This window comes from Mucilaginibacter sp. OK268 (assembly GCF_900103125.1).
Lineage (GTDB): Bacteria > Bacteroidota > Bacteroidia > Sphingobacteriales > Sphingobacteriaceae > Mucilaginibacter.
Genome location: NZ_FNJV01000002.1, coordinates 288,358 through 346,028, shown reverse-complemented (window position 1 = coordinate 346,028; position 57,671 = coordinate 288,358). Strand labels below are relative to the sequence as shown.

49 protein-coding genes (1 of these 49 running past the window's edge) are annotated in these 57,671 nt (G+C 41.8%); 21 read left to right on the top strand and 28 right to left on the bottom strand.

Features of this window, described 5'->3' with window-relative positions:
* From BLR84_RS07385 to BLR84_RS07360, 6 genes are all read left to right on the top strand, one after another.
* Window positions 1–1,585: the final stretch of a SusC/RagA family TonB-linked outer membrane protein gene (locus tag BLR84_RS07385; protein ID WP_218128244.1), read on the top strand. It extends 1,637 nt beyond the left edge of the window; the window shows 1,585 of its 3,222 coding nt (coding positions 1,638–3,222); its start codon lies off the left edge, out of view; the stop codon is at window positions 1,583–1,585.
* 11 nt (window positions 1,586–1,596) lie between these two features.
* Window positions 1,597–3,279, top strand: coding sequence for a RagB/SusD family nutrient uptake outer membrane protein (locus BLR84_RS07380; protein WP_090466498.1), 1,683 nt, complete (start codon window positions 1,597–1,599; stop codon window positions 3,277–3,279).
* Between the two features lie 141 nt (window positions 3,280–3,420).
* On the top strand, window positions 3,421–3,729 hold the full coding sequence (locus BLR84_RS07375) for a hypothetical protein (RefSeq protein WP_090466496.1): 309 nt from the start codon (window positions 3,421–3,423) through the stop codon (window positions 3,727–3,729).
* 153 nt (window positions 3,730–3,882) lie between these two features.
* Window positions 3,883–5,379, top strand: a complete 1,497-nt coding sequence (locus BLR84_RS07370) for an RICIN domain-containing protein (RefSeq protein ID WP_090466494.1) — start codon at window positions 3,883–3,885, stop codon at window positions 5,377–5,379.
* 49 nt (window positions 5,380–5,428) lie between these two features.
* Complete coding sequence (locus BLR84_RS07365) at window positions 5,429–6,961, top strand: glycoside hydrolase (protein ID WP_090466493.1); 1,533 nt, start codon at window positions 5,429–5,431, stop codon at window positions 6,959–6,961.
* 198 nt (window positions 6,962–7,159) lie between these two features.
* The gene (locus BLR84_RS07360) at window positions 7,160–7,564 is read left to right on the top strand and encodes a DoxX family protein (protein ID WP_090466491.1); all 405 of its coding nucleotides are present in this window, start codon (window positions 7,160–7,162) and stop codon (window positions 7,562–7,564) included.
* Between the two features lie 103 nt (window positions 7,565–7,667).
* Here BLR84_RS07360 and BLR84_RS07355 read toward each other — a convergent pair whose 3' ends face one another.
* Complete coding sequence (locus BLR84_RS07355) at window positions 7,668–8,654, bottom strand: 3-keto-disaccharide hydrolase (RefSeq protein WP_090466489.1); 987 nt, start codon at window positions 8,652–8,654, stop codon at window positions 7,668–7,670.
* Between the two features lie 199 nt (window positions 8,655–8,853).
* Between BLR84_RS07355 and BLR84_RS07350 the strand changes: the two genes are divergently transcribed.
* Entirely contained in the window at window positions 8,854–11,280 is a 2,427-nt protein-coding gene (locus tag BLR84_RS07350) for a TonB-dependent receptor (protein ID WP_090466488.1), read from the top strand.
* Between the two features lie 517 nt (window positions 11,281–11,797).
* Here the strand turns inward: BLR84_RS07350 and BLR84_RS07345 are convergent.
* The 18 genes from BLR84_RS07345 to BLR84_RS07260 all read right to left on the bottom strand — a co-directional run bounded on the left by BLR84_RS07345 (window position 11,798) and on the right by BLR84_RS07260 (window position 30,087).
* The gene (locus BLR84_RS07345; protein ID WP_090466486.1) at window positions 11,798–12,571 is read right to left on the bottom strand and encodes an isocitrate lyase/PEP mutase family protein; all 774 of its coding nucleotides are present in this window, start codon (window positions 12,569–12,571) and stop codon (window positions 11,798–11,800) included.
* Between the two features lie 135 nt (window positions 12,572–12,706).
* On the bottom strand, window positions 12,707–13,087 hold the full coding sequence (locus tag BLR84_RS07340) for a YybH family protein (protein ID WP_090466484.1): 381 nt from the start codon (window positions 13,085–13,087) through the stop codon (window positions 12,707–12,709).
* A 165-nt stretch (window positions 13,088–13,252) separates the two neighbouring features.
* Window positions 13,253–14,071 (bottom strand): helix-turn-helix domain-containing protein, encoded by an 819-nt coding sequence (locus BLR84_RS07335; RefSeq protein WP_090466482.1) that lies wholly within the window; start codon window positions 14,069–14,071, stop codon window positions 13,253–13,255.
* A 178-nt stretch (window positions 14,072–14,249) separates the two neighbouring features.
* A complete protein-coding gene (locus BLR84_RS07330; RefSeq protein WP_090466480.1) occupies window positions 14,250–14,504 on the bottom strand; it encodes a hypothetical protein in 255 nt (84 codons plus the stop codon).
* A 144-nt stretch (window positions 14,505–14,648) separates the two neighbouring features.
* Complete coding sequence (locus tag BLR84_RS07325; RefSeq protein WP_090466478.1) at window positions 14,649–15,497, bottom strand: lipase family protein; 849 nt, start codon at window positions 15,495–15,497, stop codon at window positions 14,649–14,651.
* A gap of 39 nt (window positions 15,498–15,536) precedes the next feature.
* On the bottom strand, window positions 15,537–16,391 hold the full coding sequence (locus tag BLR84_RS07320) for a lipase family protein (RefSeq protein WP_090466476.1): 855 nt from the start codon (window positions 16,389–16,391) through the stop codon (window positions 15,537–15,539).
* Between the two features lie 41 nt (window positions 16,392–16,432).
* Window positions 16,433–16,852, bottom strand: coding sequence for a thiol-disulfide oxidoreductase DCC family protein (locus BLR84_RS07315; RefSeq protein WP_176851989.1), 420 nt, complete (start codon window positions 16,850–16,852; stop codon window positions 16,433–16,435).
* Window positions 16,837–17,658, bottom strand: coding sequence for a hypothetical protein (locus BLR84_RS29970; protein ID WP_176851988.1), 822 nt, complete (start codon window positions 17,656–17,658; stop codon window positions 16,837–16,839). Before BLR84_RS29970 ends, BLR84_RS07315 begins: the two co-directional genes overlap by 16 nt.
* 7 nt (window positions 17,659–17,665) lie before the next feature.
* The gene (locus tag BLR84_RS07305) at window positions 17,666–18,217 is read right to left on the bottom strand and encodes a hypothetical protein (protein WP_090466470.1); all 552 of its coding nucleotides are present in this window, start codon (window positions 18,215–18,217) and stop codon (window positions 17,666–17,668) included.
* 60 nt (window positions 18,218–18,277) lie between these two features.
* Entirely contained in the window at window positions 18,278–18,583 is a 306-nt protein-coding gene (locus BLR84_RS07300) for a hypothetical protein (RefSeq protein WP_090466468.1), read from the bottom strand.
* A gap of 359 nt (window positions 18,584–18,942) precedes the next feature.
* Entirely contained in the window at window positions 18,943–19,590 is a 648-nt protein-coding gene (locus BLR84_RS07295; protein WP_090466466.1) for a response regulator transcription factor, read from the bottom strand.
* Window positions 19,591–19,781: 191 nt separating this feature from the next.
* Entirely contained in the window at window positions 19,782–20,579 is a 798-nt protein-coding gene (locus BLR84_RS07290; protein ID WP_090466463.1) for a sensor histidine kinase, read from the bottom strand.
* Window positions 20,560–21,225, bottom strand: a complete 666-nt coding sequence (locus BLR84_RS07285; protein ID WP_090466461.1) for a hypothetical protein — start codon at window positions 21,223–21,225, stop codon at window positions 20,560–20,562. The genes BLR84_RS07290 and BLR84_RS07285 overlap by 20 nt, the downstream gene beginning before the upstream one ends.
* A 20-nt stretch (window positions 21,226–21,245) precedes the next feature.
* The gene (locus BLR84_RS07280; RefSeq protein ID WP_090466460.1) at window positions 21,246–21,731 is read right to left on the bottom strand and encodes a hypothetical protein; all 486 of its coding nucleotides are present in this window, start codon (window positions 21,729–21,731) and stop codon (window positions 21,246–21,248) included.
* A gap of 143 nt (window positions 21,732–21,874) precedes the next feature.
* A complete protein-coding gene (locus tag BLR84_RS07275) occupies window positions 21,875–22,477 on the bottom strand; it encodes a phosphatase PAP2 family protein (RefSeq protein ID WP_090466459.1) in 603 nt (200 codons plus the stop codon).
* 357 nt (window positions 22,478–22,834) lie between these two features.
* Window positions 22,835–25,216 (bottom strand): ABC transporter permease, encoded by a 2,382-nt coding sequence (locus tag BLR84_RS07270; protein WP_090466457.1) that lies wholly within the window; start codon window positions 25,214–25,216, stop codon window positions 22,835–22,837.
* Window positions 25,217–25,256: 40 nt separating this feature from the next.
* Window positions 25,257–27,662 carry an ABC transporter permease gene (locus tag BLR84_RS07265; protein ID WP_090466455.1) on the bottom strand — a complete coding sequence of 802 codons (2,406 nt, stop codon included), beginning with the start codon at window positions 27,660–27,662 and terminating at the stop codon, window positions 25,257–25,259.
* A gap of 22 nt (window positions 27,663–27,684) precedes the next feature.
* Window positions 27,685–30,087, bottom strand: coding sequence for an ABC transporter permease (locus BLR84_RS07260; RefSeq protein WP_090466453.1), 2,403 nt, complete (start codon window positions 30,085–30,087; stop codon window positions 27,685–27,687).
* A 241-nt stretch (window positions 30,088–30,328) separates the two neighbouring features.
* Here BLR84_RS07260 and BLR84_RS07255 point away from each other — a divergent pair, with 241 nt between their 5' ends.
* From BLR84_RS07255 to BLR84_RS07235, 5 genes are all read left to right on the top strand, one after another.
* A complete protein-coding gene (locus tag BLR84_RS07255; protein ID WP_176851987.1) occupies window positions 30,329–31,432 on the top strand; it encodes an LptF/LptG family permease in 1,104 nt (367 codons plus the stop codon).
* An 83-nt stretch (window positions 31,433–31,515) separates the two neighbouring features.
* On the top strand, window positions 31,516–32,166 hold the full coding sequence (locus BLR84_RS07250; RefSeq protein ID WP_255366874.1) for a TetR/AcrR family transcriptional regulator: 651 nt from the start codon (window positions 31,516–31,518) through the stop codon (window positions 32,164–32,166).
* Window positions 32,167–32,307: 141 nt separating this feature from the next.
* The gene (locus tag BLR84_RS07245; protein ID WP_090466450.1) at window positions 32,308–33,120 is read left to right on the top strand and encodes an SDR family NAD(P)-dependent oxidoreductase; all 813 of its coding nucleotides are present in this window, start codon (window positions 32,308–32,310) and stop codon (window positions 33,118–33,120) included.
* A 22-nt stretch (window positions 33,121–33,142) separates the two neighbouring features.
* Window positions 33,143–33,910 (top strand): SDR family oxidoreductase, encoded by a 768-nt coding sequence (locus tag BLR84_RS07240; RefSeq protein ID WP_090466448.1) that lies wholly within the window; start codon window positions 33,143–33,145, stop codon window positions 33,908–33,910.
* Window positions 33,911–33,931: 21 nt separating this feature from the next.
* Entirely contained in the window at window positions 33,932–34,933 is a 1,002-nt protein-coding gene (locus BLR84_RS07235; RefSeq protein ID WP_090466447.1) for an NADP-dependent oxidoreductase, read from the top strand.
* A 478-nt stretch (window positions 34,934–35,411) separates the two neighbouring features.
* On the opposite strand, the gene BLR84_RS07225 is transcribed toward BLR84_RS07235, so the two are convergent.
* The 5 genes from BLR84_RS07225 to BLR84_RS07200 all read right to left on the bottom strand — a co-directional run bounded on the left by BLR84_RS07225 (window position 35,412) and on the right by BLR84_RS07200 (window position 41,215).
* Window positions 35,412–37,277, bottom strand: coding sequence for a DNA topoisomerase 3 (locus tag BLR84_RS07225; RefSeq protein WP_090466443.1), 1,866 nt, complete (start codon window positions 37,275–37,277; stop codon window positions 35,412–35,414).
* A 1,148-nt stretch (window positions 37,278–38,425) separates the two neighbouring features.
* Complete coding sequence (locus BLR84_RS07215; RefSeq protein ID WP_090466439.1) at window positions 38,426–38,656, bottom strand: DUF4287 domain-containing protein; 231 nt, start codon at window positions 38,654–38,656, stop codon at window positions 38,426–38,428.
* Between the two features lie 26 nt (window positions 38,657–38,682).
* Window positions 38,683–39,549: an alpha/beta fold hydrolase gene (locus tag BLR84_RS07210; protein WP_255366873.1), complete on the bottom strand. Its 867-nt coding sequence runs from the start codon at window positions 39,547–39,549 to the stop codon at window positions 38,683–38,685.
* A 162-nt stretch (window positions 39,550–39,711) separates the two neighbouring features.
* Window positions 39,712–40,506: a DUF5995 family protein gene (locus tag BLR84_RS07205; protein WP_090466437.1), complete on the bottom strand. Its 795-nt coding sequence runs from the start codon at window positions 40,504–40,506 to the stop codon at window positions 39,712–39,714.
* A gap of 82 nt (window positions 40,507–40,588) precedes the next feature.
* Complete coding sequence (locus tag BLR84_RS07200; protein ID WP_090466435.1) at window positions 40,589–41,215, bottom strand: MarR family winged helix-turn-helix transcriptional regulator; 627 nt, start codon at window positions 41,213–41,215, stop codon at window positions 40,589–40,591.
* A gap of 180 nt (window positions 41,216–41,395) precedes the next feature.
* Here BLR84_RS07200 and BLR84_RS07195 point away from each other — a divergent pair, with 180 nt between their 5' ends.
* The 3 genes from BLR84_RS07195 to BLR84_RS07185 are packed head-to-tail and all read left to right on the top strand — an operon-like array spanning window position 41,396 to window position 42,956.
* A complete protein-coding gene (locus BLR84_RS07195; RefSeq protein WP_090466434.1) occupies window positions 41,396–41,872 on the top strand; it encodes a DUF2214 family protein in 477 nt (158 codons plus the stop codon).
* Between the two features lie 26 nt (window positions 41,873–41,898).
* Complete coding sequence (locus BLR84_RS07190; RefSeq protein WP_090466432.1) at window positions 41,899–42,558, top strand: NAD(P)-dependent oxidoreductase; 660 nt, start codon at window positions 41,899–41,901, stop codon at window positions 42,556–42,558.
* A 20-nt stretch (window positions 42,559–42,578) separates the two neighbouring features.
* Window positions 42,579–42,956, top strand: coding sequence for a DoxX family protein (locus BLR84_RS07185; RefSeq protein WP_090466430.1), 378 nt, complete (start codon window positions 42,579–42,581; stop codon window positions 42,954–42,956).
* A gap of 59 nt (window positions 42,957–43,015) precedes the next feature.
* On the opposite strand, the gene BLR84_RS07180 is transcribed toward BLR84_RS07185, so the two are convergent.
* The 4 genes from BLR84_RS07180 to BLR84_RS07165 all read right to left on the bottom strand — a co-directional run bounded on the left by BLR84_RS07180 (window position 43,016) and on the right by BLR84_RS07165 (window position 47,005).
* On the bottom strand, window positions 43,016–43,921 hold the full coding sequence (locus tag BLR84_RS07180; RefSeq protein ID WP_090467619.1) for a ribose-phosphate diphosphokinase: 906 nt from the start codon (window positions 43,919–43,921) through the stop codon (window positions 43,016–43,018).
* 7 nt (window positions 43,922–43,928) lie between these two features.
* Window positions 43,929–45,341 carry a nicotinate phosphoribosyltransferase gene (locus BLR84_RS07175; protein ID WP_090466428.1) on the bottom strand — a complete coding sequence of 471 codons (1,413 nt, stop codon included), beginning with the start codon at window positions 45,339–45,341 and terminating at the stop codon, window positions 43,929–43,931.
* 4 nt (window positions 45,342–45,345) lie between these two features.
* Complete coding sequence (locus BLR84_RS07170; protein ID WP_090466426.1) at window positions 45,346–46,242, bottom strand: NUDIX domain-containing protein; 897 nt, start codon at window positions 46,240–46,242, stop codon at window positions 45,346–45,348.
* A 76-nt stretch (window positions 46,243–46,318) separates the two neighbouring features.
* Window positions 46,319–47,005 carry an NUDIX hydrolase gene (locus tag BLR84_RS07165; protein WP_090466424.1) on the bottom strand — a complete coding sequence of 229 codons (687 nt, stop codon included), beginning with the start codon at window positions 47,003–47,005 and terminating at the stop codon, window positions 46,319–46,321.
* Between the two features lie 202 nt (window positions 47,006–47,207).
* Between BLR84_RS07165 and BLR84_RS07160 the strand changes: the two genes are divergently transcribed.
* From BLR84_RS07160 to BLR84_RS07135, 6 genes are all read left to right on the top strand, one after another.
* Window positions 47,208–47,855 carry a hypothetical protein gene (locus BLR84_RS07160; RefSeq protein ID WP_090466422.1) on the top strand — a complete coding sequence of 216 codons (648 nt, stop codon included), beginning with the start codon at window positions 47,208–47,210 and terminating at the stop codon, window positions 47,853–47,855.
* Entirely contained in the window at window positions 47,855–48,571 is a 717-nt protein-coding gene (locus BLR84_RS07155; RefSeq protein WP_090466420.1) for a DUF3307 domain-containing protein, read from the top strand. The genes BLR84_RS07160 and BLR84_RS07155 overlap by 1 nt, the downstream gene beginning before the upstream one ends.
* Window positions 48,572–49,475: 904 nt before the next feature.
* On the top strand, window positions 49,476–52,799 hold the full coding sequence (locus BLR84_RS07150; RefSeq protein WP_090466418.1) for a SusC/RagA family TonB-linked outer membrane protein: 3,324 nt from the start codon (window positions 49,476–49,478) through the stop codon (window positions 52,797–52,799).
* 21 nt (window positions 52,800–52,820) lie between these two features.
* On the top strand, window positions 52,821–54,596 hold the full coding sequence (locus BLR84_RS07145; protein WP_090466417.1) for a RagB/SusD family nutrient uptake outer membrane protein: 1,776 nt from the start codon (window positions 52,821–52,823) through the stop codon (window positions 54,594–54,596).
* A 100-nt stretch (window positions 54,597–54,696) separates the two neighbouring features.
* A complete protein-coding gene (locus BLR84_RS07140) occupies window positions 54,697–56,244 on the top strand; it encodes an FG-GAP repeat domain-containing protein (RefSeq protein WP_090466415.1) in 1,548 nt (515 codons plus the stop codon).
* 141 nt (window positions 56,245–56,385) lie between these two features.
* The gene (locus BLR84_RS07135; protein ID WP_143013856.1) at window positions 56,386–56,937 is read left to right on the top strand and encodes a hypothetical protein; all 552 of its coding nucleotides are present in this window, start codon (window positions 56,386–56,388) and stop codon (window positions 56,935–56,937) included.
* Window positions 56,938–57,671 lie beyond the last annotated feature (734 nt).

Below are 57,671 nucleotides of genomic sequence, written 5' to 3'. Positions count from 1 at the left end.
ACTAAACTTTGTAAGGCAATTTGGTAAACACAATATCAATGCCTTCGTAGCGTACGAACAAAGCCAGAATACTTATAATTACTTCTGGGCTCAACGGAATAATTTTCCAACAGTTACTACGCCAGAGCTTTCACAGGGCGGCAGTGCACCCAGTGATGCTACCAATGGTGGCAGCAGCAGTGATAACAATGGCAACTACAATTATAACCGCCGTAGTGTGATCAGCAGGTTGGCTTATAATTATGATGAAAAGTATTTATTAGAGGCCCAGTTTCGTGCTGATGGTTCATCTCTTTTTGCTTCCGGCCACCAGTGGGGATATTTTCCATCCATATCCGCAGGTTACCGCATATCCAAAGAGAGTTGGTTTCAAGATAAAGTTAAATTTATTGACGACCTGAAGATCAGGGCTTCATATGGTGTATTGGGAGATGATAATATCGCTCCTTATCAATATATAAATAATTATACTTTTAATAATTCTGTAGTACTGGATAATGGTTCAGGTGCTACGCCCCAAGCAGGCATCGATCAAGTCAAGCTTGCCAACCCCAATATTACCTGGGAAACGGCTAAAAAGACGGATATTGGTATTAACGCGGTATTCTTGAAAAATTTCACATTTGAAGCCATCTATTTTCGCCAGGTGCGGTCAAACATCCTGGCATATCGTACTTCTATTCCCGGCACTTCCGGGATAGTGAATCCATTGGATCCTAATAAACCCTTAGTGCCTGCAGAAAATATTGGCAAGGTTAACAGCGCCGGTTTCGAAACAACATTGGGTTATAACCATCCCGGTACATTCTCCTGGGGCGTATCAGGCAACTTTACCTATGCCAAAAGTAAAATCATTTATATTGACGAGGCTGTTCCCGCTGATTTATCCTACCAGCGTCAAACAGGTGGGCCTTTAAATACCTATTTATTATATCAATCTATCGGTATTTTCCGGAACCAGGCACAATTGGATAATACGCCACATGTTTCCGGTGCGCAGGTTGGTGACCTTATCTATGCCGATGTTAACAAAGACGGACAAATAACAGCAGCCGATCAGCAACGGTCAAAATATGGCAATATCCCGCAAATAACTTATGGTTTAAGCCTTAATGCCGGTTACAAAAATTTCGACTTGTCGGTTTTATTTGCCGGTCAGGCTGAGGTAAGCCAGTATGTATTGCCTGAATCTGGAGTTATTGGTAATTTTTACAGTTCATGGGCAGATAATGCCACGAGCCCAAGCAATCCAAACGGATCATACCCAAGAGTATCAGACAGGGCTTCAAGCGCGGTAAGCGGTGGTTTATATAACAGTACCTTCTGGCTTAACAATGCTTCATTTGTGAGACTGAAAAATGTTCAGCTGGGTTATTCGCTATCGTCACAAGCATTGTCAAAGCTTCATATCAAGGGGCTTAGGGTCTTTGTAAGTGGCTTCAACCTGTTAACGTTTACCAAAGTGAAGGATTACGATCCTGAGGGAACCAATGGCAGTGGCCAATTCGGTGGCGCCCAGTATGGTAGCGGCCAATTCTACCCGCAACAGAAGATAATTAACCTGGGCGCAAACATCAAATTTTAATATTCAGCATTATGAAAAGTATAAAATATATAACAGGCTGCCTGGCACTTTGCGTTATATTCATGACGTCCTGTAAAAAGGATTTCCTGTCATTAACGTCTACCGATAAAATAAGTAACGCCACAATTTTATCCGATACCACACTTTTTGAAGCTTATGTTATCAACAGGTATATCGGTGTTAAATTACAGAATAAAGAAGATGACAATACGGGTTTTGGCAGAGGGTTTCAATGGGCATTCTGGAGTTCATTAACAGATGAATCTATATACAACAATGATGATAATACCTGGGTGATCCAGCAAGGGCATTTAGCCCCAAACAATCTCGGCGATGCGGGGACTCTTTGGGGGCGCAGTTACCGTGGTATCCGTGAGTGCAATTATGCTTTAAGCGTAATCAATGGCTTACCATTAAGCGCGGGGCATAAAAACCGGCTAATTGGCGAGCTCGAATTTATCAGGGCGTTCAGGTACCAGGATCTTATTCGTAACTATGGCGGTATCGTATTAATGGGCGATAAGGTGACTGAATTAACTGATAACCTGCAAGATCCAAGCCTTTTCAATCGCGCTTCTATCACGGAGTCTATTGCTTATGCCAGTTCTCAATTGGATGACGCTGCCTCAAAGCTTCCGGTGGATAATGGCTCAACATGGGCTTTAGGCAGGGCAACAAAAGGAGCTGCGCTGGCATTAAAATCAAGATTGCTACTATATGCCGCGAGCCCTTTGTATAGCGCCGGAACCTGGCAGGCAGCTGCCGCGGCTGCCAAAGCGGTGATGGATCTTGGCAAATACAGTTTATTCCAGGGCGGTTATAGACAATTGTTTGTGACGCCTGAAAATAATAACGAAATTATATTTGAAAGATTATTTTATCCGGTTACCGCTGCCCACCTCCCTATTGAGACAGATAATGGACCTAACAGTTATGGTGGCTATGGCGGGAATGTACCGCTGCAAAATATAGTGGATGCCTATCAAATGAGTAATGGCAAAGCCATCACTGATCCAGCGTCGGGCTACGATTCACAAAACCCATACGTCAACCGTGATCCACGGTTCTATGCAACTATTCTTTATAATCGTGCACCATACAGAAACAGCACTGTCGATGTCTTTTTGCCCGGTGGCAAAGATAGTAACCAGGGACCGAACCCTCAAAACGCGAGTAAAACCGGTTATTATTTAAGAAAGTTTGCGGATGATAATTACCCGGTTACTGGTTCAAACCAAACCGGCGCACAGCCATGGATCTATTTCAGGTATGCCGAAATTCTGCTTAACTATGCGGAGGCCCAAAATGAAGTAGCAGGGCCTGATGCGAGCGTTTACCAGGCCATTAATACCATCAGGCAGCGTGCATCTGTAAACATGCCAATACTGTCAGGGTTATCTCAAGATGATATGCGTGCCGCCATTAGAAATGAAAGACGGATTGAGCTTGCTTTTGAAGAACACCGGTTTTACGATGTGCGCAGATGGAAAATTGCTGAGCAAACTGAGAATGTTCCGGCTTATGGTATTGCAGTAAGTGTAAATGCTGCCAATCCTTCCGGCTACAGTTATGCACAAAAGGTAGCGCTAACCGGCCGGTCTTTTCTGCAACAACATTATTGGTTGCCAATACCGCTGGCCGAGATACAGGCATCAAACGGACAGTTAAAGCAAAACCCTTTTTATACAAATTAAATATCCTAATAATTATATCAATCAGGCAGGCCCTTCGGGGCCTTCTTTTAAACCAAATATTAACCTAAAAACCATATAATTATGAAAACTAAAATGTTTGTTCTATTTCTTTGTGTTTCATCGTTTTTTATTTCTCAGTCTATGAAAATTGAAAAACATGTTGCAGGCCGCCCATTCACTATTGGTGTCAATTACTATAATACAACGTCCTATACTTGTACAATAGAATTGAGCGGCCCTACTACCCATACTATTACTGTAGCGCCCGGAACCTCTGGTAGCTATGGTCCTATAACTCCAGGCCAATATACCGTAGGTATTTACACTACCGGTCCTGGTACCTACAATTATAGTTTAAGTGGTGCAACATTCATCAACAATGCTAATGGTCATGGGGCTGTTTATTCTATAAACGCACAAAACAACCTTACAGCAGGCATTACTAATTAATAGCATGCCTTGTGCTCTCAGTGCCTTTAACAGAAATTCAGGCTTCTGAGTGGCCAGTTGCAACAGAATACCGGCTATTGATAGTAACTATACGGGGGGAGGGAACAGGTTTTCATCCCCTTTTTTTTAACCTCATACTAACCTATACCAATTATGAAAAACCTAAGTACTTTATTATTAGCGATGTGTTGTTTGATGGCAGGATGTAAAAAGGATATTGTCGCGGTCAAGGGATCATCATCCCCTGACGATGTAAAAACAAAAACTATCAAAGTTAATGCTACACCGGCAAGTGCACTCAAAGGCGTTAACTGGGCCGCCGATGGTGACAATTTTAGCGACGGGATACTGGTATTAAGCGGTTTAACATCGTCAGATACTTATGCCACAGTATCTACAAAAGCTGATGCTGTGTTAAGTGGTATCCAAACCAATACAGGGGCCAATACTGTACGCTTGCCTGTAAATTATTCCACCGTATCACAAACCTGGTGGAACTCTTATACCGGCGTTGTTGATAAAGCATTGAGTAAAGGAATGAACGTGATACTGGGCTACTGGGAAGCCAAATCATCAGAAGATGGTAAGATCGATAACACTACAGAGTTTTGGTCCATGTGGCAAACTATTGTTACCAAGTATGGCAGTAATTCACATGTATACTTCGAGATCTTTAACGAACCGCATGGTTATTCCTTAACCGACTGGACAACCATCTGCGCGCAATGGTTAAGCAATTATCCATCCGTACCTCAGGGCCGGATCCTTATCAGCGGTACCTCTTATTCACAGGATATTACCGGTGTAGGTGCCGATAGCCGGTTTTCGGGCTGTTTGTTATCTATTCACGATTATACTTTTTTTAGCAACGGTACCAACACAACCGCCTTGCAATGGGAAAACAGGTTGAAAGGTAATATCGGTAGCTACAGCAGCCGTGCGGTATTAACGGAGTTTGGTATACCGATGACGGGTGGTAAAAACTATACTGGTGCTATTGGCGGCGATGTGGAGATAGCCTACTTGCAGGGGCTTACCAACCAGGTGCGTGCATTTGGTATGGGAGCTGTTTACTGGCCGGGGATTCGTACAGGCGATAGTTACAGGATCCAGGAAATTAATGGTACCGGTACAAGCTTAACAGTATCCACCACAAACGCGTCGGGTTTAAGCCGTTTGAAGTATGCATGGGGTGTTGGTGCGGGTGGTACTGATAGTTTTTATACCGGAGCTTATTACAGGTTCCTGAACCTCAATAGCGGGCAGGCGCTTGATGTTAACGGTGGTTCAACCGCCAATGGTGCAGGCATCATACAATGGCCGCAAAATGGGGGTAACAACCAGCAATGGCAAATTACCGATAACGGTGGCGGATATTATAAAATAACTAACCGTAATAGCAGCCTGGCACTTGATGTTAATAGTGCCTCAACAGCCAATGGCGCGGGTATTATACAATGGCCATGGAACGGTGGTAATAACCAGCAATGGCAGCTTACCGCCACTAGCGATGGCATATATAAGGCCATCAACCGTAACAGTGGCCTGGCGCTTGATGTTAATGGTGCATCTACCGCCAATGGAGCAGGCATTATTCAATGGCCCTGGGGTGGTGGCAACAACCAACAATGGCAAATCGTACAACAATAAATTATAATAAAGCAGGATCGGAAGGTCCTGCTTTATTGTTGATCTGAATATGATGATATTATCTACAACAAAAAAAATCCTTTTAACAGGCATTGCTTTAGCATTTAATGTTTCCTTGGTCAATGGGCAAAATAAGGAAGCGAAAATCAGCATTGATTTTTCGAAAACATACCAAACCATCAGCAACTTTGGTGCGTCTGATGCGTGGTCGTGCCAGTTTGTCGGCAACTGGCCCGATGATAAGCGAAACAAAATTGCCGATCTGCTTTTTAGCCGTGATACCTATGCTGATGGTTCGCCCAAGGGCATCGGTTTGTCATTATGGCGGTTTAATATTGGAGCAGGCAGCGCGCAACAGGCAGAACAAAGCGGTATTAAAGATGAATGGCGTCGTGCCGAATCATTTTTAAACAACAATGGCGACTATAACTGGCAAAATCAGGCCGGGCAGGTTTGGTTTTTAAAAGCGGCAAAAAAACGTGGCGTAAAGCAGTTTTTGGGTTTTACTAATAGTCCGCCGGTGCAGTTCACCATCAATAAGAAGGCTTATGCCAGCGGTGGTAAAGTAAATATCGCTGCCGATCAATATGACGACTTTGCTGCATACCTGGCCAAAGTTGTAAAGGGTGTTGAACAGGTGAGTAAAGTTAATTTTGACTATATAAGCCCAATAAATGAACCTCAGTGGGATTGGAGCGATGGCGGGCAGGAGGGATGCCCCTATAACAACACGGAAATCGCCGGCATCATAAGATCCATCAGCAAAGCTTTTGAGGCTAAAAAGATCGGTTCAAAAATTCTTGTAGGTGAAGCCGGAAGCATTAATTATTTATTTACGGCTGGTGATAAACCGGGAAAGGGCAATCAAATCAATGATTTTTTTAAACCCGGATCAGCAAATTACATTGGCAGTCTGCCTGGCGTAAGTAAAAGCATAGTAGCGCATAGTTACTTTACCACGTCGCCAATGCCAACGGCAATCAATGCACGTAAGGCGCTGGCCGATAACGTAACTGCTATAAAGGGTCTTGATTACTGGCAATCTGAGTATTGTATTCTGGGTGATAACGCAGGAGAAATGGATGGTAGCAAACGCGATCTGGGTATTGATGCGGCGCTATATTTGGCCTCGGTGATCCATATAGATCTTACGGTCGCTAATGCTTCGGCATGGCAATGGTGGACAGCCATTTCGGCTTATGATTATAAAGATGGCCTTATTTACGTAGATAAAAATAAAACTGACGGTAATTTTTACACCAGCAAAATGCTTTGGGCTATGGGTAACTATAGCAGGTTCATCAAACCTGGCTCTGTAAGAATTGACGCCAACGTTTCATCCTCAGCAAGTAAACCGCTGCTTGTTTCGGCCTTTAAAAACGGGAAAAATATAGTCATGGTCATCGTTAACCCTAATGCCGATGATGTAGTTGCAGCGTTTAATACGGGCAATGCCAAAGTTCAGTTTACTAACTCGTACTTAACGTCGCATAGCAATGAGCTGAAAGTTCGTAAAATAGATGGTTCAAGAACAATTATTCCATCGCGCTCAGTTATCACCCTGACGGGGCTTATTAAATAAAACCCTTACTCCATCTTTACAAAAGACAAAACCCTGTACCAGCTATGGTATGGGGTTTTACTTTTTAGCTTGATACTATTTAATAATCAAAAATGTCTTTTCCGTCGTGCATTTTGTCCGGTTCGCTTTAAAACTGCTCTGTGATCTGAAGAGTAAGGCCCATTTTTGAAGCAACAAAAGAATTAAAAACAAGAAATCATGACACCAAAAACAACAAAAACAATCTATTGGATAGGCATCGCATTAACCTCTTTATGGTTTGGTACAAGCGGGTTTTGTGAATTGACCACCAACAAACTCGTTTGGGACATCACCTTGAAGCTGGGTTACCCGCCTCACTTTATTTATACATTGGGAATTGCCAAAGTATTGGGTATTATCGTTCTTTTAATCCCAGGTAAATTGCTCCGATTAAAAGAGTGGGTATTTGCAGGTATTTTCTTCGATATCATTTTTGCCTTTGCTTCCAAGCTGAATGTGTTAGGACTGGCAAGTACTATGGATGCCGTTATCGCATTTATTATGGTATCAGTAACTTATATCATGTTCAGAAAGGTATACGCTGCAACATACTTTAAGGCCTTTAATCAGATACAGAATTAAGCACTCTTCGCCTAAGGATTTACTATCCGGATAACCCTTCAAAGCAAAAATGCCTGAGCGATTCGCTCAGGCATTTTTGCTTTATTTAAAATAGGTTTCAGCGTTATTTGGCAGGAGTGATCACTATATTCCTATAATCTATTGGTCCATGGTCGCCCTGGATCAAAATAGGTCCTGGTTCGCCTTCTTTACTATTGATAGCTCCACCTGTAATTCCCGGTATCACCTGTCTGTTGATAACCGTGGTGCCATTGGCTACTATGGTAACCAATCTACCGATCAGTGTAATATCATATGATTGCCATTCTCCCGCGTCCTTCGCCATCATTTTGTTCGGGGGCAGGAAACCATAAATGGCACTGAACTGGTTATTGATAGGTTCCGGCTCGCCGCTTTTAACATCCATAACCTGTACTTCATACCGGCCTCTCAGGTAAACCCCACTGTTGCTGCCTTTTTGGTAACGAAATTCAATATGCAATTTAAAATCATTAAAGGTTTTATCAGTGATCAGGTTGGCGCCCGAGTGTAGGCTCCTCAATATGCCCGACTCTACGGTCCACTGGTTTTTACCATCGGTATGCCAGCCTTTAGTGTCTTTTCCGTTGAATAATTTAACAGGTGTGCCCCAAACAGGATCTTTGGCTCTTATCAGAGCCGGTGCCCTTACTCCAGTAAAATGATAAGTTACTCCATCCGTATACACCATGGTGCCTACTAATTCCTCTCCCTTAAGCTCAAATTCAAAGTCCATATTTCTGTTTCCTTCTTCCCATTGAGGTGGAATAGAGAAACTGTAATTACCATCATGTGGTTTAATTTCAGAAATAGGTCGCGCGCTTCCAAAAGCGTAGGTAAAACGACCAATGAGGATATGTGTACCCGATTTTTGCACCTCCAACCATGAGGGCAGACTTTTACCTGCCTTGTCTATCGTTATGTCCCATCGCCCGATGACTGCCGAGTCAGAAGCTTTTTTTAATGAAACAGCTGATGCACTGATCGCTGAAAAAAGGAACAATGACAAAACGATCTGTACCCGGATAAAACGGGAAATACCCTTGTAGCTTGTAACTGGTAAGTTTTTCATAATTCTAAATTACAAACTAACATTCAATACCATCACATTTATTAAAAATATCAGCCATTATATATCTGTATAACAGATGTTCATGTCCTCGATACCCGCGAAAAAAGACGTGAATAAATTCTTGTTTAGAATGATTTTAAATAATATTGTTTAAAAACAATTTAAACGATACTTTTGCGACATATCAAATACACCAACTATGATAAAAAAGATTACCTACTGCTTAATCCTGTTCCTGCTACCCTCCTTAACCTTATTAGCACAAACAGCAACTATTACCGGCTCCGTAAAAACGGTTGACGGAAAACCCGCCGACCTGGTAAGTGTAGCCATCAAAGGCACCAATAAAGTAGCTTTGACCGATGAAAATGGAAATTACCAGATCAAACGGGTAACACCTGGATCACATACTTTGATCGCGTCTTTTGTCGGGCTCGAGAAAAAGGAACAAACAGTTGTGACACGGTCAGGTGAAACGCTAATCGTTAACTTTATATTGAAAGAAAACTCTACCCAGTTACAAGAGGTTGTAGTTTCAACAAAAAAATCAAATAAGGTAAACGCGATTGTGGCTAAAATGCCCTTGAAAAATCTGGAGAACCCACAGGTTTACAATGCTGTTTCGTCCGAAATAATAAGACAACAGGGAATTACCGTATATGACGATGCTTTGCGTAATGTGCCCGGAATTACCAAAACGTGGGGATCAACCGGCAGAGCGAGTGATGGTGGCACGTATTTCGCAATACGTGGTTTTGAAGCTCAGCCTGTTCTTATGAACGGTTTACCTGGCTTAACCAGTGGAGATCTCGACCTGGCTGATGTAGAAGAGATACAAGTGATCAAAGGACCATCGGGGACGTTGTTTGGTGGAGCCTTTTTAAGTTATGGTGGTATGATCAATACCATCACTAAGAAACCCTATTTTAAAACAGGCGGAGAGATAACTTATAACGTAGGAAGCTTTGGACTAAACCGGGTTACAGCCGATGTTAATACACCATTGAGCAAAACAGAAAAAGTAGCGTTGCGGGTAAATACGTCATACACTAATCAAAATAGTTTTCAAAACGCTGGCTTTCAAAAATCCTTTTTTATAGCGCCTGCCTTAACATATGAAGTGAATGACAAACTTTCATTTCATTTCCTGACAGAGATATTGCAGGAAGAAAGGGCAATAGCACCAATATTTTTTCAATCCGACAGGTATAGTCCATTGCCTTTTAAAAATGTGAAAGACTTAAACCTTAATTACAACGAGTCATTCACAAGCAATGATCTGACTATGAAAAACCCCAGGTTTAATTTGCAGGCGCAAATGCTGTATAAAATATCCAGCCAGTGGACCTCACAAACGGTGCTTTCACGTACAACGGTAAAATCTGATGGTTACTATACCTATATTTATGATGATGCCGTAGCAACAGATCAATATTTTGGGCAAACCTTTAATAAAGCTAATTACACAACCAGTACAACTGATGTTCAACAGAACTTTAATGGTGATTTCAAGATAGGGAATGTGCGGAACCGTTTGCTGATCGGGTTGGATTATTTTAGCCGTAATGTGATCAATAACGGATCGGGTTATGCTGTAGTAAGACATGTAACCCCACAAAGCGGTGAAGTTGCATACCCTGTTCCGGGTACCCATGATACTATCCCGCCGGTATATTTATCTCAGCCCCTGGTTGATAATATTTTAGCAACTAAAACCGGAAACAGAACTAATGTTACCAATAGCGCCTACAGCGCCTATGTTTCGGATGTAATTAATTTTACACCGGCACTGGCTGCTATGGCCAGTTTAAGGGTTGATCATTATGTATCTAAAGGCCTTAAAGGCGACCCGACCAGTAACTATAACCAAACATTTTTTTCGCCCAAATTTGGATTGGTTTACCAACCTGTTTTGGATAAGGTTTCACTTTTTGCTAACTACATGAACGCTTTCATCAACGTCGATCCGCGTTCAATAGCCGATGCCGATGGTAATAACCCAGGCACGCAATCATTTAAGCCGGAACATGCTAACCAATGGGAAGTGGGTATAAAAACCAACCTATTGTCGGATAAATTGAATATAACCGCCTCGTACTATGATATCAGAGTAAGCGACAGGGTATATACAGACCCGGCTAATATCAATGGGTACCTTCAAGGTGGTACAGTTGGAAGTAAGGGTTTTGAGATAGATATGAATGCCAACCCGGCGCCTGGACTAAACCTGATTGCTGGTTACAGCCATAACTCCATCAAAATATTAAAAGGTAATAGCGATGATTTTTATAATGAACCCGGCAGAACTCCCGGCGGGCAAGGCGCACCAGATCTTGCAAACTTCTGGGCTACTTATAAATTTATGAAAGGCAATTTAAAGAACTTTGGTTTTGGAGTTGGTGGTAATTATGCCAGCCAGCAAAAGGCAATTGATAATAGCGTAACCGGCGTATTTTATTTGCCAAGTTATGTGCTGATCAACTCGAGCTTGTTTTATAATGCTGATAGTTACAGGATTACATTTAACCTGAATAACATCACCAATAAGCAATATTATACCAGCTATTGGTCAATAAACCCGCAAGCGCAAAGAAGCTTTGCTTTGAGTTTTGCCTATAAATTTTAAGGAAAGACTAAATATTCTAATAAATAAAAAAAGCGCGATCTGCAACAGATCGCGCTTTTTTTATTTAGTGGGATCAATACCCGAAGGGTCGGTTTGCATAATCAGATGCCGGTTACTTTGTGCTGTTGTCTTTGTTGTTATAGATGTGTTTGCCCTGAGTAATATCTTTGCTCCGGGCTGGTTAATGTAAATCCGCGCTGAAGTATTTGACTTTGAATAGCAGTCCGGGTGGACGCTTAAATGAGCGGATAAGTCGGTTTACATAAATTTACTGTATTTTATCATATTTACTTGATAATCAATTAAATATGTCGATGTTAACCATGAAAAGTGTAAACCATGTAAACCCACTTTTTAACAAAATGGCCACCTGTTCAAGGATTATCTGGCTCCTCTAAACGGCAAAGCCCTCATGTAATAATCTCTCGCGGAAGGGGAGAATTAACTTCGCCCTTTTTTTAAAATTCCTCCCCACCAAGGAGGGTTTGGGTGGGGCTTTCCATCTTTTAAGTATAGTTTAAAAAAGACTGTCAAAGCTGCCTTCCTCATTCATTTGATCTATAGAAGCCCCCATTTTCTGGTAAATAGCTTTGTTCAAAAATGGGCCTATGCTGATTCTTTTTACACCGGCGTTTTGTAATTCTTTAAAATTGGGTAAGCCGGGCACGCACATCACATTGATGGGCAGCTTTGAGCTCTGGGTAAGCTTTTGCATATCGGATATTTGGCTCACGCAGGGGAAAAATAAACCATGTACCCCCGTATTTTGATAAAGACTTATCCGGCTAAGCGCATCTTCCAAAGCATTGGCTAAACCAAGCAAAAAGGAATCGGAACGCACATTGATGAATATCTTTATGTTTTCTGCATCTAAGAGCTGACATATCCGGCGAAGCTTTTCTGCAAAGATCCCGGCGCTCTCAATACTCCGTTGTCCCTTAGCTACAACCGAATCCTCTATATTGATACCCGATACGCCCAAATGGTATAACTGGATAATGTTAGCGGCTATTTGCTCAGGAGTATCGCCATAACCACCTTCCAGGTCGACAGAGAAGGGGATGGAAACCGATGCTGCGATGCGTTTAACTACAAACAGGTAATCCTCAAAACTCATATCCTGTCCGTCCTCATAACCCAAAGTTTCCGCTACCGAGAGACTGGATGTGGCTATGGCTTTAAAATTTTTCTGCTCAAATACTTTGGCGCTTTGCACATTCCAGGCGTTGCCTATGAGTAATGGTTCTGCTTGCTGATGTAGTGCTAAAAATGCCTCAAATTTATTCTTCATGATCTTATTTTTTTTATTGTTGATACAAAGTTAGGGTAGCTGGCTATCCGGAAATTGTACAAAACGGAAGTGATAGGTTATTAAAACACAAAGGGCCGGCATATTCGCCGGCCCTTTGTGTTATTGTTGCTGATATTAAGCGGTAAGATTAGTTTCGGCGCCAAACGCGTGGTCGAATAAAACTTTCCAGCTGCCATCGGTCTGTTGTTTCATTACCTCAATTCCTTTGGCGCTTATTTTAACCTCGCCATTGTCGGTAATGCTCCATTCAGACCGACCCAAAGCCATATCGCCTGTCTGAATGCAGTAAACGGTTTTAATATCCATTTTACCTTTGATGGATAGTATGCCTTTGATGGCTTCTTCAAAGTTTTCTTTTCCGGAAACCGGTTTACCGGGCTCTGGAACAATAATGCCGGTAACATCATACATACTCAATACGGTGTTTACATCTCCGGTGTTAAAGGCGTTTGCCAATGCTGTGTGTACCTCTTCAGGTGTTTTTGCTAATTTCATTTTTGCTGATTTTTATTTGTTGATACAAAATTATACCACCAGTATTTCAGGAAATTGTACAAATCGGTAATGATTATTTTTATTGATGGGTAATTTAAAAAACGTGCACAAAAGGAGCTCAATCTCCACAATTGAACAAGTGAGTAAATAATAAAAAAAGGAAGATTAATTACCAGCCAGTACCTGGTTTATAGGAGATGCCTGGGTATTAAAAGAATTGGGTGTTATGCCCGTAAATGACTTAAACTCTCTAATAAAGTGCGACTGATCAAAATAACCAGACTCATAGGCGATGTTGGTAAGGTTCTGTCCGTTGGTATTTACCAGGTTCAGGCTGTGCTGAAAGCGGTTTATTTTACAGAATAATTTAGGTGGTAGTCCGGTATATTGCGAAAACAACATATTGAGATAACGTGCCGATATATTGTTACGAACCGAGATAGCTTCTATTTTTTCGTTGCCGGAGTTGTTGCTGTATAAGCTATGTACAATTTGGCCAATGAAGTTGATCTTGGTATGCTTTTTTTCAAACAGCACCAGCCTGCTCCATAAATATTCTTCAATTAAGGCTAGTCTTTTGTCCAGATCATTGATATCCAGCAGGCGGGCATGCAGGGTTTTCAATGATGCGCCCATCAGGTCGCTGGCATCAACAACCTCGTTATTAAATTCGGCCACGCTTTCATTAAAAAAATAAGCTGCCGAATGTGGGTAGAACCGTACGCCCATCATCGTGTTTTCGCCTATTGATTTAATGGATAACGGCTTGGTGACCTGCCCCCAGAGCTCGATAGGGGGGGTGGTATAAAAAGCGCCATCCTTTTTAGCCTGCCAATGGCCTTGCCCCAGGTTGAAAATTATTTCGGTGTTACCACTGGGGAATACAATGTCATCATAGTTCACAGCCGAGCCCGACTCGTAAAAATACAAGCATTTGATATAAGGCTTAAGCCGCTCGCTCGGTGCAAATTCTTTAAATATCATCTGTTGTTCTATTGCAACGTATCCCGAAGTATGATTTATCTACATAAAGTTAAGAAAAATAACTTTTTGACAGTTAAATACATACCTTATTACATTCAGTTAACTTTTAAATAAGCAGTACAAATAAATGAAGAATGGAGCTTACGAAATTGTACAAAACGGAAGTGTTTTAAATTTTTTATGCCGGGGTATCGGCCAGCTCTACCTTCAGTCCAAAATCTTCCCGGCTTAATTTACCCTTACGCAACTGGTTGATGTATTTGAGTACGCTCAGGCGGTCCAGCTCATTTTGATACAGCGCACGGTCTTCGTCGGTTTTGGGGCTGTCCTGTAACTTCATCCGGATAGAGGAACGGGATAGCTCTTCTTCCAGTTGCTCAAGAGGGCAGGTATAAAAATGCTGGAACATTTTTTTAGGAAAAGAGATACGCATTTTTTTGATCTAATAATAGCATTATACTGCAAACTCACGTTTAAGCCATCATGAATTGTGTGTTAATAACAAAGCCCCTAAATGTTTCCATTTACGGGCTTTTGCTTTTCACGGGTAGGTATTATATATAGACAAATTAAGGGCTTATGTTGTTGCACAGGGACCCAAAATGCTGGCCGGTGCGCCTAATAAGTACAGGTAAGTGGTGAGGTAATGGTAGCACCCTATGGATTGTTTTACGTTAGGATCAAGCAAAGAATTAAGCTCGAAACCCACAGGCACAGCGCTGTATCCCAACCACAGCAGAATTTTAGGCACCACGTCGGGTTCATTATAGATGCGGTAGCTTTCAGAAATAACGGTATTGTAATAATTTACAAAGTCCTGATTACCGGTACATGGTGACGCGTAGGTGTAAATAACAACTGACCGTTTGCTGTTAGTGGCCGCCATGTGCAAACCATATAAAGTTGCCAGGCTTGCTCCCAAACTATGTCCGGCTACGGTTACCTGGGTATAATTATCCAGGTTAAATACGCTTTTCAAACCCGGAACTACGGTTTCGCTCAGGGCAATAGCATTATCGAACGACGATACTCCGGGTGCCAGGATCTTAAGGCTGTTATACAGGTCTAAAAAGCCAGCTACAACATTACCTGAGTTAGGTGCAAACGGACATGGCACCGGATAGGCATGCAGGTTATCCCACCACTCCATCCAGCCTACGGTGCCGCGGATGGCGATAACGATACTGGAAGGGTTCGACAGGTCTATAGCGGCAAATCCGAAATAAACCGGCTTTAAGATCGGTCCAAAGAAATTGCTCATCTGAATGTTGAAAAGCAAACGATAGCCGCTTGGAAATTCCGGGTATTGATCCTGTGTAGGACTCAATACATCGGGTAAAGCATTATAAACGTCGTAAGCCGCTTTTACAAAATACCCATAATCCAACGCGGATGGGGGCATAACACCAAATTTTTGATTTTTCATGGTTGAAATTTTTGTGCTATTACGTCATTAGTATAGTTGTTACGGTGTAGTAACCGTACAGGTACCTACAAGGCTTGCCTCACCACCCACCAGGAATAAATAGGTGCCCAGTGAATGAAAGCATCCTATGGATTGCATTATCCATGAATATAATAGGGAGTTTACCTCGATGCCTACCGGAACGTGGCTGTAACCCAGTAATAACAGCGATTTAGGAACGATATCCGGTTCGTTGTAAATGCGGTAGCTTTCGTGGATAATGGTATTGTAATAATTAACAAAATCCTGATCACCGGTGCATGGCGAGGCGAAGGTATAAATAATCACTTCCTTGCTGCTGTTTTGGGCCGCCATATCCAGGCCATATAAAGTTACCAGGCTCGATCCCAGGCTGTGGCCAACCATGGTTACCTGTTTGTATTGACCCAGGTCAAATTCGCTTTTTAAACCTGTGAATACGGTTTCCCTCAGGGCAATAGTGTTGCTGCCAGTACTTCCCGGACTCGAAATATGGAGACTGTTATACAGTTCTAAAAAGCCGCTTTCTACTTTACCTGAGTTTGGTGCGAATGGGCAGGGTGTAGAGGATACCTGGAAATCGTCCCACCATTCCATGATGCTTTTTGTTCCGCGGATAGCAACAACAATGCTGGTGGGGTTAGCATTATCAACGGCAATAAAACCAAAATAAGCAGTGGTTTTATCGGTTCCAAAAAAATCGTTCATCTGGATGTTAGCCAATAAGGTATACCCGTCTGGAAAGCTTGTGTATTGATCCTGGGTAGGACTCAATACCGTTGGATGATGGGTATAAACGTCAAGTGCTGCTTGTACAAAAAGCCCATACTGAAGCGCGGTTGGTGGTACCGTAGCGCTAAGTTTTTGATTTTTCATGATTAAAAATGGTTTTGATAGATTTTATTTTAGATAGTGGATTAGCTTAAAAATTTGTTTCTGACCTGTATAGACGGTACCATACAGGTTTCCGATTGGCCGAACAATACATACCGTTTATGGGCGAAGGCGGTGTAAAGCCTGTTCCTGATAAAAGGCGGTATGAGGTAGGCTAAATAAGCCAGTGGCAACCAAATAGTAGATAGGTTTTTTACAATATGAATTACAGCGCTAGAGTGGGTGTATACTTCATCGCCATGAATAACTACCACGCTGTTCAGCTCTTTAAAGTCTGTCTGGAACCGGGCCGACATGCGAGTAGCAGTATGGCTTTGCAGCGGTGCAAAAGCAAACCTATCGGCCTTGTCATGCGCTATTACATAGTTGATGTAGCTGTTGCAGAAATTGCACACGCCATCAAACAGGATAATATCCTTGCTATAATCTAAAACAGGTGCCATGGCATTTGATGATTGATAAAGTAAAGCGCCGGATAAGTAGCCATAAACGCCCAGAAAAAGGAATTTAAACCCATGATAAGCGCGGTAAAAAAATGGAATGTAAAACCCCAGATCAGGAAGATCATGGCGTAGGGCCAGGGTAAAAACAGACATAACGGAAACAGGGTTTCCATGATCATCACGTTCCAGCACAGGAAGCCGTTAGCCGCCGGATATTTTTGAAGAAACAGGGTTGCCTTTTTCGATCCATAAGTTTTTGTAGAAAATACATCTCTGATAGCCGTTGAAGCACGCCACTCGGCCGAAGCTAATTTGGCAATACCCGCCACACTGTATGATAGGCAAGCTTGTAAACCGATAAACCATAAGCCAATATCTGCAAGTCTGGGGCTGGCTAAACCCGGAAGGTGACAAAGAACTAAGGTAATAACAATGAGCATGCTCATCTGGTCTGACCCATCACTGCCGTACCGGGTTATCAACGAACTCGTTAACAAGCTTACAGCCAGTAGGCTGATCAATACCCAGCCAAACACCGATTGTAATGGGAAAAATACCAAACCAACCAGCAGCAGGCATCTGATCACAAAAAGTGTGGACAAACCCGATTGGCTGAATAATTTAAAAAAAGGTTTTAAAAGTGTTTTTTGATTCCGCTGACCCCAGTTCAGTTGCATTACATTCCAGGAAAGTAAGCCGTTGGGGGCAAAAATCTGAATCTTTTTGATGTACTCTAACGTCGAAACAAAAAGCCCAACGCTCAATATCATGAGTACAAGTTGTGTAATATTTGTAAGTACGATCATGGCTAATTTATATTTGGTGAAAAACGGATAGTAAGATTAATGCCGGAGGGTTTGTTTCCTGGTAACCACTTGTTTCGGCCAGCATAAACTGCCGATAAACGTTTGGCGATTGTTTTTTGCACTGGCTAACCGCATGTAACACGATAATATAAGGCATCGAGAACATCAGAAGATTGGTATTGCCGGTTGCTTTACGGTAATCGGGGATGCAGGATACCAGGCTTTGAACCACATCTGATAATATTTTTTTGTCGCGCTTTTCAGGGTTCCAGAACCACGACCAAAATGTACGTTCTTCGGTGATGTCCATTTCACACCATTCACTATATTGTTCTTCGGTAATTTTATCGCGGTACAATAAGTGGTAATCGGTTTTACCGGGGCGTGGGGCAAAAAATGTCCATAAGGGTATTAGTGCGAATACATCAATCTTAACCCTGATAAACTCAGCAAGCTTGGTGTCCTTAAACTGGTTTAATATAGTAAGCAAAAACCAGCAAGCCAGGAAAACTGTTACTATAAACTCATAAATAACAGTGGAGTTTAATTTTGCCATCATAATTTAAAGGATTTGGTTTAAAAAAGGAGGGCATGTACCCATACCCTCCTTACACTGTTATTAATTAAATTTTTTGCGAAGTTCGATCAGTTTATCCAATGGTAAACCTTCTTTCGCATAGTGTGCAAGCTCTTTGCTTGTTTCATCATTCACCGCTGCACCGCCGATAGTAGCAGTAGCTACCTGTATAACAATCGGAGTTGCTTTAACAGTAACTTTAATTACTTTAGCTGTTACAGCTGTTACAGCAGTAATGAAAGCGGCGCTTCCTACTTCTGCTTCTACCGATTTGCTTTCGCCTTTTAACTCGGCGATCAATACATCAAGGGCAGCTAATTCTGCCTGGGTTAAACTTAACTTTGCCATTTCTTTGTTTTTTTTGATTAGATGTAAATAAATTTGGTTTATGTGCCTTCATTGAAGCTTCATTGCACAACATAAAGTACGGGAGAGGTTGCGCGTTTCACCACAGTATAAATACCTATTCCTGATATCGGGTATTTTCACGTAGTATCAGGAATTGTACGCAATTGATTGTATTGCAGTTAGTTGTGAGCTTTGTCCCTGGAGCCTTTTTTGAATAGAAAAAATATTCTTTAATTACTATAGAATAAGTAGTATAAAAGCGGGAAAATGAAGATGAAAAATGCAGATAGATTAGGCGGTTAAAGGATCATAGCCGCTTAAATGTATTAGTTATGAAAACAGGTGGATTAAGGCAGGTGTTATATCACGCCATTTTTAACAGCAAACATCACCAGGCCGGCGGTGTTACGTACGCCAACCTTTTCAATAATGCGCTGCCTGATGCCTTCTACAGAGCGGGGACTTAAAAATAATTCCGTACCAATTTCGGTAGCGGTTTTTTCGTTACATATCATTTTCAAAACATCCAGTTCACGTTCAGAAAATTCAATGTCCTGGTTAAATGATGGTTTAACATTGCCTTTGATAACCAGCTTTTTTAACAGGGCCTTGTTTACAATATCATTAAAATAATATCCATCCTCATGAACCGAGTAGATGGCTTTGCGGATCTCCTTAGGGTCGGCGTTTTTGAGCAGATAGCCGTTAGCTCCGTTCTCCATCAGGTGTATAATGAATTTGGCCTCATCATACATGGTCACTATTAATATTTTAATGTTATCATATTTTTTCCGGATGTGTTTGGTGGCCTCCATACCATCCATAATGGGCATCTTCAGATCCATTAAAATAACATCGGGTTGTATGAGTTCTATTTGTTGTAATAATTCCTCGCCATTATCTGCTTCAAGTACTACTTCCAGATTTTTATCCCGGTTAAGCCCTACTTTTAACCCATCTCTAAATATGGCATAATCATCGGCTATAGCTACTTTTATTTTTTGCATTATTATTTAGGTTGGAGCCATAAAAATAATTAAACTTTTATGAAAAAAAATAATAAATATTCCCAAAAGCTATATGTGCTATGTATATACTATAGTTTATGCTTTTGAATTAAAAAATGAATAGTATGAATACCCCTTTTTCATAAATTATAAAAAAAGATTTAATTTAATAATTAACTATTGGTTTATTATTAATCAATAGGAACAGAGATGTCAATGGCGTATCCACCGGCATGGTGCGAAAATTTAAGATCGGCTTTTAGTAAAATTACCCGGTTTTGTATGTTTTTTAAACCAAGTCCGTCTTTTTTAAACCGTAATTCCTCAAAATGGGTTTGTGTAAGGCCTTTACCATTATGGGTGATGGTAAGCATCAATGTTTTATTGAGATAGATGGACCGTACAAATATTTTTGTGGCCTTGGCATGTTTGGTTATATTATGAATAAACTCCTGTACAATACGATAAATACTGATGTCGTTTCGCCCTACCTGGGTAGGGTAGCTATTATCAAGGGTTACGCTGACATCCATTACCGATTCATGCGATATATTGCTGCAAAAGTGACTGATGGCCTCATTTAAACCAAACTCCTGTAGTATGCTGGAGTGCAGGCTATGCGAGATGCCCCGTATTTTGTTGATCCCCTCATCAAGCAAGTCTCTGCCTTTTTGGTATAGGCGTTGGTTCTGGTCATCGCAATCTTCAAGTTTTACACTGTAAAAATGCAGGCTCGATGCGCCCAGCAGGGCACCCACCTCGTCATGCAGCTCTTCAGCAATGCGGTGGCGTTCAATTTCCTCGCTCCGTACCGCGGCCTCTATCAACTGGTTTTTCTGCGCGTTTTGCAGGGCCTGCAACTCATTCTGATATTGGAGCTTTTTGCGTTGCGTAAATATAAAAATGAGTAAAAGGCTTATAAAAAGCATCAGCATGGCGGCAATCCCAACTACCAGTAACAAACGAATATCATTGCTCCCTTGATTCATAAAAACCTTTGGCTATAAACAAGTTAAAAATTACGTACGAAATATTATGCGCATTCCATAAGCTTATGGCAAAATGCTGCATACGTATAGTTAACTCGTTGTATAAAAGAAATATAAAAAAATTAATAGTAACATAAATACCTAAACCGGTTACTATCCAAAAGTCGGAGTTGAAAATGTTAACGTCAACATTGTCGTTAATTTTAAATAAATAATACTGTAACGTATAAAATAGAAGTAGTATGGCTTCAACGGATAATAAACGGCTGCTTAATTTCCAGTAATCAAAAAAGTTTTCGTAAAAACCAAAATTGATAACCATAAATGCTGTAAAGCAAAACGGTATAACCTTTTTTACAGTTGTTAAAAAGGGTTGTCGCAGCCTTATAAAAAACGCGCTGAACAAAAAAAAGCGTATAACCGAATGTAGATTATACAGATAATTATTGGAGTTATATGCGGCAGGTAAAATGGTCCGAAACTTCCAGGTCATATCGATGGCCAGATTAATAACCAGCGCTATCCAAACGTAAAAAACAACCGGCTTAAGTACAGCCGGCTGTTTTCTAATTAGTAATAAGGATATAGGTATTAATAACGCCCAAACTTCTGACCAATCAATAACGATCTGAAATATTTTTAACATTCGGGAATATGGTCAGTTGTTTAATTAATAGTTGCGGGTGGGGATGGATTGGTGTTAATTGGATCGGTTAGCGGATTACCAGGCAATACCACATCACCAGAGCCAGCCCTTTTATAACGATCAACATCATAATACACATGACGAGTATCGTTAACATCCGGTATAAACACCAGGTAATCTGGTTTATCACCATCTGGATCAGGGGTGTCGATGAGCAATAACATATCGGCAAGTGATATTACGTTGTTGCTCATAATAAGCGGGCCACTTAACTCCAATGCGTTATTGTTATAGTCCTCCAGCGTATCGTAATAACTGCTGTATTGATTAGCCGGCGACATGTGTCCGTACGCTATCAATTGCAGTGGCTTACTATCATCAGTAGTGCTGGCGAAAAAATAGGAGAACACAAAACTATCAATGCCAGGAGAATTATTGATCATATTCCGGATGGCGCTGATCTCGTATTTTAACCAGAAAAATTTTAGTGTTTGAATCTCGTCCATAGTAGTGTTTAGTTTTATATAACAAATGTATAGGATGGCACTGAAGTGGGTAAGCGTATAAGTACCTGAATTTTTTATACCGTATTTCTACGCAGTTGGTGGCTGGGTTGTTGCTTTATAGTTAAACAACTTATGGCGGAGCATTATTTTTTTAATGATTGCAATATAAAAGTTGATCCCACGCCCAAAGCAGCACCCGCCGCAACGTCGGTGGGGTAATGCACTCCCAGGTACATGCGCGAATAGCTCACCGAGCCTGCCCACAAAAACGCGGGGGCTATCACATACCATTTAGGATAAGCCCTGGATAAGGCCGTGGCGGTGGCAAAACTGCTGGAAGTATGCCCCGATGGGAAGGAAGTACTGCCAGCCCGGTAAACCGGTACAATATTAATATTCTGAACAAATGGGCGAGGGCGCTTAACAATATGTTTGATCAAATACGTGAGCCCGGTTGATAACAGGGTACTGCTGGCTACATATAAAGAGTTTTGCCGCATTTGCTTGTCGTTACTGATAACCCCTGCTGCCAGTAAGCCTACCGGAACGCCGATGTCGCCGTATAAATGCGTGCGGGACAAAAACATAAATATGCCGGTTTGCTCGGGTGTGCGTTGATTTTGCAGATCGATCATGATACGATCGTCTAACTGTTGAAGACCTGATTGTGCCTGTGCTGGCAAACTAAATGACAGGATGAATAATAAAAGGAGGCAAAAAAGATATGTTTTTTGGACCAGCTTCATAGGTATTGCAGGTTTAGTATAACAGTAAATATATAAGATGCTTATTTCAAATGTAGGTACTTTAAGGCATTATTAAGGCTGGTTTGTTATTTAAAATAACTTAAAACTTAATATTGAGATAATACGGGTAAAGCGGGTATAAGATACCTTTGAAATACTGTTTAAAACGAAAGTCCCCAAAGCGCTCGCCGCCGGGGACTTTCAACCTAAACCTTATCACAATAAGTAAGCAGAATGCTTACCTTATAGATGGCGCAAGTATAAAAAAAATTTTGATAGTACAATAGGCGGTAATTATCTTTTTAACAAAAAAATTACTGACTATAACGATTTAGTAAGATTAAGCCTCTCCAATTTTTATTCATTCTTCAAACTATCAACCGGATTGGCCATTGCTGCCTTAGCTGCCTGTACGCTTACGGTTATAGCTGCTACTATTAATGAAGCGGCGTCGGCAGCAATAAATATCCACCAGTGAATATTAATGCGATAGGCAAAATCCTGCAACCATTTATATGACATATACCAGGCTATAGGTGAAGCAATGATCATGGCCATGATCACCATAAGTAAAAAATCTTTTGAGATGAGTAGAATGATGGATGATACATTGGCCCCCAGTACTTTTCTGATACCGATCTCTTTAGTACGCTGAACAACTGAGTAAGCGGTAATAGCAAACAGTCCCAGGCAGGCCAGTAAAATAGCTAAAAAAGAAAAAGTGGTAAATACTTTTGCCGTTTGTTGTTCTGTACGATATAAAGCATCAAAATCATCATCTAAAAATTTGTACTCAAACGGACGGTCGGGTACGCGTTGCTTCCACAGTGTTTGTATAGCCTTGATGGTATTGGAGGTATTGTTTCCGGTTATCCGGGCAAATAAAGCCTCTGTTTGAAAATGATCTAGAAATAAGATCAAAGGACTGATAGGTGTATGAAACGATTTAAAATTAAAGTCCTTTACTACACCTTTTATAACGCCCGCTTCACCTTTTGCAATATGCTTTCCGATAGCTTGCTGGGGTGTCCATCCCAAAGCTTTTACTGCCGATTCGTTGAGTATAAACGCGTATTGGAAATTCTTATAATTGTTGGTGGTATCAATCTGTAAAACATCGGTTTGAGTAAAACCGCTACCGGCAATTATTTTAAGTTGCAGGGTTTTTATAAAATCCTCGTCCATAGGCAGGGCGTTTACAGTAAGGCTTTTACCATCGGGGGTTTGTATAGCATCGCCCCACATTACATTTACCGGTTCGTTATTGGCCGAGGCTACACTTTCAACACCAGGAATATTGTTGATCTCTTTTTTAAGCTCATCAATATGCTGCATATTATAGCCGGTAGGCAAAACCACTATATTGCTTTTATTGTAACCGATATCCTTATTGCGGATGTACGAAAGCTGCTGTAAAATAATTACCGTGGTGATGATCAGAAATATGGAGATAACAAATTGAAAAACGATAAGCGGTTTGCGGATACTTTTGCCCGAGGTAAATGAAAATCCGGTCTTTAATATTTTGGATAATTTAATGTTTGATAATAACAGCGCCGGATAGGCCCCAGCGGCTAAACCAATGGTCAGGGCCAAAAGGATGAGGCTGGAAATAATGATAGGGTCAAAAAATACGGAGTATTTAAACTGAATGCCTGCAACCTGGTTAAAATAAGGCAAAGCGATGTAAGCAATACCGATAGCCAGTAAGATGCCTATAAGGGTAACCAGTAACGCTTCTCCTATAAACTGGGTAAATAATTGCGGTTTGCCTGCACCCATCACTTTGCGGATACTGATTTCGGCACCGCGCCCTGCCGATTGGGCAATGGCCAGGTTTACATAATTAACACAGGCTATAACCAATATGAGCACCGCTACAATGATCAGTATATAAATATAAACAATGCTGCCTGCAGGCGCCAGATCGCCGGGCAGGTTTGAGTATAAATGGACCTTTGTTAAAGGCTCCAGGTAAAAAGTTACAAATTGACTTCCGGTTAAATTCAGCTCGGTTTTGTCAACAATTTTCATGTAGGCAGTTATCTTTTGCTGCAAAGGGCGCATTTGATCCTTATTTTTCAGCAACAGGTAAGTGATGTAGTTAGCGCCGTAATATTGTTCTTTTTTTGCCTGCCTCAGGGTGTTGAAGGGGATTATAAAATCAAATTTGATCTGCGAATTGGAAGGCACATCAGCCGTCACTGCCGACACGATATAATTTTTATTTTCTGATCTCAGTATCTTACCCATAGGATCTTCATCATGAAAATATTTCTTAGCGGCAGATTGTGTGATGATGATCTTATCCGGTGCGTTTAATGCTTCGTTAACATTCCCTTTGATCAGTTTGTACGAAAATATTTTAAAAAATGAAGGTTCGGCGTATATGAAATTATCTTCTTTAAACAAGAGGTCGCGATAGCCAACTATCTGGGAATTTTTGTACAACCTCACATAATCACTTATTTCAGGGAACATCCTTTTAAACTGCGGACCAACCCTGGTACCCGTGGCCGCCATTTTCTGCGAAGCGCCGCCATGATTATATTCCATGGTAACGCGTACAATATTGTCGGCGTTTTTATTGAAATGATCGTAGCCCAACTCATGCTTGATGTATATTCCGATGAGCAGGCAGCTAACAATGCCAATGGTTAAGCCAATGATATTTACAAGGGAGTAAAGCTTATTTTTCATTAAGTTTCTCCAGGCTACTTTTAAATAACTTTTTATCATGATCTGATATTTAGAATAATTGATATTACGGATCTCTGTTTTATTCGGTTCTTAAACTATTTACCGGATTGGTCAGCGCGGCTTTAATGGCTGTATAACCAACGGTTAGCCAGGCAATACATATGGATGATAAAATAGTGGCCGCGAAAAAACCTAAGCCAATAATGATATGATAGGTATAGCCCTGCAGCCACTGGTGCATAAAGTACCAGGCCAGGGGCGAGGCTATAAAAAACGCGATGATCACCAGCATGGTAAACTCTTTGGATAGCAGCACTACAATATCCTTTACAGGTGCGCCCAATACTTTACGTATGCCAATTTCCTTTTTACGCTGGATAGCCATAAATGATATCAATCCGTACAGCCCAAGGCAGGAAATAAAAATGGCAATACCCGAAAATATGGTATAAAGCTGCGAAAGCTGGTTTTCCTGCTTGTAAAAATTAGCGACGGTTTGATCCATGAATTTATATTCAAATGTAAACTCCGGGAAATTTCGGTTCCATAAACTTTCCATTGCAGCGGTGATCGCTTTTGTTTTGCTGAGGCCGATCTTGATGTTGGCCAGTCCGTATCCGTTTTTACGGGTGGTCATCACTATGGGTATAATGGGGTCGCGGAGAGAATTGTCATGAAAATCCTTTACTACACCTACTATAGGGAAAGTTCTGCCGCCCACATTAATGAGCTTACCTATAGCATCCTTAGGGCTTTGGATGCCTAATTTTCTGATTACCGTTTCGTTTACCACATACTCCCGCATGGTATCAGACGGGAAGTAGGCTCTCCCCGCAACAATAGGCAGGCTGTATACGCTAAAAAATCCAGGGTCGGCCATCTTCATACTAACCACCATGTCCGGGTTAATACTTTTGTTGCCTGGTGTGCGTAGATCAAAGTACCATCCTTCGCCGTTGGTGGAGGGAGAAAACATGCTGAAGCTGATTTTTTCGACACCGGAGATTTTCAAAAGCTGATCGCGCAGATAATCGGTTTTTGTGCGGCTAAGGCTATCGCCGGGAAAGCTTGCATAAATGATAGCGTCTTTTCTGAATCCCATGTCGGCATTCCGGAAATAATCCATTTGTGAAGTAACTATCAGCGTACCTATAATAAGCACTTGCGCAATCACAAACTGAAAAACAACCAGCCCCCTTCTGAATAAAACGCCTCTTTTTTGATCACCGCCCGCAGCTCCTTTTAAAACAGCTGCCGGTTTAAAGCCCGAAAGTACTAATGCCGGGTAAAGCCCGGAGAGCAGCGATACCATGATCAGCGCGCCAAACATGAACAGGATGATCCTGATGTTATATAACATCGACAAGGAAAGATTAATCTCGAGCAGGTTATTGAGTGCCGGAATAGTAAAGACCACAATGATCAGGGCGATTAGCAGTGCGAAAAAGCTGGTAATGATAGTTTCGCCTAAAAATTGCGCTATCAGTTGCAGGCGGTTGCCCCCTAAAACTTTTCGCACACCCACTTCCCTGGCACGGTTAACCGCCTGGGCAACGGTAAGGTTAACAAAATTTACACAAGCTACTATGAGCAGGAACAAACCGATAAGATTAAGCGCAAGGGTAAGATCTTTACTAAAAGTGCGACCGGTAAAGTTTCCGTACCGTTCGTCATAGTGCATTTCGTTCAGGGGCTGTGGCGAGAGGATGTAACTCGGGTTTATAGGTTTAATATGTCTGTTGGTAAAATCGGTCAGCAATTGTGCAAGCTGGGTTTGGGTATGGCCATCGGCAAGCTCAACAAAACAATAATTACCATCGTCAATGCCACTCCAGTTTTTAGCGTTCTGGTTATTAGTGATTGTAATGTATGATAATACTGCCTTAATAGGAAAATCTGTATTGGAGGGCGGATTGTTAAGCACACCGGTTACCTTAACATTGTTACCATCCATTTTAAGTATTTTACCTATAGCTGTTCTCCAGCTTCCAAAATATTTGGAGGCGATATCTTTAGTGAGCAGCACCGTATTAGGTTCGCTTACAGCTGTTTTAATATCGCCGGCTGCCAATCCAAAATTAAACATCTGGAAAAACTGCGGCTCCGCGAAAAATACCCCGCTTGCTTCCTTAAATCTTTTTATCGCCGATCCATCCTTTGCTGGTATAATTACCTGCACATCAGATGCGTTGCTGATAGCAGCAGTATTGGTTAATTGCGGTAACTCGGCACGCAGGGTTGAAGTTACGGGCATAGGTACACCCGTGCGATAACTCGGCTTAACGAGATCCCGGCTTACCCTAACCACCCGGTATATCCTGTCTTTCTTAGCGTGAAAGCTGTCGAAACTTTGTTCGTACTGAACTACCAGAAATATTAAGAGGAAAGCGGCAAAGCCTACTGTAAGGCCAGCGATATTGATAACCGCATTGCTTTTATGCCTGGCCAGGTTTCTGATGGCTGTTTTAATGTAGTTTTTTAGCATGGCTTATTAATTAAGTAACTAACTATTCGGTTCTTAAACTATTTACCGGGTTGGCAGTGGCTGCTTTTATAGCTGTATAGCCCACCGTTAGCCAGGCAATACATACCGAGGCCAAAATAGTAGCCGCGAAAAACCATATGCCTATCATGATATGATAAGTATAGCCCTGCAGCCATTGATGCATAAAATACCAGGCCAGGGGCGAGGCAATCAAAAACGCGATGATCACCAGTATGGTAAACTCTTTGGACAACAGGATCACGATATCCTTTATAGGTGCGCCCAATACTTTGCGTATACCGATCTCCTTTTTGCGTTGTATGGCCATAAACGATATCAACCCGTACAAGCCCAGGCAGGAAATGAAAATGGCGATTCCCGAAAATATGGTATACAAAGCTGAAAGCTGATTTTCCTGTTTATAATAATTGGCTATGGTTTGATCCATAAACTTATACTCGAGCGTAAACTCCGGAAAGTTTTTGTTCCATATATTTTCCATCGTGGCGGTGATCGATTTTGCTTTGCTCAGATCGATCCGCAGGTTGGCCAGCCCGTATCCGTTTTTGTTGGTGCTCAATACTATCGGGTCAATAGGGTCGCGGAGCGAATTGGCATGAAAATCCTTCACTACACCTACAATAGGTAAGGTTCTTCCGCTTACATTGATGGGCATGCCAATAGCATCCTTGGGGTTTTGGATACCTAATTTTCTGACTACGGTTTCATTTACCACAAACTCACGCATGGTATCTGCTGCGAAGTATATCCGGCCCGCTACAAGCTGTAAATTATACACGCCGAAGAAATCCGGATCGGCTATTTTCATGTTCACGATCATATCCGGATTAACACCTTTATGGCCTTCCTTATTGAGGTCGGTAGCCCAGCCGCCTCCGTCTGATACCGGCGAAAACATGCTGAAGCCAACCTTTTCAACACCCGGGATTTTGGCTAACTGATCGCGCAGATAGTCAACCTTGGTGCGGCTGAGGCTATCGCCAGGGAAGCTCGCGTAAATAACAGCGTCTTTTCTGAAGCCCATGTTTGCCGTGCGGAAATAATCCATTTGCGAAGCTACCACCAGCGTACCAATGATGAGGGTTTGCGCAATCACAAACTGAAAAACAACCAGCCCCCGCCTGAACATAACCCCTTGTTTTTGATCGGCACCTGAGGCGCCTTTTAAAACACTTACCGGTCTAAAGCCCGAAAGCACAAGTGCCGGATAAAATCCGGAAAGAAATGACACCAGCAATAAAGCCCCAAACAGGAATAGGACCAATCGGGGGCTATATAAAGTTGATGCGGTAAGATTGATCTCCAATAGGTTATTAACGGCAGGGATAGCGATAACAACGATGATAAGCGAAATGAGCATGGCCAGCAGGCTGGTGATGCCGGTTTCGCCTAAGAACTGTGCTATCAATTGTGTCCGGCTGCCGCCCAGAACTTTTCTTACGCCTACTTCGCGGGCACGGTTAACAGCCTGGGCTATAGTAAGGTTTATAAAGTTTACGCAGGCTACAATAAGCAGGAACAGGCCAATAAGGCTAAGCGCCAATATCAGATCCTTGCTAAAAGTGCGGCCGGTAAAATTTCCGTACCGTTCATCATAATGCAACTCATTCAGCGCCTGGGGCGAAAGATCATAACCGGAGTTTATAGGTTTAATATGCCTGTCGGTAAAACCACTAAGTGCCCGGCTAAGCTGATTTACAGTGTGGTTTTGGGCCAATTGAACAAAGCAATAATTACCATCATTAATACCTCCCCAGTTTTTATTGTCAGGCTTAAATAAGGTAATATAGGATAATACTCCTTTAATAGGGAAATCGGTATTGTCAGGTGGATTCTCGAGAATGCCTGTTACTTTTATAGATATTCCACTCATTTTTAGCGTTTTACCTATAATGCCTTGCCAGCTGCCAAAGTATTTTGAAGCGCTGGCTTTGGTGAGTAGTATCGTGTTGGGTTCTGCAAGCGCTGTTTTTATATCACCTTCGGCTAAGGGGAAATCAAATATTTGGAAAAACTGGGGTTCAGCGAAAAAGAACCCGCTTGCCTCTTTGAATTTTTTCTGTGCCGATCCATCCCTGGGTGTTACAATCACCTGCAGGTCGCCTGTGTTAATGATGGCGGCTGCGTTAGTCACTTCCGATAACTCTGTACGTATGGTTGATGTTACCGGTACGGGTACGCCTGTACGGTATTCGCGGTTAACAGGGTTTCGTCCGATCCGTACCACCCGGTATATCTTATCTTTTTTTGTATGAAAACTGTCGAAACTTTGTTGGTACTGAACCACCAGGAATATTAAAAGGAAAGCTGCGAAGCCTACGGTAAGGCCAGCGATATTGATCACCGCATTGCTTTTATGCCTGGCAAGGTTCCTGATGGCTGTTTTAATGTAGTTTTTTAGCATGGCTTATTAATTTAAGAGACCGCTCCGGTATGGTCAATATCCTACCGCTAAATAAATACCATATTGTTAAATAATTGATAATATGGTTGTTGTGGTTTAAATGACTTATAAAAGCGTTCGCTTATGATACAGTTGATGTCCGGTTTTATAAGGATAGGTTTAATTATAGGCTACACAAAAATAAATGCCCGGCATTTAGCGTTGCTAAGCTAAATTAAACACTAAAAATGATTATAAACCGATGAGGGCTTTTGTACACCGGTACCTGTTGATTATCGACCGGTTCATCATCAAAAAATACCTGGGTACGTTTGTATTCACCATGGCCATTTTCCTGGTGATATCGGTGGTGTTTGATATCTCGCAAAAGTTAGAAAACTTTACCGATCATCACGCCAAACTGCACGATATTGTATTTGGCTATTATGCCGGGTTTATCCCATATTACCTCAACCTGCTTTCGCCGCTCATCAACTTCCTGGCGGTGATATTTTTTACTGCGAAAACAGCCAATCAAACAGAAATAGTGCCCATCCTGAGTGGGAAGGTTAGTTTTAACCGTTTTCTGCGGCCATATTTTATAGCGGCTACGCTTATATTCATCGTATCATTTTTTGCCAATGTATATCTCATCCCTTATACCAATCACCTGAAAAACAGGTTCGAAAACGCCAACGGGATCACAGATAACGACCCTAATAAAAGCCAGGTGCACATGCAGATAGATAAACATACCTATGTTTATCTGGATCAGTATAACCCGGCTGTGCACACCGGCTATCAATTCATTATGGAGAAGTTTGATGAGGATACGCTTCGCGAAAAGCTTATCGCTAACCAGGTAACTTATGATTCGGTAAAACGGATATGGTCATTAAAGGATTATACTGTAAAGTATGTCAATGGGCTCCGCGAACAGTTTATCCGCAGCGGGGCTAAAAAAGATACTGTTTTAGATATGCGCCCAACAGACTTTATTGTTTACGATAACGAATACTCGGCCATGTCATTAAATGATCTCAATAAAAACATCAACACAGAAAAACTACGCCGGCCAGAGGTGCTCAATAAATTGTACTATGAAAAGCTACACAGGTTTGTTTATCCTTTATCGGCTTATGTGTTAACTGTGCTGGGCGTGGCCTTGTCATCCCGCAAGGTACGCGGTGGCGTGGGTTTACCATTGGGGATAGGCATCATACTCTGCTTTACCTACGTGATCATCGAGCGGTTTGCCGTCGTTTTTTCGGTAAATGGAGGCGTGCCGCCTATTGTTGCCGTGATGATACCCAATATTTTGTTTAGTATGATAGGCGGGTATTTGCTCATCAAAGCGCCGAAATAATTAATTCGGTCACCTCAGGTCCTTTGTGAGAAGCTCTTAATGGACAAAAAAATATCATCCTCGGGTCATAAAGAGTGGAAGGATTGAAATTTTATCTTAAAATAAACTTTTTAGTATATTTTTGTATCATAAAATTTATTAAAATGCTTACTAAAGCCGAAAGAACAAAGCAATTTATCATAGAAACAGCAGCCCCTATTTTTAATCAAAAAGGGATATCCGGTGCTAATATAGACGACGTGCTTGCTGCCACAAAACTGACTAAAGGATGTCTTTACGGTCATTTTGAAGGCAAGGAAGACCTTGCCTTGCAGGTTGTTGATTTTATGCTGAATAATAATGGCGAGAAAATGTTACTAACCATTAGCCAGGGTAAAACAGCAAAAGCTAAGGTATTTGCCTTTCTCGATTTTTATAGAGATCCTTTGAATACTTACCTTAAGGGTGGTTGTCCGGTATTTAATATGGCTGTGGAATCTGATGATAACTTTCCGGCCATTAAAGAAAAGATAGCGGGAATCATTCGGCATGGACAGGAATTGTTTGTTAATATTTTAAGTCAAGGCATCGCCCACGGTGAGTTTTCTGAGCAGCTTGATCCGGCCGTTTATGCATTCAAAGCGGTGTCTGCGGTTGAAGGTGCAGTTGTGATGTGCAGGGCGATGAATACTGCAAAGCCAATGGCTGGTTTACTCAGGAGCCTGAAAGCGGAGTTAGAAAGTTATGCGATATAAATTTTTTTTGATATAAAATATACTAAAAAGTCTTTTTTGTAGGCATAACTAAAAGCAAAACATAAACACATCATACTAATTAAGTAAATAAAAAGTGAAAAATTGTCATAAAATATACTAAAAAATCTAAAATAAAAAATCATGGAATTAAAAGGAAAAACGATTTTAGTCACAGGTGCCTCATCGGGTATCGGGCTGCTTGTGGCCAGCAAGCTCCACGAAAATGGCTACCAGGTAATCGGCACAAGCCGGGATCCCCAAAAACACCAGGCAAAATTACCATTTAAGTTACTGCCATTGGACCTGAATGATGACCATTCTATTGCATCTTTTGGCGAGCAACTATTCAGTCAGATCAAAACTTTAGATGTGCTGATCAACAACGCGGGTTTCTTAGTAAACGGACTTGCCGAGGAAACCCCTATTGCGTTAGGCAAACAGCAGTTTGAGACCAACTTTTGGGGAACGATCAAATTAACCAACGCGTTGCTACCCTACTTCAGGAAGCAAAAGCACGGAAAAATAATTACGCTTGGTTCCCTGCTGGGTTTAGTTAGTCTTCCAAATACTGCCTACTATTCGGCTTCCAAACATGCCCTCGAAGGTTATTTTAAGGCACTCCGGTTTGAATTGAACCAGTTTAATATCAAGGTGGTTATGGTTGAGCCCATCAGTTTTAAAACCAATATCGGCGAAAGTGCAACTGTAGCGAAAGGAACGATCTCAGACTATGATCAGTTCCGGCAAAAGGTTATCGCGTATACCAAAACGGCATTTGATAAGGCACCCGATCCTGCGCCGGTTATCGCTACTTTATTGCGGGCAGTGAAGGAAAAAAATCCAACGTTTGGTTACCCTGTAGGAAAAGGATCCTCAATCGTACTCCTGCTTCAACATTTCGCCTATAAATTTTTCGAGAAATCCATTCTGAAATCGATTAACGCTTCAAAATAGAATTAACAAAAGAGATAAAATCATGCAATTAAAAGGAAAAACGGTATTGATCACAGGTGGTGCATCAGGTATCGGGCTGGAAGCAGCAAAACAATTTTTAGCCAATGGCGCCAGTGTGATCATCACCGGCAGAAACCAGGAAAAATTAAATGAAGCCAGGAAGCTATATCCGGCAATTACGACCATTAAAAGTGATGTATCAGATGCCGGTGATGCTCAAAAACTTTTCAACCAGGTACAGCAATTGGGCGGTATAGATATTTTATATAATAACGCAGGAGTGTTAACTGACCCGATCAACCTCGGTACAGCAAGCGGTCAGCATTTTGAGGACGCGGCGTACGAAATGAACGTCAATTACCTGGGGGTGATCCGGCTTAACAACCTGTTTATCGATATGCTTAAATCAAGGAAAGAAAGCGCGATCATCAACACTACTTCATTATTGAGTTATGTTCCGTCATTACTGGAAGCCACTTATTCAGCTTCTAAAGTAGCATTGCAGTTTTACACCAAATCGCTTAGAAAGCACCTACAGATTTTGAACAGCAGCGTAAAGGTTTTTGAACTTTTACCGCCGCTTGTTGCCACAGAAATGACAACTGATATGAACGGCAAAAAAATGACCACGGCAGATATGGTGAAAGCCTTTATTGCAGGCCTTAAAAAAGATCAGCTTACTATCCGTATAGGCGATACCAAAATAGTGTATATACTCAACCGGCTTTTTCCGAAAATGACTTTTAATTTAGCTAATCCTAAGAAAAGTTACAAAGTAATAGCCTCGTAAAACCATTATAACCATAGAAAAATGAAAGCATTCATTATAGACAAATATAAAAGCAAGGATGGCGGCCGCATTGGGCAAGTGCCTGTTCCGGAACCGCAGGCAGATGAGGTGCTGGTAGAAGTACATGCTGCCGGTATAAACCTGCTGGATTCCAAAATCAGCAACGGGGAGTTCAAACTCATTTTACCGTATAAGACACCATTTGTTTTGGGCCATGACGTAGCGGGTATCGTGACTAAGGTCGGCGCCCGGGTGCAGCAATTTAAAGTTGGAGACGAGGTTTATGCTCGACCGGCAGATCACCGGATTGGAACGTTTGCAGAATTCATTGCGATTAAGGAAGCTGATTTAGCGCTTAAGCCGAAAAAGCTGAGCATGGAACAAGCCGCATCCATCCCACTGGTGGGCCTGACCGCCTGGCAGGCACTGATCGAAAAGGGGAACCTGAAGAAAGGGCAGAAAGTATTCATCCAGGCAGGCTCCGGTGGCGTAGGCACTTTTGCTATTCAACTGGCGAAATACCTGAGTGCTACCGTAGCTACCACTACAAGCGCAGCTAATATCGAGTTGGTGAAAGGCCTCGGAGCAGATGTGGTTATCGATTACAAAAAAGATGACTTTGAGAAAATTCTGAACGGTTACGACCTGGTCTTGAATAGTCAGGACGGAAAGACACTCGAGAAGTCGCTGCGCGTATTAAAGCTTGGTGGAAAACTCATCTCGATCTCTGGCCCGCCTGATCCGGATTTTGCGGAAGAAATTGGAGTCCCCTGGTTCGTGAAATTGATCATGCGTTTATTGAGCTCCGGAGTGAGAAAAAAAGCAAAACGGCTTAACGTGGGCTTTTCATTTCTATTTATGAAGGCCAATGGAGCACAGTTAAAAGAGATCACTTCCCTTATAAATTCTGGTACTATAATACCGGTTGTGGACAAAGTATTCCCATTTGAGTTGATCAAAGAAGCAATAGCCTATGTTGAAAGCGGGAGGGCTAAAGGAAAAGTCGTTGTTAAAATGAAGTAAGATGGTCTTGCCTCGTTCGGCATGACAACAATGTACGTTTGGACAATTTTTAAAAGCCAGGGTGTGTGCGATTCTTTCCCTCGGGAAGGGGAGGAAGGGGTTTCATCCCCCAGACAATTCAGTCGCTTGTATAAACCCCTCCCTGCCACTTCACCGCCAGCCGCACCCCTCCCGTGGGGAGGGAACTGAAAATCCTGTTTAAATGATTTTTACAGCCGTCGCTCGGCTCCAGCCGAGTGATCGGTATTACCCGGCCTCTGGCCGCTGTAAAAAGCAAGATTATATTTGACTCACAGGCCAGAGGCCTGCAAATAGTCGTCACTCCGCCGGAGCCGAGCGACTGCATAATGCTAATAAAAATCAAAAAGGCCTGTCACCCTGAGCCTGTCGAAGGGCGCGCGCAGAGGCCTGCCCACCATGCTTCGACGCAGCTCAGCATGACACCCTTTTTAGATTCAAAATGATAAAGGTAATTTCCCTACGCACTCTCCTTTGGAGAGGGCTGGGGTGAGGTCTCCTTACGTTGCGCCATCAGGCTTTTGCCGGCTTGCAGCAGTTCCTGGGTTATGTTGCGGGTATAGGTTTTGATCTCCTGCTGAAAATCGTCGACCGAAGCACCTGAGCGAATCTCTTCCAGTCGTTTTTCCCAGTTGCCGGTTAGCTCAGCCTGGGCTATTTTCTGATCTTTTACTACGTTGTATACGCTGAGCCCGGTTGGGGTGGGTACCAGGTTCTTTTTTTCGCGAATGATGTAATCCCGTTTAATCAACGTTTCAATAATGGATGCACGGGTGGCGGGTGTGCCCAGTCCGCTATCCTTCATAGCGTAGCGCAGCTCTTCGTCCTCAATTTCTTTGCCCGCGGTTTCCAGCGCTTTTAACAGCGAGGCTTCGTTGTATAGTGGTTTGGGTTTGGTTTGTTTCTCGAGCAGGGCCTTTTCGGGGATGGGCAGGCGCTCGTCTTGCTGTACTTTGGGCAGACTCGCGTTTTCTTCGTCCTTCTTTTCCTCGTCGGGATCATTTAATACCGAACGCCATCCAGCCGAGCTGATCACCGTTCCGCTGGCGGTAAACAGGGAGCCCGATTGTACCGTGATCTTAGTGATCTCCTTGATACATTCCTGGTGAAAAGCTTCCAGCATCCGCGCGGCCACCAGGTCGTAAATGGCCTGCAGATCGCCGGAGAGCTGATATGGTTTTTCGCCGGTAGGCAGTATAGCATGGTGATCCGTTACTTTTTTGGCGTTCACACTGCGTTTGTTCAGTTTTATCGTAGCCAAAAAAGCGGCTTGCTTGCCAAACTCCGGGTGCTCGTTAAATTTTTCTATCAATCCGGGTACAGTGGCAAATACATCATCGCCAATATAGCGGCTACCGGTACGCGGATAGGTAACCAGCTTGCCCTCATATAGGGTTTGCAGCAAGCCAAGGGTTTGGTCGGCGGTAAAGCCCTTGCGTTTGTTGGCTTCCTGTTGTAAGCTGCTCAGATCATGTAATAACGGCGGCGGTTCCTTGCGGGGTTTGGCCTCTACGCTTACTATATGGCCGCCATTAGGGAAGCCCGAAGGTACGTCTTCCACCTTATCTACTATAGCCTGTGCCTCTTCGGTAGTTTTAAAGCTTTCAGTAGAGATGGCCCGGAAAACCTGTCCGTCCTTATCTACCTGGATACTTACCTGGTAATACAGCTGCGGCACAAAATTCTTGTTTTCGAGGTAACGCGAACAGATCATGGCCAGGGTAGGGGTTTGCACTCTGCCCAGCGAAAGCACCGCCCGGGTACCTGCCGAAATGCTGAGCGCCTGCGTGGCGTTCATACCCACCAGCCAATCCGACTGGGAGCGGCAATGTGCCGAATTGAACAGCGTATCATAATCGGTGCCGGGTTTCAGATTGCGGAAACCCTCCTTAATAGCTTCATCAGTTTGCGACGATATCCAGAGCCTTTTAAAGGGCTTTTTGCATTTGAGGTAATAGTAAATATAGCGGAAGATGAGCTCACCTTCGCGCCCGGCATCCGTTGCCACGATGATCTCGGTAGCTTCGTCAAACAGGGCCTTGATGGTGTTTAGCTGTTTTTTAACGGAGGGATCATCTACTATACCATCCTTGGTTTTTACCTTGCGGATGCTGAGTTTAAACTTGGGTGGTAGCATGGGCAGATTCTGAACGCTCCAGCCGTAAAAGCCATACTCCTGCGGCGGCGCCAGCTGTAAAAGGTGACCGAAGGCCCAGGTAAATGTATAGCCCTTGCCTTCCATATAACCATCCTTTTTGGTGGTAGCGCCAAACACTTTGGCAATTTCGCGGGCTACGGATGGTTTTTCGGCAATGATAACTTTCATGTACAGGATGGCGCTCAAAATTAATTTGAGAGGCGAAAGTTAGATAAACCAAGCGGTTGGTACAATGGATGTGGAAAAAAGGGCCTCCGCGCAGCTCTTTCCAAAGGAGGTCAGTAAAGGAAAAAGAATACGTCATTGCGAGGTACAAAGCAATCACTATGCTATACAGAGCCACTTTGCATGGCGTATACCCGCTCTTGGCTGCGGGAGGGTCAGTCACGTTTTTCGTTGTTGTTTGTTTCTTTATAGGTACTCAAGATGGCTTCGCCGTATGTCGCCACAAAAGTAACCAGACCGAGCGGAGCGAGATAATGAGTACCTATAAAGAAACAAACAACAACGAATAAAAGGCTGTCACCAGAAATGCTTCTTTGCCGCACTAGGCTTTTGCCCTGCAAATCAGACAGAACCACGGGCTGCAATTATTTGCCCTGCTTCGCACCCACAATTCCACCTCTTCTGCAAAACTTGCAATGCCCTTGCAAGCACACAGCCCATCATTGTTCTGCCCGCTTTTGCCCGAAGCTGTTCTGCTGACGGGGAAAAGAATATCAAATCACGTCATTGCGAGGAGGAACGACGTGGCAATCGCATATTGTACAGAGTCGTCTTGTATGTTTCGCGCATGCAGTGCCAACGATGGCATGATTGTGTTGACATAATCTAAACCCGTCGTGCCGAACTCGTTTCGGCATCCCACATGCATAGCTGCGCATGGCAATGGCTAACCGTCCTGAGAGATCCTGAAACAAGTTCAGGATGACTTATCGGGGTGTAAAGCCCCCTTGTTATTCTCCCGAATTTTCACTATCTTTATATACATTCACAGCCCGGTTTTTCTCCTCAAAAAAGAGAAAACCGGGCTGTTTGGTTAAGGGAAATACAACCTAAAAATAACCGTTTTGTATGTAGTTATTTGATAATCAATAAATTAATACTTTTTAAAGTTTAAAAAACTGCTCAAAACCACGTTAAAATTTGTTAAAAAGTGTTAAAATCGATGGTTTTGAATGAGTTTTGACCCGTTTTTACCCTGTTTTTGGCCAGAAAAGTGTTAAAATTGGGGGTTTAAAAAGTATTATCATCAGCAAAAAATGCCTGCGGAAAAACGGGCATGATGGTAGGATCTGTATATAATGATAGCCGTTTTACTGGCTGCTTTCGTTCTTGATACCTTTGAGTAAAGCGTAGATAGCCATGGCGTGACCGTGCCCCAGCTCAAAATCGGTTTTAAGCCAGTTTACAATATCGCCGGCTTTGGTAGTGGCGGTCAGCTCGCCGTTTTGGGTAAAGCCTTTTTCTTCGGCCAGTTTTCTGAAGTCGGCGGCATCTTTGCCGGTTTTGGCTTTGATGGTGGTAAGATATGCTTGGAATGACATGTTCTTATAATTTATAATGCTGGTTACTAATTGATTGGGGTTGTCAGGAAATCCTCTACGATCAGGCTAAAACTTTCAACCTTTCTGCTGCTGGCGTTCGGGAAAAAGGCCTCGCCAAAGTACTCACCATGGTGACCGGGCAATATAGCCAGCTGACCGTGAGGTAATAAGCGCGACATTTCGGCGGCATGTTCCGGGATTGCCAGGTCATGATCGCCAATGACCACCAGGGTAGGAGCTTGTATAGAGGCTATCTGTTCTTTGGTCCAGCCTTTAAACACGCTCATGCGCTGAACGTCTTTATTAAACATGTTCGTGAGCCCTGCCTGGTTGCCTATTTTCAGGTATTCGTCCTTGTAAATCTGTGGCATATCGCTGTATTTGGGGTTTTTGAAACCTTCCCAGAAGCCTGCGGGTACCGCATCGCGGCTATAAAATGCCGAAGCGATGATGAGCCTCTCAACCAGTTTTGGATGTCTCAGGGCTAATTCAAGCGTTGTTTGGCCGCCATTGCTAAAGCCTAATACATCAGTTTTTGATATGTTAAGCTGACGTAACAGTTCGGCAACGTCATCAGCATCCTGTGTAAAAGTTTCGGGTGCGTCGCGGTCGCCGGTATGGCCGTGAGCCTGTAGTTCAACGGCAATTACCTGATGGGTTTTGGACAATATGGGGATGATACGGGCAAAAGAAGTGGCGAGGGTTGAACCGCCGCCATGTATCAGTACCAATGGTTTACCTGTACCATGAATTTCATAGTACATTTTGATGCCGTTAACGTTGGCGTATTTGCCTTGTTCTGTTGTTTGGGCTTGTGTCGAGCTGCCGGCAGTCATCATAGCCATAATGATTAATGGGATGTGGGTGAATTTATTATTGATGGTGTTTTTCATCGGAGTAAATTTTATATTCAAATGTACGGCTGCTTGTTCAATTGCTAAATGGGCATATCCGACAATTAATGGGCGCTTTGCGACAAATGAGTATACTAACCTGGATAGTTCTGTAATTGGATAAATGAAACTACGGAATTGCTATAATGAAAACAAGATGGTTTATGCGGCAGGGGCTGTTACAACAGGATTGATGGTTATTTTTTCCTTTTCGTAGTCATGTAATTCCCTGATGATCTTTGAAGGGCTTTTCCATTCAAAAACATGAATGAGCCAAAGAGTAATCCGCATCAGACCGGTGGCATGGGCAAGTCCGCCAGCCAGTTGGGCAATGGTTTTATCGCGGGCGCTGATGCAATCGGTATAGGCTATACCCTGTTTGGTCAATAGGTCTTCTGCAAAGCACCAGGCGCCATCGCGGGCATTGCCAATACTAAACTGTATGATAATAGAGTAATTGGAGGAGTGTAAGCCCAGTAAGGAAAGCAGTGGCGATATCCGGTTGATCTCACTGATCACCTCATAAGTTAATGCCGAAATGATGGTGTTGATAGCATCAAAATCTTTTTGTACGCCATCCATATTGCCGTTGGATACTTCAACTGCAGCAATACCCAGATCGAGGTTGATATGGGCATTCATCCCTAACAGCAATTGCTGTAATACCAAGGGTGATGATCTTTCGGCGGTTTCAAATGCCACGCGCCATGAATCACTCAGGGGCTGCTTGTTTTTCCAGGCGGTTAAGGCATCCAGGTATCGGCTGGCAAAAATGACGTCGAACTTTTCCATCCGGGGGCCATTTTCAAACTGACCTTTGACAATACCATCGCGAACGGCAGCGGTAACCTTATAATACAGCGCGGCAAAATACCCTATGCGGTTGTTGGTGGCAATGCTTTCGGTAATAATGTTTTGTAAGGCGTCTATAACCTCATTAATAGTGGTGGCTGGCATAAGTGTTCAGGTTTAAGTGGTGCTGCCATAAAGTTAAATAAAATAACAATACGGATTAAACCACTATGCCGCACCGTGAATATCAGGAGGTCATCTCCCGGAATATTTCGTCAAATGACTTGTTCTTTTGTTTCTGGACCATACCGTTAAACCGGCTGTTAACAGGGCTAAGCAGTTGGATGCATAACTGTTTGTCTTCATCAGATAAGCCATACGACATCATTTTGGCCACTTTCTGTACCTTGTCTTTGGCGATCATAAGGGCTTCTTTGCCTTTTGCGGTAACCTGGAGTCTTTTTACACGCTTGTCTTCTGTATCGGCATACTCGCTTACCAAACCTCTTTTTTTGAGCCGGTTAAGCATATTGGTACCACTTGACAGCTCAATGATATTATTATAAATGGCTTCAGACTTGATAGGGTTTACCTCGTTAAAGATAGTAACCAGGAGTCCAAATTCTTCTATCTGATCAAACCCGGTGCCTTCGAGTGCCTTGTTGGAGTAAGTAATATGATATTTAGCGACCCTCCTTAACAGGATCATCAGGCGACCGTTGATATCGGGTATCAGTTTTTCCTGCTGATCGGTTTTTTCGGGTGTTTTTGGGATCAGGGATAGTTGATACCTGAAAAAATTATCTAATGTAGCATTCGGGTTTTGCTCCTCATAGGCCCCCCATAGCTTAACCAGTTCTACTGTCTTATTCAAATTACTTCCTTTTGGTAGCAAATTTACATAAAAATGGCATAATATTTTATTATTATTGATACCAAAAGGTATAGATTTGAATTATAAATACAACCAAAGGGAAGTATTTATAACCCGTGACTCTATTTAACTGATCGTATTTGTTTGCTAATCAAATTATTAAAGTTTATCTCATTTTTTATGAACTTACAGATCCTTCTTCAAACTTTGCTTGTTCTGCATCTTTCTGGCCTGGTGATTATGGCAGGAACCACCATTGTTGATTATTCCGTATTTAAAACCTTTTGGAAGCAAATTGACCGCGGCGAACCCAGTTCTGCCGGATTACTGGAGGCAACTTCAAAATTTTCGAGGCTTATCGGTATTGGCGCGGCCTTGCTTGTACTCACTGGTATAGGTATGATGGCCATAACCCATGGCGCTTTTGGCGAGCAGTTATGGTTCAGGATAAAATTTGGCCTAGTGATTATTTTGATCCTCAATGGTATACTGGCAGGCAGACGGCAAGCCCTTAAATTAAAAACTGTTATTGAAAGCTCAGGAGCAACGCTGGCTGCCGAAGCCTTTGTGATAAGAGCTCGCCTCAGCCGGTTTTACCTGGTGCAACTGATCATTTTCTTCGTGATCGTTTTTTTAAGTGTATTTAAATTTAACTGATCATCAAAGCATTAATAAATACCTGAATGGAAAATCAAACATATCAATTACTGATCATAGGCGCGAATGGTGGCATAGGCAGGCAGTGTGTAGAGCTGGCTCTGAATGCGGGGCATAGGGTTACCGCCCTGGTGCGAAATCCAGCCAATCTGCCATTAATCCATCAAAATCTGGAGGTAGTTCAGGGCGATCTGCTCAAGCCCGCCACACTTGAAAAATACCTGGTAGGTAAAGATGCTGTTATATCAGCAATTGGTGTTAAGGGAGGGATGTTTGGTGATAAACCTACTACTTTGTACTCGGAGGGGAACGCGAACCTTTTACAGGCTATGGAAATTGTAGGAGTTAAACGAGCCTTCTTCATATCTGCCTCGGCTATTGAAATAAGCCCGGTGATACCCCGCTTTGTTCAATTCCTCGCCAAATATGTTATCCAGAAGCTCTTAAAACATATGTATGCCGATCTGCGCCGGATGGAGTCCATTATCAAGGCGAGCGAAACCAAATGGACGATCATTAGGCCTCCACAGCTCAGCGATCAGCCAGCAACGGGACATTACCGCACGGCAATTAATGACTGGTTGAAGGATTGTCTTAAGATCTCGCGTGCTGATGTGGCGCATTTTATTATTCACAACATCAATAATCCGGCAATCATCAAAACCACGGTAGAAATAGGTTATTAGCAAGCAATAACCTTAAAAAGATGAAAAAACAAAAAGTAGTTTATTGGAGCATAACCGGTGGCATTATTTTTTTTATGTTGTTTAGCGCTTATTATGCAGGTACTAATGCCGCAGAGTTTAAACACCTGGGTTTTCCAAATTATTTCAGGATCGAGCTTATTATGATCAAAATAATAGGTGTCGTTTTACTGCTTATACCACAGGTTAATCAGCGGGTACGGGAGTGGATATATGTTGGCTTTGCGATTAACCTTTTTTCGGCTTTTGTTGCCAAATTGAATAGTGGTTATTCGATACTGGCGTCTTTAGAACCTCTCTTGGTATTGGTGATCATACTAACAGGTTTGTTTTACCTTGAAAAGATCAGAAAAACCACTGCGCCTGAAAATGAGAGATGATTATTCAGATTCCTTGCATGGTGAAAATGATCATCATGCAAGGCTTGATATAATTAGTTTTAAAGATTGCTGCTGATGAGCCCTGCTAAGCTTCTTATCTCGGTAAAGTCGTCCGCAATATATTGGGTGTTGACATGCGAGTCGGTACAGATGAGTTTTTTGATCAATCCGGAATTTTTAAGCTTGTTGATGCCATCATTCACAAAAAGCCCATGTGTGGTGATCACATAGATATCACCTGCACCGGCGTTTTTATAGGTTTGCGCGGCGTTGATGATACTACCGCCCGAGCGGATCATGTCGTCGTAAATAATTACGGTTTTACCGGCTACGTCGGCGTTGATGGCGCTTACTTCGGTATGGTCACCTTTGAGACGGCGTTTGAGGATAAAGGCTGCATTTACGCCCATGTCATTAGCTAACGATTCCACCCATTTGGCCCGACCCGCATCGGTGCTGGCCATTACAAAATTGTTGCCGCCATATTCGCGGGCAGCAGCTATCACAATATCCTTGCAATAAACGTGTACAGGATACAGCCCATGTTCAAAATAGTATTGGATACCTTCGGAATGAAGATCGAACAATAAAACCTTATTACCCCTGTTAGAGCGGGGAATACAGGACAAAAGCCTTGCCCTGGTTTTGGCAGTAACGATTTCGCCGCTAAGCACGGCTCGTTCCATGGTAGAGTAACCAAAGTAGGGTATAACTAACGTTAGCGAGTTAGCGCCATAACTTACCAGTGATGAAGCGAGGTCGTACAATTCCAGTGTAGCCTGGTCGGATACGGTGCCGCCAAGTAGTATCACATCACGATCTTCGACATTGCAGATGATGCGTTGATAGCGTTCGCCATCGGTAAAGTGGCTTACTTCCAGTTCGCCTTTTTCAAACAGACCGGAAGCTAATACTCTTTCGGCCAGGTATTCATAGTCGGTTATATTAAATAGTAACTTCTTCATATTTATATTAATTGGCATTTGCCCGTACCTGTTCAAAATTGATGGTATTTACCAGCTTACCGTTCTCAAATACGGTTTGCAAATGGTCGGCCAGTTCGATATGGTCTTGTTCTTTGACAGTTTTAAAGATGCCGTTTATTTTTACCAGTTTCAAACGCCCGCCTTTGCTTTTTTTGAAACTTTCGGTAATGTTGCCTTGCGCGTCCATTTCGGTTGGGCTTTTTTCAACGGCTACTTCTTTACCATTAATCACAGCGCTGCTGCATTTAAGTGCGAATTTTTGGGTGTCGCGATCGACTTTTTGCAGTAAAGCCCCGCCCATTCCCAGCACCAGGTTTTCGGCGCTGATGCCGTTTTCTTTTAGTGTTTTGTAGATGTTTTTGATCTCGGTATAATTAACCCCATCACCCTGTATCACCCGCAATTGCGGTGGTAAAACTTTGTAGCCTTTGGTGTTAACGGTGTAGCCAAATTTGCTGAACAGGATCTCAAATATCTCCAGCAGGGTCCTGATGGGGTCGCCGCTATCCGGACGGATAACCAGGGTGCCTTTGCGGTTCAGGATCTCATCCCGTAGTTCAGTACCCCAATACTCTTCGCACGCTCTGAAGATATTGTAGCTGTCAGATACGCAGGCGATGGTGCCTGTAGGGAAGCTTTTCAATACGTGCCTGAAGACTTCCAGTTCACCCTCTTTACCCAGCAGGGTGCAAATGCTGTGTTCGGTTGCCGGTATACTGAGTCCATAAACTTTCTGAGCATCATAATAATTGATGGCCATGCTGCTACCAGCCAGGTTATCACTACCGCTGAAGTTAATGAGATGGGCTGCTCCGCCCAGTTTGGCACTTTCTACGCTGCTTACCCCACGGAAACCAAAATCGTTCAGTACAAAATCAATTCCTGCTTCGGCGCCATCGGTAGCGGTTTCCTGGTAGTATTGCGTGATCACTTTTCTGATCTGGTTACTTAATGTGGCCACGGTGCATGGATACCATACCTGCATCAGCAGGGTTTCCAAAAAGTTGGTGAGCCAATAGCATTCAGGATCTGTGTTTTCGATAGTCATGAGTACATTGCCGGTTGGCACGGCTTTACCTTCGGCGACAGCCTTTATTTTTATAGGCAGATGGCCATTATATTTATCCAGGATATATTGAAATTTTGCACGGTTAAATACATCATCACGACCAAATACTTGTTGTAAAAAGCTATCAGCTTCGTCAATGTCTTGTTGTGTAAATGCTTGTCCTTGTATGTACTCTTTTAAAAAATATTGTAAACCGAAAAATATGGTTTCATCAAACCAACCGCCACGGCTTTCCAGGTAACTATATATTTGAGTGGTACCAGGGTAGTAAAATTTATGGTGGGCGTATTTATATGCGTCAGCCAAAAGGATCAGATTTTCGCGTTTCATGGCCTTATTTTTTTAGGTATTTGTTAATCATAAAATCAAACAACTCATGGTGTTCATCACTGATAAAACCATCGGTGAGCATTTGAGGTAGGTCAGATAATTTAAACCAGTCGAGGTCGATAATATCATCCTGTGCTGCGGGGGAGCCGGCTATGAAATCACAACTGAATAGCAAGGTGATGATCTTGTCGGCTTCATTGCGGTAGCGCCAGTCGTTTATTTTGCGAGAGGTTTCATAGGTCATTTCAGTGATCTCCATTTCACCGCATTCCTCCATTAGTTCCCGTTTGGCGGCGCTTTCATAATCGGCGTCCTCAGGATCAGAGAAACCACCAATGAAACGCCATTTGTTATTAACCGCTTTTTTGCCGAGGAGTATTTCGGTTCTGTTATTGCGAAACAAGGCTATATCAACCGTAGGGTAAACCTTTGTATACTGATTATAATAAGCATATAATATCCCCGCTCTGAAATCATTGGAGTCAAATACTTTGTCGGCATATTGTTTACGAAGTTCGGTGGCATTATAATCGCCATGCTCGGGCAACTCTACTGTTTCAAATTTGCCTGAGTAGTAGGGGATAAAGCTATCCCGGCTGCCATACAAACAGAAATGCTCTGAAGGGAAAACGCTTTTTAGTAAATTATCAAGGTTTTCGGACCATACCCGGTCGCTTGGATGATCGCTTACCGGCAGTACAATAATCTCCGGATAATCCTTTTTGATCATTTTTTCGCGGGTATGATAATCATACGGATTTTTTCGGCTGCCGGTTATTGGGCTAACACCAAGCAGAATGATCAGTTTATTGTGGCTGTCTCTTACCTGCTTTATTAATTGACGGTGCCCCTCATGCAGGTATGGTGTTTGGAAACGTGCTATTATTACTCCTGTTTTCATGATTAATTGCGTTAATTATACGCAAATATAAATATGTGTTTTAAATACGCAAATTATTTTTTTATTTTTTATTGACTTAAATCTCAAAACTGATCCCTTGTTTTTGCAGCAAGTAGTATTTTTCTTCGTTAAAACGGAAAAGGTTTCCTGGTCTGCCGGCGCCGTCAAGCGCTTGTTTCTCATTGGTTTCTTCCAGAAAGCCAAATTTGACGATCTTCTTTTTGAAATTGCGTCGATCGATAGGGCGATCAAGAACGGCCATATATAATTTTTCCAGCTCAGAAAAAGGGAATTTTTCTTCCAGTAATTCAAAGCCAACCGGTTGGTAAAGCATTTTACTTTTAAGGCGATCATGGGCCGCATTAACTATCTGGTCATGATCAAAGGCTAATGGAGGGAGGTTTTTGATATTAAACCAGGCTGCATCACTGGCATCGGTATCTGCTTTAATTTCAAAGGCATCTGGTTTTACCAGGCCATAATAGGTAATGGATATTACCCGGTTGCGTGGATCGCGCCCCGGTTTGCCAAAGCTGTATAGCTGTTCCAGATAATTAAAGCTGATGCTGGTTTCTTCCTTTAATTCCCGCTGTATAGCATCCTCGAGTGATTCATCGTCACCAACTAATCCGCCTGGTAAGGCCCAGCTATCTTTATAAGGTTTAATTTTTCGTTTGATCAGGAGTACCGATAAACCTTCTTTTGAAGTATATCCAAATACAACCGCATCAACGGCTACTTTAATGTTCTGAGAAGCTGACATGTTACAAAGTTATTAATATGCACAAAGCAGTCAAGCGTGGTTTGGCTGATGTTCATTGTGTGATGGAACATTCTTAAATTTAGTTATAATTTAAAACTATAACTAAAATTGGTTATATAATATTAATATAACTTAAATTGGTTATTTTACTTTAATATAAACAAAATTAGTTATAACTTAGTAATATGTTAATATAGATGTTATGAAGATATATGCAGTTGTTACCGGAGATATTAAAAACTTTACCAAGTTATCAGATCAAAAACGGGGTAAATTAGTTAGTGATACCGAGCGGTTATTAAGATCAATGGTTAAACAACCTCTGGATGCTGCGATATTTAGAGGGGATAGCTATCAATTTATAGTGAATGACATAGGTGAGGTTTTAAACAAATGCATACGGTTGATATGTTGGTTTAAGATGAATTCTGATAAACATAGTCTTACCCGTTTGGGTACCCGGCTTTCGATTGGAATTGGTGAAATAGCGTATCTTGGTAAAAATGTTCTGGATTCAGATGGGGAAGCCTTTCATTTTTCGGGTAGAAACTTCGACAAAATGGATAAAGAGGAGATCATCAGGCTTACTACCTTTGATGAGGCTAAAACCGGCACATACCAGGTGATACTAATGTATATTAACATGATTGTAAAGGGCTGGACGATAAATCAGGCAGAAACCATCTATCAGTTATTAAGTATAGAAGATAGCACACAGGATAAAATAGCAAAGGAGCTAAAGATGAGTCAGCCGGCTATCGCTAAGAGCTTAAGAGCGGCTAAGTGGAAGGAAATCGAAAAAGGTATTAGTTATATAAACACGGATCTAAAAAAGCAATATTTTAAATAATGGAATTGGGTATTTTATTACGGTTACTGATGGCGCATCTATTGGGCGATTTTCTGTTTCAACCCCAAAGTTGGGTAAAAGCTAAAGAAAGCAAAAAAGAGAAAGCACCTCAAATGTATTACCATGTATTGGTGGTAACTATATTAACCTATCTGTTTTTGTGGGACTGGGGTAAATGGTATATTCCGCTGATTGTGATGGTAACTCACCTGGTAATAGATATCTGGAAAAGCTACCGTTCCAATAATTTCATTTATTTTTTATTTGATCAGTTATTGCATTTGGCCGTTATTCTCCTGATTTGGATAGCTGTTTATTTTAACTGTCAGCTGACAACAGCATGGGTAATTAAATATTTAAGCTCGTCCCATTTCTGGATATTGGTATTGTCTTATTATTTGGTAATTGGTCCGTTAGGAATTGCTATTGGTAAAGCAACCGAAAAATGGCAAAAAGAGGCGGGTATGAATGCCGGGGGCTTAAGTAAGGCCGGTATGTGGATTGGACGATGTGAAAGAGTTTTGATATTAACCTTTATTATCAGTAATCAATATACAGCTTTGGGTTTTTTAATGGCAGCTAAATCCATACTTCGTTTTGGTGATAAAGATGACCGGGAACAAAAAAAGACGGAATATATTTTAGTTGGAACGCTGATTAGCTTTTCATCAGCCGCGATTATTGGGGTTATAGTAAACTATATTCTAAAAAACTAACCGGGGTGTGGGGGATAAAAACGACTTTAAAATGGTTGATAGGTAGAAGCAATACATGTTTCTGGCCTGTTCCTGTTTTCGGTAAAAAACTGAATCAGTATTGAATGTAACCTTCGTTTAATCCTGTGTAGTATGAAGAAATCTCTTTAACTAAATTTTATTTGTAAATAGTTAATTGTGAAAATTCAATAATCACTTTGTAATTCCCACTTAATTGTTAATTATAGAGTATTTTCATTGCGAATATCAAATCTTATTAGATATATTAAAATGATTAATTCGTAATTCTAAAGAAATACCTTGTGTAAACCGTACACTATTATTACTTTAGCTCCAAACCAATATTATCTATACGACAAAATAGATAATTATTACCTGATATTATATATAACGCACATTGCAAAACTTAATGATGATAAACATGAAGGCTTAAGATATAGGATGTTATTTATACGTTAATACATATCATATATCTGTTTTACCGGGTTATTGCCGAAAGGCTTATCTCACAATCAATCCGATAAATCGTCAAGGCTTCACAAGTAATTAATCATACGTAAAGTACCAATGTATTTATGTTATTTCTGGTTATTGCCGTAAGGCTTATCTCACAATTAAACCAGGGATAGATAAATCGACCATTATTGCCTACACAATAGTTGGTATTTCATATTTTTTGGCCATTATTTGGTTATTGCCTACACATTAGCCCTATAATATTTATTACTGGTTATTGCTTGTTAAAAGCGAATTAGCCGGCAATGTCTCTACCATTGCTTTTAAGCCAAAGAGAATAATAATAAAATATGGCAGCAATGTCTCTACCATTGCTTTTATAAGGCCTGATTTTCAGTGTCTTAAATAAGTTCTTAAATCCAATATATTAACTAAATTAATTAAAATCATGCTTAAAAGTTTACTTCTCAAAGGGAGATTTATGGGGGTACTATTATGTTTCCTCATATCTTCATTAGTGGCTACGGCCCAAACAAAGTACAAGGGCAAGGTTATCGGTAGCGATGACAAACTGCCCGTAGTAGGGGCTTCCGTAAGAGTCAAAGGGACTACTACAGGAGCTGTAACAGATGTGAATGGTAATTTTACGCTTACACTTAAAGCGGGCGATGTAATTACCATTTCATACATCGGTTATATAACGTCGGATATTACGGTTGGCTCAGATACTAACCCGAATATTACGCTTAAAGCCGGCAATAACTCCTTAAATGAAGTTGTAGTTACAGGTTACGGCTCACAACGTAAAAAAGACCTTGTTGGTGCGGTGGCAGTAGTGAGTGTTGCTGCTTTGAACCGGCAACCAACAGGATCTGTAGAAAATCAATTACAAGGTCAGGCTGCAGGTGTTACCGTAGTAGCTTCGGGACAACCTGGCGAGGCCCCTGCAGTAAAAATACGCGGTGCCAATACCTTTGGTAACAACCAGCCCTTGTATATAGTTGATGGTGTACCTACCACCAATGTGAATGACTTTAACCCGAATGATATTGAAACCATGCAGGTTTTAAAAGACGCGAGCTCCGCGTCTATTTACGGTGCACGTGCTTCAAACGGTGTAATTATCATCACTACCAGAAAAGGTAAAGGCAAAACCAATATTTCATATGATGCATACTATGGTACGCAGCAACCTAAGGGCGGTAATGTTTATGATTTGCTGAATCCTACCGAAATGATGAGCCTGAGAACATTGGCTATTCAAAATACCGCCAGGCTAAAAGGCATTCCTGTTGACCTGAGCAGTAACCTGTACGGCCCCAATGGTAATGTGCTGCCTGATTATATTAATGCTGGTTTTGATCCTGTAACTAAAGCCCCTAACGGTCCGTTTGGTATTCATGATGGTGATCCTGCTGTTGATCCGTCAAAATATAGCGTTAATCCGTTTTATACCTCGGGAGATCCATCAGGCTTTTACCGCATAACCAAGGCTAACAAAGCAGGTACAGATTGGTATCACGAGATTTTCAGTTCGGCACCTATCCAGAGCCATAACCTGAATGTTAATGGATCTACAGATAAAGCAGCCTACCTGTTCTCTATGAACTATTTTAACCAACAAGGTACTTTGCTAAATACCTATCTTAAACGTTATACCGTAAGGGCAAACACCAGCTACAACCTTACTGATCATATCCGCGTAGGCGAAAACATTTCTTACGCTATATCTGAAAATCCACAGATTAATCAAAATGACGAGGGCTCATCTATCGGTATGGCGTTCCGCGAGCAACCTATTATCCCGGTATATGACATCAAAGGGAATTTTGCCGGTTCAAATACCGCCAACCTTGGTAATGCCCGTAACCCGGTTGCCATTGCAACACGTACACAAAACAACTACGGCATTACCAACCGACTATTCGGTAATGTGTTCGCCGAGGTTGACTTCCTGAAACACTTTACCATTCGTACGCAATTTGGTGGTGAATATTATTCAAACTATAACCATTCTTTCACTTATCCGGAATATGAGAACTCTGAAAACAACACAACTAACTCTTATTCAGAGAATTCTTACAATGGTTACAGCTACACATGGACCAACACTTTAACCTATCACCAGGTTGTTGGTAAACACGATATCAAATTACTGGTAGGTAACGAAGTGGTTAAAAACCGTTACCAGGCTTTAGGCGCAAGCAACACCGGTTATTTTATATTTGACCCAAACTATACCTCTATATCAAGCGGTACTGGTTCACCAACAGCCTATAGTTTTTTACAAAGAGACAGGCTGTATTCACCGCTGATCGCTCGTTTAGATTATACATTTAACGACAAATACTTGTTAAATGCCACTATCCGTCGTGATGGGTCAACCAGGTTTTTAAATGAGGTGTATGGCTGGTTTCCGGCAGTGAGCGCGGGCTGGCGTTTATCTCAGGAAGAGTTCTTTAAAGGTATCAGCTGGATAAACGACTTTAAGATCAGGGGTGGTTATGGTGTTATGGGTAACCAGAATAACGTTGACCCGCCAAACGCCTTTAGTACCTTTGCCGGTAACAGAACCAACTCTTATTATGATATCAGCGGTACCTCAACCAGCACCGTTCCTGGTTTTACTCAAAACAGAATTGGTAACCCTGACGCAAAATGGGAATCAGACAAAAACTTAAACGTTGGTTTTGATGGAACATTCTTTAACCAGAAGTTAGAGATCTCTGCCGATTATTATAAAAAGAGCATTACCGACCTGCTATATAATCCAAACTTGCCAGGTACCCAGGGTACAGCCCGTGCGCCATACGCAAACGTAGGTGCAATGGACAATACCGGTGTGGATATAGCCATTACTACACACCAAAACCTGTCGTCAGAGTTAAAGATGAACGCTACTTTAACTTTTACTACTTACCACAACGTTATTAAAAAAGTAACACTGGGGCAGCCTTATTTTGATCAGAACAGTGGTCGATTTAATGGAAGCTTTATCGTAAGGAACCAGGTAGGCGGCCCTGTTGGTGGCTTCTTCGGTTACAAGACAGATGGTTTCTGGAACTCACAGGCCGATATTGATGCTGCTAACCAAAAAGCTGGCGGAACTTATCAGTCTGATGCTGCCCCTGGCCGTTTTAAATATGCCGATGTAAACGGTGATGGTAAAATTACTGCGGCTGACCGTACATTACTTGGTAACCCTAACCCTAAATTTACAGGTGGTTTAAACCTTGATTTTTCATATAAACGCTTTGATCTGAATATGTTCTGGTATGGCTCCTATGGTAACAAAATCTGGAATGATACCAAATGGTGGACAGATTTTTACACCAACTTTTTGGGCGTAAAAAGCAAAACCGCGTTGTATGACTCATGGACTCCTACCCATACAAATGCTAAAGCGCCAATACAGGAGATCGACGGCTCATTCAGTACCAGTACCGTACCTAACTCTTATTATGTAGAAAACGGCTCATACCTGCGTTTGCGTAATGTTCAAATCGGTTACACTTTTGATCCTAAGATACTGAAAAGCGTAGGGATTGACAGGTTAAGGGTTTACTTATCTGGTGCCAACCTCATCACCATTACCAAATATAGTGGTGTAGACCCTGAAATTGTGGGCAGTGGTTCAGGTAACCAGGCTGTTGATACTAATGCAGGCGTTATCAATACCCAAGCAACTAACAGCAGCACCAACTTTGGTATAGATCGTGGTAATTATTCACCGGTACGTACTTACTTATTGGGTTTACAGGTTAAGTTTTAATTATTTAAGATTAGAAAGAAAATGAAAAATATTCAACGTTTATCGGTTTACGCTTTGTTAGCGGTCGGTATTATACAAAGTTCATGTAAAAAGTCATACCTGCAGCAGCCGGTGCTGGGTGCTTTGCCATCTGCAGCTATTAACACTGCAGCCGGTGTGGATGGATTGCTAATTGGTGCTTACTCCGCACTGGATGGACAACAGGGTAGCAACGCGGCCTTTGGTGGTGGCGGTCCATGGGAAGCTGCAGCTGACAATTGGGTTTATGGCTCAGTAGCTGGCGGCGATGCTCATAAAGGCAGTTCGGGTACTGATCAACCGGCAATTAACTCCATCGCTCGTTTCACCGTTGATGCCAGTAACGGATTTTTGAACAGTAAATGGAGGGCTGATTATGAGGGTATCACACGTTGTAATAACGTGATCAAGGCATCTGCTCTTGCAACAGATATGACCGCATCGGCTAAAACTTTAGTAGTTGCACAAGCTAGATTTTTACGCGGGCACTATTATTTTGATCTGAAAAAGATGTTTAACAATGTGCCCTATATTGATGAAACTACCACAAACTTTGTGCAACCAAATACAGCGGATGTATGGCCAAAAATTGAGGACGACTTTAAGTTTGCCTACACCAACCTACCTGAAACACAGGCACAGATTGGACGGGTAAATAAATGGGCTGCCGCTGCCTATCTGGCTAAAAGCTATTTGTACGAGAAGAAATACACTGATGCTGATGCCTTGTTTACTACCATAATAACAACCGGTAAAAACTCTGCCGGCGTGGCATATGACCTAACTGCTAATTACTTTGACAACTTCAACGCTGCAACCAAAAACAATAAAGAAACCGTATTTGCCGTACAACAGGCAGCAAATGACGGTACCAATACTATTAGTGAGGCTAATAATGGTGATATGTTGAACTATCCGTACAACAGTCCGTTCGGTTGCTGTGGTTTCTTTCAGCCAACGCTTGATCTGGCAAATTCTTTCCGTACAAATGCTGCGGGTTTGCCTTACCTTGACGATTATAATTTGCATCCTGTTGCAAACGACCAAGGTATAGCGTCTACTGCAGCATTTACATTGGATGCCGGTAATCTCGACCCTCGTTTGGATTGGACTGTTGGTCGTCGTGGTGTTCCGTTTTTGGATTGGGGTAATCACCCGGGCCAGGGCTGGATTCGTGAACAAAGTTCAGCTGGTCCGTACTCAGCCAAAAAAAACGTTTACTTCCAGGCTACCAAAGGTACTTATGGCGATAGTCACTCCTGGGCTCCGGGTAACGCCAACCAGATCAATATTATCCGCTTTGCCGATGTGTTGCTGATGGCTGCCGAAGTAAAAGCGCAGTTAGGTACAGGCGATTTGGGCGAGGCTTACGTTAACCGTGTACGCGCAAGAGCTACAAATCCGGCAGGTTTTGTATATACTTATAAAAATGCGGCTAACCCAACTGGTGGTTATACTACAACTCCGGCTGCAAACTATGTGATCAGCCAATACCCTGGAGGTTATTTTTCCAGCAAGACCGTGGCTTTAAAAGCTATCTATTTTGAGCGTAAACTGGAGCTAGCTATGGAAGGTCACCGTTTCTTTGATATTGTTCGCTGGGGTATTGCGCAGCAGTTATTGGCTACTTACTTTAATTTAGATGGCAAGACAATAACCGATGTGAGCGGTGCAAGCTTTACTCCAAACAAAAATGAATATTATCCAATTCCGCAGGCTCAAATTGACCTGGAATCTAACGGAACAACCTCCGCTTTAAAACAGAATCCTGGTTACTGATAAATTCCTTATCACCTTATATAATAAAAAGCGACAGCATTGCTGTCGCTTTTTATTATTACTAAATTATAACTTTAAGTCCTTCAATATTTATCGCTTAATGGCATTTAAAAAAGATCATATTATCCTTACTTCCATTGTTTTATTCGCCGTTGCTATTTGCTCGTTGACTTTAGGTTGCAATAATGATCAGCCAGTAGCTGTTGTTCCCCTTGATGGTAAAGCACTCTCAAAAAAATATTGCCAAAGCTGTCACCAATACCCTGATGCCGGATTGCTTGATCAGGAAACATGGGGCAAACATGTATTGCCTGCTATGGCCCGTCGCTTAGGTATAGCTGTTTATGCCGAAGACCAATATGTGAATGATCCTCTTGCAAAATCGACACTGGGTTATGAGGATTGGCTAAAAATTGTAAATTATTATAAAACAGTTGCGCCCAAAACGCTGAAACCCGCCAGGGTACCGGTAGCTCCGGTTAAAGACATGGGTGTGTTTTCATTACTTAAACCGTCACCAGGCCAAACCATCGCAACCACCAGTCTGGTTGCCTTTGATACTATAAGCAACCATATTTTTACCAGCGATGGAATGACCCGTAGTATCAGCCAATGGTCGCCCGGGTTAAAATTGTTGTCATCACAAAGATATAGTTCACCAGCAGTTGACGTCAGCTTTAACAAAGATGCTTTGGGGGCAGAACATGGCCTGTTCACTTTTATTGGTTCCATGGATGCTATTGATGTTTCCAATGGTTTTATAACGAATTTATTAGTTAATGGTTGGGCCGAAGATAATAATAAACCACTGGCTGATAGACTGCCCCGTCCGGTAAAAGCACGCGAGGCAGATATGGATAAGGATGGGCTTACAGACCTTATTATATGCGGGTTCGGCCATAATGCTGGCGGCTTGTACTGGTATAAACAACTACCAGGAAAGCAATATGAAAAACACATCATCAGCACTATACCCGGAGCGGAGTATGTAGAGATAGGTGACTATGACCATGACGGATGGCCGGATATCATGTGCCTGTTTGCACAGGCTGAAGAAGGGGTATGGCTTTTTTTGAATAATCACAAAGGCGGTTTTACTACACACAATTTATTGAGGTTTCCACCGGTTTATGGCTCCAGCAGTTTTCAACTGATTGATTTTAATCACGATGGCCGCCCCGATATTTTATACACCAGTGGTGATAATAGTGACTATTCCAAAATATTAAAACCTTATCACGGGGTTTACATTTTTCTTAATCAAGGCAACTTTAAATATAAGCAGGCCTATTTTTATCCGGTTAACGGAGCCAGCAAAGCTGTTGCAGCTGATTTTAATGGTGATGGGAAATTGGATATTGCGCTCATCGCTTTTTTTTCTGATCTGAAAAATAATCCGGAGGAAGGATTTACTTATTTTGAGCAAGACAGTCCGCTGCACTTTATTCCCCATAATTTACCTATAGCCAAACACGGCAGATGGATCTGTATGGATGTTGCCGATTATGATGCCGATGGAAAGCCGGATATTATAATGGGCAATTATTCTTTTGGCTTTATTAACCAGCCCGATCTTAAACCCGACTGGGACGCTTACACACCTTTTGTTATACTTAAAAATGTCAAACATCAAGCCAAGCGCAAATAACCAGATTATAATATGTTCGATACTGATTCTATATAGAATAAATATATTCAAAAAGTGATAAAATAGTTTTTACTTTCTTTTCTTTTATATAGAATTATGTTATATTTACTAATAATAAACCAAGTGCACCAATTTTAACCTTTGAAAAGACTTTCTGCTATATTGTTATTGAGCATTCACCTGTATAGTTTGGGGGGATATTTGATATTGCATCAATACCTATCATACTGTGCCGATAAATTTTATGAGGCACAGGCGGCCAAGGGGCTTTATAACACCGATGAATTGGTGGATATTAAGATACCAGTAAATATGCCAGGCATCACCAATTGGACAAGGTATGAGAACATCAGTGGCCAAATACGCTTTGGCGACCAGGCCTATAATTATGTTAAAATGAAGATAACTCAGCATACTTTATATCTGAAGTGTGTGCCTAACTATCGCTCGACTCGTCTTAATACGCATAACGTAATTCATGCACAACAAACTAATGATGTGCCTGTTAAGCAAAAAGATCATGTGCCTTTTGTGAGTATGCAACTGGTGGATGTATTTTCGTCCTTTGTCTTTTTAAATACAACTTTTGAACCGCCGGTCACCCTAATTACGCCGGCTAATACCCTATACTTTCAACCCGAAACATGGCATCATGTAACTATGCCTAAACAACCGCCCAGGTTTAATTGCTAATCGGGTAATTTCTGTAATTTCTTTTATCTGATTGATATGATTGCTTTGGTTTAAGTAAAGCAAAGCATCCAGTTCAACGATGCTTGAATTAGTAGAAAAATTATTTTTAGTGTCTGTATTCAGAAATATTACGACATAGATATGTAGTGTATTTTATAATTAATATTATATTATATAATATTAATTATGCATAATTGTGTTTTTTTTTGATCTGTTGAATAGATAAAAGATATATAATAATTAAGAATAAAACTTATAAAAGCCATAGTTAAAGTCATGAAAAAAAAGCGTTTGTATTTAAAAAGATGACTTTATAAAATGGTAAAGACCTTAGATTGTAGAGATCTGAGTTTAGTTGATCGATGTTTGTAGGAACATTGAATGGCGCTCCGGGGTGAGATACGGAGCGCTTTTTTGTTATATTGAAATATATGGTATCAGTAAAAGTATTTCCAGACTAGATAAAGTAATTAAGCATTATTAAAGGTAACGTGCAATTTGATTTTGAGATCACCTCATCCTACGGGACTAACGGAGCAGGATTGAATTTTACAACAAATAGCTATTCCGTGAGTTATAACTAATACAGTATATATAAGTCCTGGGTTATTCAAACTATACTTTGGAAATTCATTAATGATCATGACCGGTGGCGGCATGATCATTTTTTTACAGGTTTAAATGAATTAGATTGATTTATAAATATTGTCTGGAGTGTTTTTTTGGATTTATAT

Bases quoted from the DNA above. Each gene is read 5' to 3' on its own strand.
- BLR84_RS07380 (WP_090466498.1), top strand. From the start codon at position 1,597: ATGAAAAGTATAAAATATATAACAGGCTGCCTGGCACTTTGCGTTATA.
- BLR84_RS07375 (WP_090466496.1), top strand. From the start codon at position 3,421: ATGAAAATTGAAAAACATGTTGCAGGCCGCCCATTCACTATTGGTGTC.
- BLR84_RS07370 (WP_090466494.1), top strand. From the start codon at position 3,883: ATGAAAAACCTAAGTACTTTATTATTAGCGATGTGTTGTTTGATGGCA.
- BLR84_RS07365 (WP_090466493.1), top strand. From the start codon at position 5,429: ATGATGATATTATCTACAACAAAAAAAATCCTTTTAACAGGCATTGCT.
- BLR84_RS07360 (WP_090466491.1), top strand. From the start codon at position 7,160: ATGACACCAAAAACAACAAAAACAATCTATTGGATAGGCATCGCATTA.
- BLR84_RS07355 (WP_090466489.1), bottom strand. From the start codon at position 8,654: ATGAAAAACTTACCAGTTACAAGCTACAAGGGTATTTCCCGTTTTATC.
- BLR84_RS07350 (WP_090466488.1), top strand. From the start codon at position 8,854: ATGATAAAAAAGATTACCTACTGCTTAATCCTGTTCCTGCTACCCTCC.
- BLR84_RS07345 (WP_090466486.1), bottom strand. From the start codon at position 12,571: ATGAAGAATAAATTTGAGGCATTTTTAGCACTACATCAGCAAGCAGAA.
- BLR84_RS07340 (WP_090466484.1), bottom strand. From the start codon at position 13,087: ATGAAATTAGCAAAAACACCTGAAGAGGTACACACAGCATTGGCAAAC.
- BLR84_RS07335 (WP_090466482.1), bottom strand. From the start codon at position 14,071: ATGATATTTAAAGAATTTGCACCGAGCGAGCGGCTTAAGCCTTATATC.
- BLR84_RS07330 (WP_090466480.1), bottom strand. From the start codon at position 14,504: ATGCGTATCTCTTTTCCTAAAAAAATGTTCCAGCATTTTTATACCTGC.
- BLR84_RS07325 (WP_090466478.1), bottom strand. From the start codon at position 15,497: ATGAAAAATCAAAAATTTGGTGTTATGCCCCCATCCGCGTTGGATTAT.
- BLR84_RS07320 (WP_090466476.1), bottom strand. From the start codon at position 16,391: ATGAAAAATCAAAAACTTAGCGCTACGGTACCACCAACCGCGCTTCAG.
- BLR84_RS07315 (WP_176851989.1), bottom strand. From the start codon at position 16,852: ATGGCACCTGTTTTAGATTATAGCAAGGATATTATCCTGTTTGATGGC.
- BLR84_RS29970 (WP_176851988.1), bottom strand. From the start codon at position 17,658: ATGATCGTACTTACAAATATTACACAACTTGTACTCATGATATTGAGC.
- BLR84_RS07305 (WP_090466470.1), bottom strand. From the start codon at position 18,217: ATGATGGCAAAATTAAACTCCACTGTTATTTATGAGTTTATAGTAACA.
- BLR84_RS07300 (WP_090466468.1), bottom strand. From the start codon at position 18,583: ATGGCAAAGTTAAGTTTAACCCAGGCAGAATTAGCTGCCCTTGATGTA.
- BLR84_RS07295 (WP_090466466.1), bottom strand. From the start codon at position 19,590: ATGCAAAAAATAAAAGTAGCTATAGCCGATGATTATGCCATATTTAGA.
- BLR84_RS07290 (WP_090466463.1), bottom strand. From the start codon at position 20,579: ATGAATCAAGGGAGCAATGATATTCGTTTGTTACTGGTAGTTGGGATT.
- BLR84_RS07285 (WP_090466461.1), bottom strand. From the start codon at position 21,225: ATGTTAAAAATATTTCAGATCGTTATTGATTGGTCAGAAGTTTGGGCG.
- BLR84_RS07280 (WP_090466460.1), bottom strand. From the start codon at position 21,731: ATGGACGAGATTCAAACACTAAAATTTTTCTGGTTAAAATACGAGATC.
- BLR84_RS07275 (WP_090466459.1), bottom strand. From the start codon at position 22,477: ATGAAGCTGGTCCAAAAAACATATCTTTTTTGCCTCCTTTTATTATTC.
- BLR84_RS07270 (WP_090466457.1), bottom strand. From the start codon at position 25,216: ATGATAAAAAGTTATTTAAAAGTAGCCTGGAGAAACTTAATGAAAAAT.
- BLR84_RS07265 (WP_090466455.1), bottom strand. From the start codon at position 27,662: ATGCTAAAAAACTACATTAAAACAGCCATCAGAAACCTGGCCAGGCAT.
- BLR84_RS07260 (WP_090466453.1), bottom strand. From the start codon at position 30,087: ATGCTAAAAAACTACATTAAAACAGCCATCAGGAACCTTGCCAGGCAT.
- BLR84_RS07255 (WP_176851987.1), top strand. From the start codon at position 30,329: ATGAGGGCTTTTGTACACCGGTACCTGTTGATTATCGACCGGTTCATC.
- BLR84_RS07245 (WP_090466450.1), top strand. From the start codon at position 32,308: ATGGAATTAAAAGGAAAAACGATTTTAGTCACAGGTGCCTCATCGGGT.
- BLR84_RS07240 (WP_090466448.1), top strand. From the start codon at position 33,143: ATGCAATTAAAAGGAAAAACGGTATTGATCACAGGTGGTGCATCAGGT.
- BLR84_RS07235 (WP_090466447.1), top strand. From the start codon at position 33,932: ATGAAAGCATTCATTATAGACAAATATAAAAGCAAGGATGGCGGCCGC.
- BLR84_RS07225 (WP_090466443.1), bottom strand. From the start codon at position 37,277: ATGAAAGTTATCATTGCCGAAAAACCATCCGTAGCCCGCGAAATTGCC.
- BLR84_RS07215 (WP_090466439.1), bottom strand. From the start codon at position 38,656: ATGTCATTCCAAGCATATCTTACCACCATCAAAGCCAAAACCGGCAAA.
- BLR84_RS07210 (WP_255366873.1), bottom strand. From the start codon at position 39,549: ATGAAAAACACCATCAATAATAAATTCACCCACATCCCATTAATCATT.
- BLR84_RS07205 (WP_090466437.1), bottom strand. From the start codon at position 40,506: ATGCCAGCCACCACTATTAATGAGGTTATAGACGCCTTACAAAACATT.
- BLR84_RS07195 (WP_090466434.1), top strand. From the start codon at position 41,396: ATGAACTTACAGATCCTTCTTCAAACTTTGCTTGTTCTGCATCTTTCT.
- BLR84_RS07190 (WP_090466432.1), top strand. From the start codon at position 41,899: ATGGAAAATCAAACATATCAATTACTGATCATAGGCGCGAATGGTGGC.
- BLR84_RS07185 (WP_090466430.1), top strand. From the start codon at position 42,579: ATGAAAAAACAAAAAGTAGTTTATTGGAGCATAACCGGTGGCATTATT.
- BLR84_RS07180 (WP_090467619.1), bottom strand. From the start codon at position 43,921: ATGAAGAAGTTACTATTTAATATAACCGACTATGAATACCTGGCCGAA.
- BLR84_RS07175 (WP_090466428.1), bottom strand. From the start codon at position 45,341: ATGAAACGCGAAAATCTGATCCTTTTGGCTGACGCATATAAATACGCC.
- BLR84_RS07170 (WP_090466426.1), bottom strand. From the start codon at position 46,242: ATGAAAACAGGAGTAATAATAGCACGTTTCCAAACACCATACCTGCAT.
- BLR84_RS07165 (WP_090466424.1), bottom strand. From the start codon at position 47,005: ATGTCAGCTTCTCAGAACATTAAAGTAGCCGTTGATGCGGTTGTATTT.
- BLR84_RS07160 (WP_090466422.1), top strand. From the start codon at position 47,208: ATGAAGATATATGCAGTTGTTACCGGAGATATTAAAAACTTTACCAAG.
- BLR84_RS07155 (WP_090466420.1), top strand. From the start codon at position 47,855: ATGGAATTGGGTATTTTATTACGGTTACTGATGGCGCATCTATTGGGC.
- BLR84_RS07150 (WP_090466418.1), top strand. From the start codon at position 49,476: ATGCTTAAAAGTTTACTTCTCAAAGGGAGATTTATGGGGGTACTATTA.
- BLR84_RS07145 (WP_090466417.1), top strand. From the start codon at position 52,821: ATGAAAAATATTCAACGTTTATCGGTTTACGCTTTGTTAGCGGTCGGT.
- BLR84_RS07140 (WP_090466415.1), top strand. From the start codon at position 54,697: ATGGCATTTAAAAAAGATCATATTATCCTTACTTCCATTGTTTTATTC.